Here is a 57671-nt window from a genome sequence, read left to right on the forward strand (position 1 = left end):
GTAACACCATCACCGTCACAGTCTGCATTCTTCCATTCCGTGGACGGGCTACAGTTTTGATGTGCCAAGACAAAATCGCAGGGATCCAAAGGATCAGTACCGTCTTCTTTCTCTTTTTCGTTGGTTACACCGTCACCGTCACAATCAGCATTTTTCCAATTAGATGAAGGCGCGCAGTTTTGATGGGCCAAAATAAAATCGCATGGATTATTTGGATCTGTACCGTCCTCATGTTCTTTATCATTGGTCACTCCGTCCCCATCACTATCCGTTGGAGGAACGGCCTTGGTGTATGTCTCAAAAATTTCGGTCTTTAAAACTGTTGTATTTTTTGCATAAAGGAAATTAACAGAAAAAGGGCTCCAATAAAACATTTGCAAATGGCCTTCCACCTTCGAAGATATGTCCACATTATAACCAACAGTGAATATTCCATCCAATTTAGAAGAAACATTTTTGGGTACATCCGCATAAGAAGACATATTTCCAAAAAAACAAAAGACAGCGATAAGCAAAATATTGGGAAACCATTTTTTCCTATATTTCACAAAAGTAATATTCTCCATAAATGATAGTTTTATATCAACTGATCACCATGGCACAATAGGTAAAAAATAAATGTAAGAAGTTGGGGCCAACTCCAATATTACATGCAAGATATATCTAAAAAATCAATACTCATAAGGTTTTTAAGCCATAAATTATATAAAATCTGCCAATAACCGTATTACTCGACAAAGTGTTAAAAAATCACAAAACCGACCTTGGACAAATTCAGTAAATCACGTAAAAATCGTTTGTCAATTAGTATTTTATTGTAGGTTTTTTCGTAGGAAAAAAGTAAGCAAAAGGTGTGTTTTATTGCAATATCAAACGAATATTTTATAATTAACGACTAAAATTATCCTGCCTTAAAACCGGAAAAAAAGTTTACTTAAATTTTGGATCCTCCCAAAAAATCTAAATAACAATTTACCAACCACAAAAAGTATAATACAACGAAGGCAAACCTAAACAAACCTCAAAAGAAAAATCCCAATAAGTCGACCAAAACCTAAGAAATAATATAATACCCCAATCAAATCTGAAATATCCATCAATTAATATTTCTTTACAGTATTTACCGGCATATGCTGGTTAAAAAAAATTAATTTGACTTATTTTTGCCGAAATCAAATAATCAATGAGTTTTAGGGAACAAATTGAAAGAAGAAGGACTTTCGGTATCATATCACATCCCGATGCGGGAAAAACAACACTAACAGAAAAACTACTGCTTTTCGGGGGTGCCATTCAGGAAGCGGGAGCCGTGAAAAACAATAAGATAAAGAAAACTGCTACCAGTGACTTTATGGAGATTGAAAAACAAAGGGGTATTTCTGTAGCTACCTCTGTTCTTGCCTTTATTTACAGAGACAAAAAAATAAATATCCTGGATACTCCTGGTCACAAGGATTTTGCGGAAGATACTTTTAGAACCTTGACCGCCGTTGACAGCGTTATAGTTGTTGTTGATGTTGCAAAAGGTGTGGAAGAGCAAACAGAAAAATTGGTAGAAGTTTGTAGAATGCGAAACATTCCAATGATTGTATTCATCAACAAATTGGACCGGGAAGGTAAGGACGCTTTCGATTTGTTGGATGAGGTAGAACAGAAATTAGGTCTTTCTGTAACCCCTTTAAGTTTCCCCATAGGCATGGGTTATGATTTCAAAGGAATCTATAATATTTACGAAAAAAACATCAACCTTTTTAGTGGGGACAGCAAAAAGAATATTGAGGACACTATTGCTTTTGATGATATAAACAACCCACAACTTGAAAAAATCATAGGCGCAAAAGCAGCTTCAGAACTTAGGGACAATTTAGAGTTGGTAAACGGAGTATACCCCCCATTTGACAAGGAAAGCTACCTAAAGGGAACACAACAACCAGTATTTTTTGGTTCTGCCCTCAATAATTTTGGGGTAAGGGAATTATTAGATTGTTTTATAGATATTGCTCCCTCACCACGGCCCAAAATGGCTGAAGAACGCTTGGTACAAGCCAATGAAAAAGAGTTAACGGGATTTGTATTTAAGATACACGCCAATATGGATCCAAAGCACAGGGATCGTCTCGCATTCATAAAAATTGTTTCCGGAACTTTTGAAAGAAACAAACCGTATTTACACGTTAGGCAAAACAAAAAATTAAAATTCTCCAGTCCCAATGCATTTTTCGCCGAGAAGAAAGAAATTGTGGATATTTCCTATCCTGGGGATATAGTTGGTTTACATGACACCGGAAATTTTAAAATTGGAGATACCTTGACGGAAGGCGAAATTTTGCACTACAAAGGAATTCCTAGTTTTTCTCCAGAGCATTTTAGGTATATCAATAATGCCGATCCCATGAAGGCCAAACAGCTGAACAAAGGTATTGATCAATTGATGGATGAAGGGGTTGCCCAGTTATTCACCCTTGAAATGAACAATAGAAAGATTATAGGGACGGTAGGCGCCCTACAGTTTGAAGTAATACAATACCGTTTGGAGCATGAATATGGTGCAAAATGTACTTATGAAAATTTCCCGGTTTACAAAGCCTGTTGGGTAGATCCAAAAGACAAGAACAGCGAGGAGTTCAAAGAATTTAAGCGCGTAAAGCAGAAGTTTTTGGCCATGGACAAGAGAAAACAACTGGTTTTTCTTGCGGATTCCCAATTTTCATTGCAAATGACACAGCAAAAATACCCCAATGTAAAACTTCATTTTACTTCCGAATTCGACTAAATGAAAACTCGATACCCATAAAACTAAAAAACCTTCTGTATTCACAGAAGGTTTTTTAATTATTAAGCCTCACCCGTTGGACCAAAATTCAATGGAATTGGGGGCTGCTCATAATCCTTTATGGTACCATGGGCTTTTTCAAAGCGACTAACATTATCGCCTAGCGCCTTTAAGAATTTCTTGGCATGCTGTGGGGTAAGTACAATTCTACTTTTAACCTTTGCCTTGGGAGCCCCGGGCATCATACTAATAAAATCTACTACAAACTCCGAAACAGAATGATTGATTATTGCTAGGTTGGAATATATACCCTCAGCCGTCTTTTCATCCAATTCTATATTGATCTGTTTTTGGTTTTGATCTTTATCACTCATTATAAAAAATGATTATCTATTACTATTTAACTAAACGGCAATGTACAAAGAACAATTTAATTGCCAATTGTCCAAAAAAAAACCTCGGTGAATAACACCGAGGTTTTGATTATTTAGAATTTCAATTCCTCTTTTCGGGCCATGATTTCATCGTATTCCTCTTTGGAACCTACAATGATATTTTCATAATCCCTCATTCCCGTTCCTGCTGGTATTTTATGTCCAACAATTACGTTTTCTTTCAATCCTTCCAGAGTATCTACCTTACCGCTTACCGCAGCCTCGTTAAGTACTTTGGTCGTCTCTTGGAACGATGCGGCCGAGATAAATGATTTCGTCTGTAAGGAAGCACGTGTAATTCCTTGTAGGATAGGTGTGGCAGTTGCAGCCACAGCATCCCTGGCAGTAACCAAATTCTTATCATTTCTTTTAAGAATCGAGTTTTCATCCCTTAATTCACGAGCACTTACAATCTGGCCTGGTTTTAAGTTTTCGGATTCCCCGGCATCCTCTACTACTTTCTGTCCAAAAATCTCATCGTTCTCTTGGATGAAATCATCCTTGTGAACCAACTGATTTTCTAAGAAGATAGTATCTCCCGGATCCTCAATACGCACTTTACGCATCATTTGGCGAACCACTACCTCAAAGTGCTTATCATTGATCTTCACCCCTTGTAAACGATATACTTCCTGAACTTCGTTCACCAAGTACTGTTGTACAGCTGAAGGTCCTTTGATGGCCAAAATATCCTCAGGAGTAATAGATCCATCGGATAATGGCATCCCGGCACGTACGTAATCATTTTCTTGAACAAGAATTTGATTAGACAATTTAACCAAGTATTTCTTAACCTCACCCAATTTGGATTCAATGATAATCTCGCGGTTACCTCTCTTTATCTTACCAAAGGAAACAACACCGTCAATCTCGGAAACAACAGCAGGGTTGGATGGGTTACGCGCTTCGAACAATTCGGTAACTCTTGGAAGACCACCCGTAATATCCCCAGCCTTAGCTGATTTACGTGGTATCTTGACCAAGATCTTACCTTCACTGATCTTGTCACCATTATCCACCATAATGTGCGAACCAACCGGAAGGTTATAAGAACGCAACACCTCATCCTTATTGTTCTTGATCAATAAAGTCGGTATTAATTTCTTGTTCCTAGATTCAGAAATTACTTTTTCTTGGAATCCGGTCTGTTCATCAATTTCAACCTGATAGGTAACACCTTGTTCTATGTTCTCGTATGCGATCTGTCCCGGGAATTCTGAAACAATAACCCCGTTATATGGATCCCAAGAACAAATAACCTTACCTTTTTCGACTTTTTCGCCATTCTTAATGAACAACTGTGAACCGTAAGGAATGTTATTGGTACTTAGGGTTATTCCCGTCTTAGCATCAACAATCTTAATTTCTGATGTCCTAGAGATTACTATATCTGATTTTTTACCTTCTCCATCTTGACTGGAAACTGTCCTTAAATCCTCAATTTCAGCAATTCCAGCAAATCTAGCCTCCAATTTGTTTTCTTCAGAGATGTTACCGGCAATACCTCCCACGTGGAAAGTACGCAATGTCAACTGTGTACCTGGCTCACCGATCGACTGTGCAGCTACTACACCAACAGCCTCACCACGCTGAACCATTTTATTGGTAGACAAGTTTCTTCCATAACATTTACCACAAATACCTTTCTGGGCTTCACATGTCAAGGCAGAACGTACCTCTACTTTTTCAACAGGGGATGCCTCTATCTTCTTGACATCGGATTCCATAATTTCTTGACCTGCCTTTAAAAGCAATTCTTCCGAAATAGGATCATAAACATCATGTAACGAAACCCTACCAAGAATACGCTCCCCTAAAGTCTCGACAATCTCTTCATTTTTCTTGAGTGCCTCTACCTGAACCCCTCTCAGCGTTTCACAATCCTCAATATTGATAATAACATCTTGGGAAACATCTACCAAACGACGCGTTAGATAACCCGCATCTGCAGTTTTCAAGGCCGTATCCGCAAGACCTTTACGTGCACCGTGAGTAGATATAAAGTATTCAAGAATGGATAGACCCTCTTTAAAGTTGGACAAAATAGGATTTTCAATAATTTCCCCACCACCAGCTGTAGATTTCTTAGGCTTCGCCATCAATCCACGCATACCGGTCAGCTGACGAATCTGCTCCTTGGAACCCCTTGCTCCAGAATCCAACATCATATACACAGAGTTAAATCCTTGCTGATCTTCACGAATACGCTTCATTGCCAATTCTGTCAACATGGCATTGGTAGAGGTCCAAACGTCAATAACCTGATTGTAACGTTCGTTATTGGTAATAAGCCCCATGTTATAGTTGGCCATAATACCATCTACCTGCGTATTGGCATCGGCAATCATTTCATGCTTCTCTGGCGGAATAATAATATCTCCCAAGCTAAAGGACAATCCACCTTTAAAAGCGAATTCATATCCCATAGTCTTAATCTTATCCAAGAACTCCGCTGTTGTTGGCACATCAGTAACACTTAAAATATTACCAATAATATCCCTTAGCGATTTCTTGTTCAAAACCTCATTGATGTAACCGGCCTGTTCTGGAACTACCATGTTAAACAATACCCTACCGACTGTTGTTGGTATGATCTGATTAACCAATTCACCAGCTTCATTAAAATCTTTTGCACGTACCTTAATACCCGCGTTAAGTTCCAGTTTACCTTCATTAAAGGCAATTACCACCTCTTCATAAGAATAGAAAGTAAGTCCTTCTCCTTTAACCACTAACTCTGGGGTAGACTTCTTTTCTTTGGTCATATAATATAGACCCAAGACCATATCCTGAGAAGGTACGGTAATAGGCGAACCATTTGCAGGGTTCAGGATATTATGTGATGCCAACATTAAAAGTTGTGCCTCCAAAATAGCCTCAGGTCCCAAAGGCAAATGAACTGCCATTTGATCCCCATCAAAATCCGCGTTAAATGCAGTACAAACCAGAGGGTGCAAACGTATAGCCTTACCTTCTATAAGTTTTGGCTGGAATGCTTGAATACCTAGTCTGTGCAATGTAGGAGCACGGTTCAACAATACTGGATGTCCTTTTAAAACATTTTCAAGAATATCCCAAACTACCGGCTCTTTCTTATCTATAATCTTCTTAGCAGATTTCACCGTTTTTACAATACCCCTTTCAATCAACTTACGGATTACAAATGGCTTGTAAAGTTCGGCTGCCATATCTTTTGGCAGACCGCATTCAAACAACTGCATTTCCGGCCCAACGACGATTACGGAACGAGCGGAATAATCCACACGTTTACCCAAAAGGTTCTGACGGAAACGACCTTGCTTTCCTTTCAATGAATCTGAAAGTGACTTAAGCGGCCTATTGGATTCAGTTTTAACTGCAGATGCCTTACGCGTGTTATCGAATAAAGAATCCACTGCCTCTTGAAGCATACGCTTCTCATTTCTAAGAATAACTTCTGGCGCCTTGATCTCTACCAATCTCTTAAGACGGTTGTTTCTAATGATAACCCTTCTGTAAAGATCGTTCAGATCCGAAGTTGCAAAACGACCACCATCCAATGGTACCAATGGACGTAATTCAGGTGGAATAACAGGGATTACCTTCATGATCATCCAATCCGGTCTGTTCTCCCTATTTTCCTGTGATTCCCTCAAAGCTTCAACTACTTGAAGTCTTTTTAAGGCCTCGGTCTTACGTTGTTTGGAAGTTTCGGTATTCGCCTTATGTCTTAATTCATAAGACAATTGGCTCAAGTCTATTCTAGCCAAAAGATCAATAAGACATTCCGCACCCATTTTAGCGATAAACTTATTTGGGTCGGAATCTTCCAAGTATTGATTCTCTTGTGGAATGGACTCCAATATATTTAAATACTCCTCTTCGCTCAAGAAATCCATTTTTTGGATTTCCTCACCGTCCGGTCCTTTGGCAATACCTGGCTGAATTACTACATAACGCTCGTAGTAAATTATCATATCCAATTTCTTGGAAGGTAAACCTAAAAGGTAACCAATTTTATTGGGCAGGGAGCGGAAATACCAGATATGGGCAACAGGAACTACCAAATTAATGTGTCCTACCCTATCTCTACGTACCTTTTTCTCCGTTACTTCTACCCCACAACGATCACAAACAATCCCACGGTAACGGATTCTTTTATACTTTCCACAGGCACACTCGTAATCCTTTACAGGACCAAAAATACGCTCACAAAATAGACCATCCCGCTCAGGTTTGTGCGTTCTATAGTTAATAGTTTCAGGTTTTAAAACCTCACCTCTTGACTCTGCCAAAATAGCTTCTGGAGATGCCAAACCGATTGAAATTTTATCGAACCTTTTAATGGTATTATTATCTTTTAGTCTAGCCATAACTATATTCTGATACTAATTTAATTCTTGTTATTAGGAATAGTGTTCAAAACCAATCCTTGTTATTCTTCCAATCTAATATCCAAACCTAATCCCTTAAGTTCGTGCATTAATACGTTGAAAGATTCTGGCAAACCAGGTTCTGGCATGGTCTCTCCTTTTACGATAGACTCATACGTTTTAGCCCTACCTATAACATCATCCGATTTAACGGTCAATATTTCACGTAGAGTAGCTGAGGCACCATATGCTTCCAGCGCCCAAACTTCCATCTCTCCAAAACGCTGTCCACCAAATTGTGCTTTACCGCCCAATGGCTGCTGCGTAATAAGTGAGTATGGTCCAATTGAACGAGCGTGCATCTTATCATCTACCATATGTCCTAATTTCAACATATAGATAACCCCAACTGTCGCCGGCTGATCAAAACGCTGACCCGTACCACCATCGTGAAGATAGGTATGTCCAAATCTTGGGATTCCAGCTTCATCGGTATAGGCATTGATTTCTTCCAAGGTAGCACCGTCAAAAATTGGGGTCGCATATTTCTTCCCTAATTTTAAACCAGCCCATCCTAAAACAGTTTCATATATCTGTCCAATGTTCATACGGGAAGGTACCCCCAACGGATTCAATACGATATCCACAGGCGTTCCGTCCTCTAGGAACGGCATGTCCTCATGACGTACAATTCTGGAAACGATACCTTTGTTTCCGTGACGACCTGCCATTTTATCACCAACCTTAAGTTTACGCTTTTTAGCAATATAAACTTTGGCCAATTTCATAATACCGGCAGGCAATTCATCTCCTACAGAAATAGTGAACTTATCTCTTCTTAGGTTACCTTGAAGATCGTTCAATTTTATCTTATAGTTGTGCAAAAGATCGGTTACCATGGTATTGCTTTCCTTATCCGTTGTCCAACTTCCTCCAACCAAATGGGCGAAATCGTCAACTGCGTTCAACATTTTCATGGTATACTTCTTTCCTTTTGGCAGCACTTCTTCGCCAAGGTCGTTCAATACCCCTTGTGAAGTTTTACCGTTGACCAATGTAAATAGCTTTTCGACCAATACATCTTTCAATTGTTGGAATTTTACTTCGTATTCCAATTCCAATTTGGAAAGCTCTTCCTTGTCCTCGGAACGTTTACGCTTATCTTTTACAGATCTTGAGAACAATTTCTTATCAATAACAACCCCTCTAAGTGATGGGGATGCCTTTAGTGATGCATCTTTTACGTCACCAGCTTTGTCACCAAAAATAGCTCGTAATAATTTTTCTTCCGGAGTAGGATCTGACTCACCTTTGGGAGTGATCTTACCTATCAAAATATCTCCAGGCTTAACTTCCGCTCCAATACGGATCATTCCGTATTCATCCAAATCCTTGGTTGCTTCTTCAGAAACGTTGGGGATATCATTGGTCAACTCTTCAGCTCCCAATTTGGTATCCCTTACCTCCAAGGCGTACTCATCAACGTGGATAGACGTAAAGATGTCCTCACGAACCACTTTTTCAGAAATTACGATCGCATCCTCAAAGTTATAACCTTTCCATGGCATAAAAGCCACAACCAAGTTTCTACCTAAGGCCAGTTCACCACTTTCCGTTGCATAACCTTCACAAAGCACCTGACCCTTTTTAACCTTGTAACCCTTTTTAACAATAGGCTTAAGGTTAATACTGGTCCCTTGGTTTGTTTTTCTAAATTTTACCAATTCATAAGTCTTGGAATCTTCTTCGAAGCTCACCAATCTTTGCTCTTCGGTACGGTCGTATTTAATAGTGATTTTTTGGGAATCAACATATTCTATAACCCCATCTCCTTCAGCATTGATCAATACCCTTGAATCTGACGCCACTTGACGCTCCAAACCTGTACCTACAATAGGTGATTCCGGCTTCAATAATGGAACTGCCTGACGCATCATGTTAGATCCCATCAAGGCCCTGTTGGCATCATCATGTTCCAAAAATGGAATCAAAGATGCCGAAATAGACGCTATCTGGTTTGGCGCAACATCGGTATAATGAATTTCCGCAGGATCTACTACAGGAAAATCACCTTCTTCCCTTGCAATTACCTTTTCAGCCGTAATTGATCCTTTTTCATCCATAGGAATGTTTGCCTGGGCAATTTTCATTCCTTCTTCCTCTTCTGCACTTAGATAGGTGAAATCTTCAATGTTCACCGCACCGTTCTCTACCTTGCGATATGGTGTTTCCAAGAAGCCCATTGGGTTTACCTTGGCAAATACCGAAAGTGAGGATATTAGTCCAATGTTCGGTCCTTCTGGAGTTTCAATAGGACAAAGTCTACCGTAGTGCGTATAGTGGACGTCACGTACCTCAAACCCTGCTCTTTCCCTTGAAAGACCACCTGGTCCCAATGCTGACAATCTTCTCTTGTGCGTAATCTCGGCCAATGGATTTGTTTGATCCATGAACTGCGATAACTGGTTAGTACCAAAGAAAGAGTTGATTACCGAAGACAAAGTCTTGGCATTGATCAAATCTATCGGGGTAAACACCTCGTTATCACGTACGTTCATACGCTCGCGAATTGTTCTGGCCATACGGGCCAGACCAACACCGAATTGCTGGGATAATTGCTCACCAACAGTCCTTACCCTACGGTTGGAAAGGTGGTCAATATCATCGATCTCAGCTTTTGAATTGATCAACTCGATCAAATATTTTATAATGGTAATGATATCTTCCTTGGTCAAGACCTGCTTGTCCATCCCAATATCCAATCCCAATTTTTTGTTCATTCTATAACGCCCAACCTCTCCAAGGTTATAACGCTGATCGGAGAAAAACAATTTGTCTATAATTCCACGTGCCGTTTCCTCATCTGGCGGTTCAGCATTACGCAATTGACGATAAATATGTTCAACAGCTTCCTTTTCAGAGTTGGTAGGATCCTTTTGAAGGGTATTATGGATAATGGCATAATCGCTTTGTGCATTATTCTCTTTATGCAATAGAATAGTTTTCACATCTGCTTCCAATATCTCATTTATATGATCCTTTTCCAAAATAGTGTCACGGTCCAGGATAATCTCATTTCTCTCAATAGATACCACTTCACCGGTATCCTCATCCACAAAATCCTCATGCCATGTATTCAATACTCTTGCTGCCAATTTACGGCCCAAGACTTTTTTCAATCCGGCATTGGAAACTTTAACCTCTTCCGAAAGGTCGAATATCTCCAAAATATCCTTGTCCCTTTCAAAACCAATGGCTCTGAACAAAGTAGTAACCGGTAATTTTTTCTTTCTATCAATATAGGCGTACATTACACCATTGATATCTGTTGCAAATTCTATCCAAGAACCTTTAAAAGGAATTACTCTGGCAGAATATAATTTAGTTCCGTTAGCATGGAAGGATTGACCAAAGAAAACCCCAGGTGAACGGTGCAATTGGGAAACAACAACACGTTCCGCGCCATTGATCACGAAGGTACCACTAGGAGTCATATAAGGAATAGTCCCTAAGTACACATCTTGTACAATAGTCTCAAAATCCTCATGCTCTGGATCCGTACAATATAATTTTAATCTTGCTTTTAATGGAACACTATATGTAAGTCCACGCTCAATACATTCTTGAATGGAATATCTAGGTGGATCAATGAAATAATCTAAAAATTCTAATACGAACTGGTTCCTTGTGTCTGTAATGGGAAAGTTTTCCATGAAGGTGTTGTACAAGCCTTCATTGCCCCTTTCGTCAGATTTAGTTTCAAGTTGAAAAAAATCTTGAAATGATTTAATCTGAATGTCCAAGAAATCCGGATAATTCGGCGTGTTCTTAGCGGATGCGAAACTTATTCTTTCAGTCTGATTTGTGAACATCTATGGACAAAATTTTGATCGTGAATACTATAATTGGGTTGTGTATGCCATTATACACGGTATGTATAAAAAGGCTTAGGTCTAGCCACAAAAAGCGGAAAGACCTAAACCAAAATAATAATGGTTGTCGTTGCTATTATTTAAGCTCAACTTCCGCTCCTGCTTCTTCCAAAGATTTTTTAATTCCTTCAGCTTCGTCTTTAGAAACACCTTCCTTAACGGCTTTTGGCGCGCTATCAACGATGTCCTTAGCATCTTTCAATCCTAAACCAGTTAATTCCTTAACCAATTTAACTACTGCCAATTTAGAAGCACCAGCTGCTTTCAATACAACATCGAACTCTGATTTTTCTTCAGCAGCCTCACCACCTTCAGCAGCACCGCCACCAGCAGCAACAGCAACTGCAGCAGCAGCAGGCTCTATACCATATTCTTCTTTTAATATATTAGCCAACTCATTTACTTCTTTTACTGTAAGGTTAACCAATTGTTCTGCGAAATCTTTTAAATCTGCCATTTTTCTATCGTTTAATAAAATTTTAAAATATAATTGTTTTTAGTGCGTACGTATTATCTTTCTGATAATGTCTTAAGGATTCCAGCAAGTTTACCACCACCAGATTTAAGTCCAGATATAACATTTTTGGCTGGGGATTGTAACAATCCAATAATTTCTCCAACCATTTCTTCTTTAGACTTAATGCTCTCTAAAGCATCCAATTGATCATCACCAACATAAATTGCTTCGGCAATATATGCTCCCTTCAACAAAGGCTTGTTAGACTTTTTTCTAAAAGTCTTGATCAGCTTTGCAGGTGCATTTCCGGTTTCCGAAAACATTAAAGAAGTATTTCCCTTTAATACTGTTGGAAGTTCACCGAAATCCTTATCCGAAGCCTCCATTGCTTTTGCAAGCAAGGTATTTTTAACTACAGCAAGTTTTATATCAGCCTTGTAACAAGCCCTTCTTAAAGCTGAAGTCGTCTCAGCATTTAATCCAGAAATATCGGCTAAATATATAGTGGAGCTATCCCCTAACTGCGCAGTTAAATCTTGTATAACATTTAATTTTTCTTCTCTTGTCATAATAAAAATTTTTAACTACCAGTTAAACTACTTTTGGATCCAATGCAACACTAGGACTCATGGTACTGGACATGTAAACAGTTTTCACATATACCCCTTTGGCCGCAGTTGGCTTCAATTTCATCAATGTATCCAACAGTTCGTTGGCGTTATCTGCAATCTTATCAGCCGAGAAAGAAACTTTCCCTATTGCAGCGTGCACAATTCCTGTTTTATCCACTTTAAAATCAATCTTACCAGCTTTTACTTCTGCAACCGCCTTGGCCACATCCATAGTAACAGTACCTGTCTTTGGATTTGGCATAAGACCTCTTGGCCCCAAGACCCTACCTAAAGGACCTAGCTTACCCATAACACTTGGCATTGTGATGATAACATCAACATCTGTCCAACCGCCTTTAATTTTTTCCAAATATTCGTCCAACCCTACGAAATCAGCTCCAGCCTCTTTAGCCTCCGCTTCTTTGTCCGGTGTTACCAAAGCCAAAACCTTAACATCTTTACCGGTACCGTGGGGAAGTGTAACAACACCACGCACCATTTGATTGGCCTTTCTTGGGTCAACGCCCAAACGTACGGCCAATTCAACCGATGAATCGAATTTTGTATTGGTTATTTCTTTTACTAAAGCAGATGCCTCTTCAACAGAATAGAGTTTGTTCTTATCTATTTTACCGTGGGCTTCTTTTTGCTTCTTTGTTAATTTTGCCATTCTAAATTGCTTTTAAGATTTTAAAAAGGTCTATTGCCTGCAACTTTTAAACCCATAGATCTAGCTGTACCAGCAACCATACTCATTGCGGATTCTACCGTGAAGGCATTTAGATCTACCATTTTGTCTTCAGCGATCAACTTGATCTGATCCCAAGATACACTTGCAACCTTGTTTCTGTTAGGCTCGCCAGATCCTTTTTTAATCTTAGCCGCTTCCATTAATTGAACTGCCGCCGGCGGTGTCTTTACGACGAAGTCGAACGACTTGTCTTTATAAACCGTGATCGCAACTGGCAATACTTTGCCTGGCTTGTCCTGTGTACGCGCATTGAATTGCTTACAGAACTCCATAATGTTGACCCCGGCAGCACCTAAAGCGGGTCCAACCGGTGGCGACGGATTCGCTGCACCTCCCCTAACTTGTAGTTTAACTACTTTACTTACTTCTTTTGCCATTGTTTAAAATTAAATTTAAAAAGTGTTAATTTGGAAGCAACACTTCTTTTATCTATGTAACAGTTCTTATTAAACTTTTTCTACTTGCATATAGCTGAGTTCCAATGGTGTTTTTCTTCCGAAAATTTTCACCATTACCTCCAGCTTGCGCTTTTCTTCATTAATCTTTTCAACGGTACCGTTAAAACCATTGAATGGCCCATCAATAACCTTCACGGTTTCACCAAACACAAATGGTATGGCCACACTATCAGTCTTAACAGCCAATTCATCCACTTTCCCAAGCATTCTATTTACTTCGGATTTTCTCAAAGGAACAGGATCCCCGCCTTTAGTCTCACCCAAAAATCCAATAACATTGGTAATAGAACGGATAATATGAATCATCTCACCTCCAAGGTTAGCTTTGATCATAATATATCCAGGAAAATAAACACGTTCTTTATTTATTTTTTTTCCGTTTCTTATTTGGACTACTTTTTCTGTAGGAACAAGTACTTCTTCCAAATAATCCTCAAAACCCAGCCTAGCGACTTCCGCCTCTATATAGCCTTTAATTTTGTTTTCCTGACCACTTACAGCTCTTACAACATACCACTTCTTATCCAATACTTCTGACATACAGTGCTTCTTAATTGATTATGTTATTGAAATACAGTTGTATCAACTTACCAAACAAACTATCAACACCCCAAGTCGCAAGCGCAAAAATTATGGAAAACACGGCTACGATTACCATCAAGTTGGAAGACTCCGCCCTCGTAGGTAAAGTAACGTTATTCCTAAGTTCGTCTATAGATTCTCTTATATATGTAATCATGCTGCGAAATATTTATTTTCTTAACTATACAACAAGCCCTTAAAAATATACTGACGACATCATCCCTATCAGAAAGTAACCCATTATATCTTGCACGGGCGGAGAGGCTCGAACTCCCGACACCTGGTTTTGGAGACCAGTGCTCTACCAACTGAGCTACACCCGTTTATATTTACATTGAAAGGTATCCCGCTTTAGCAAGACACCCTCAATATAAACAATACTATATTAAAATATTAATCTAATATCTTGGTAACCTGACCTGCACCAACTGTTCTACCACCTTCACGGATCGCAAAACGCAAACCTTCGCTAAGTGCAATTGGAGACAACAAGTCAACAATAATAGTAAGGTTATCACCAGGCATAACCATCTCAACTCCACTAGGAAGATTAATAGTTCCGGTAACATCTGTAGTTCTTACATAGAACTGAGGACGGTAGTTATTATGGAATGGAGTGTGACGTCCACCTTCTTCTTTTTTAAGGATATAAACCTCAGCTTCGAATTTAGCGTGTGGCTTAACAGAACCTGGCTTACAGATTACCATTCCTCTTTTTATTTGAGATTTTTCAATACCTCTCAAAAGGATACCAACGTTATCTCCAGCTTCACCTCTATCCAATATCTTACGGAACATCTCAACTCCAGTAATAGTAGAGTTCAATTTCTCAGCACCCATACCGATGATCTCAACAGGATCTCCTGTATTTGCAACTCCTGTTTCAATACGACCAGTAGCAACAGTACCACGACCTGTAATAGTGAAAACATCTTCAACAGGCATCAAGAAATCTTTATCAACATCTCTCTTAGGCAATTCGATCCAGTTATCAACAGCCTCCATTAATTCCATTACCGTATCAACCCATTTTTGCTCACCGTTAAGGGCTCCCAAAGCTGAACCAGAAATAACAGGACCATTGTCACCGTCATACTCGTAGAAAGAAAGTAATTCCCTTACTTCCATTTCAACCAATTCCAAAAGCTCCTCATCATCAACCATGTCCACTTTGTTCAAGAAAACAACGATTCTTGGAATACCCACCTGACGTCCCAAAAGGATATGCTCGCGAGTCTGTGGCATAGGACCATCAGTAGCAGCAACAACCAATATAGCACCGTCCATTTGAGCAGCACCAGTAACCATGTTCTTTACGTAATCCGCGTGACCTGGACAATCCACGTGAGCATAGTGACGGTTCGCGGTAGAATATTCTACGTGTGAAGTATTAATTGTAATACCTCTTTCCTTTTCTTCAGGAGCGTTATCGATAGAATCGAAACTTCTCATTTCAGAAAGTCCTGCGTTTGCCAATACTGTAGTAATCGCAGCAGTCAATGTAGTTTTACCGTGATCCACGTGTCCAATAGTACCTATATTTAAATGCGGTTTGGAACGATCAAATGTTGCCTTTGCCATGTTTGTTAATTTTAATTCTTAGTTTATATTAGTGTACAAATAATGCCTTAATTGAGCCAATGATGAGATTTGAACTCATGACCTCTTCCTTACCAAGGAAACGCTCTACCCCTGAGCTACACCGGCATCTTTAATTTTAACCATTGGGCCAGGCCCAATCTAAAACTATACCCTATACCCAAAGTCTAAGAGCGTCGACGAAGTTTACCCCCGGCCTCGCTCTGGACAGAATACCAAAATCATGTCCATTTAATTCTAATTGCGCAAAGCCCCATCAAAGGAGCTTTTGCTATTAAAATTTAGAGCGGGAGACCGGGTTCGAACCGGCGACATTCAGCTTGGAAGGCTGACGCTCTACCAACTGAGCTACTCCCGCTTTTATAATTTTTAGGCAAACCTAAAAATTAATTTCATCATTTCAAAAAAAACTTTTTGTATTTTCATACAAAGACCGTTTAAAGCCTTTTGTGGGGAGAGCAGGATTCGAACCTGCGAAGACGTAGTCAGCAGATTTACAGTCTGCCCTCGTTGGCCGCTTGAGTATCTCCCCAAACCATATTTTAAAGAACCTAAGAAAATATAAATTTTCTCGTTTTTTTGAGCTGATAGAGGGACTCCCCTCAACTACGCTCAGGATAAACTTCTCGTCCCGTACGCTTTTCAACCTCTTTCAAAATTTCAAACAAAAATAATACTATTTCTGTTTTTTTTGAGCCGATAGAGGGACTCGAACCCACGACCTGCTGATTACAAATCAGCTGCTCTAGCCAGCTGAGCTACATCGGCTTTTACTTCTTTTTTCCTCAAAAAAAAGTCCGCTATTTCTAACGGACTGCAAATGTAGATATTTATTTATTTAATCAAAACATTTTTTGATAATTTTTTTAAGCATTTAGCCTTATTTTTTCTTTTCGCTTAACCAACTTCCTTTCCAAGGAACTACAAGCCGTATCCACAGCCTCCTCAAAAGACTTACATTGCTTTTTTACCACAAACTTATCTTTAGGTACCAACACCTTGATTTCCACAATTTTATTCTCCTTGGCACTTGTGTTTTCAACCTTGAGATATACATCAGAACTAATTACTTTGTCATAAAACAGTTCCATTTTATTCAATCTTGCCTGAATAAAATCAATAAGCTTTCCGTCTGCAGTGAAATTCACCGATTGTGCATTTACTTTCATAGAATGAAGTTTTAATAGAGTTAAACAATAAAATAGATAACAGTGGTACTATTTCTTATTTCTAGGATGAGCCGAGAAATGTACCTTCTTTAGCTCCGCAATACTGTTATGGGTATAAACTTGCGTTGATGCCAAACTGGAATGACCCAATAATTCCTTTACAGAATTTAAATCCGCACCCTTAATTAGCAAATGTGTGGCAAAGGTATGTCGTAAAATATGCGGACTCTTTTTTACCTTGGCCGACACCAAACTAAAATACTTATTTATAATTCTATAAACAAGTGTTTCATACATTTTATTGCCTTTGGCCGATAGAAAAATATACGCTTCATTCTCTATTACTTTCAACGCATTGCGTTCAAGATTATATTGCAGAAACAATTCCTTGGTAACCTCCAAAAGCGGAATGATCCTTTCCTTGTTTCTCTTCCCCAAAACCTTAATGGTCATAGCTTGATAATCAACATCCTTAACCTTCAGACCTATCAACTCTGCACGTCTCATCCCGGTAGTATACAGTAACTCGATAATTAATTTGTCGCGCTTACCTTCAAAATTATCCTCGAACGGAATTTGGGAAAGCACATCCTCCATCTCTAGCTCTGAAAAAGGAATCTCAATTTTCTTCGACGTTTTAAGGGCTTTGTGTTTTGCCAAGGGATTAACATTAAGGATTCCAACTCCCATGAGAAACTTGTAATATGCCTTTAAGGATGCTATCTTGCGATTTACCGACCTGTTGGAGACCCCAGAATCCACTAGGGCAACGATCCAACTCCTAATCAAACTATAGGACACCTGAACAATATCATCAAGGGCAAACTGCTGTTTGCAAAAATTTTCAAATTCGATTATATCGTTCTGATATGCTTTCGTGGTATGCGGAGAATAGTTCTTCTCCAACGACAGATATGATATAAATGAGGCTATGGACATATTCCAAAGTTACAAAAGATAATACCCACTAAGAATAGGGCACAAAAAAAAGTCCCACAATAAGTGGAACTTTTTAAACTATTATGAATTCAAGTAGATCTAAATTTCTTCTTTATCTCTTAAACCTTGAATATACTGAGCTTTTTGAATCTTAGCTCTGTTCTCAACAGATGGCTTTGTAAACTGCTGACGTTTTCTCAACTGTCGCATTGTACCTGTCTTGTCGAACTTTCGCTTGAAACGCTTTAAAGCTCTATCGATGTTTTCTCCTTCTTTTATTGGTATTATTAACATGGGCAATAACCTCCTCTCTTTTGTGATTAAGGCTGCAAATATATACCTTAAAAACGAATTACAAATAATTATTTTAAAATTTTTCTTGCAATGACTACTTTCTGTATCTCGGTAGTACCTTCTCCAATGGTACACAACTTGGAATCCCTGTAGAATTTTTCAACGGGAAAATCCTTGGTAAACCCATACCCACCATGTATTTGCACTGCCTCATTGGCTGCCCTAACACATACTTCCGAAGCATACATTTTGGCCATAGCTCCCAATTTGGTAACGTTGCGACCTTCATTTTTTAGGAAAGCCGCTTTGTGCAAAAGCAACTCCGATGCTTCAATTTCGGTGGCCATATCAGCAAGTTTAAAGGAAATACCTTGAAACTGACTAATGGGCTTTCCAAACTGCACCCTTTCTTTGGAATATTTCAATGCCGCCTCGTAAGCTCCCTTGGCAAGTCCCAAGGATAGGGCACCTATAGATATCCTACCCCCGTCCAAGATTTTCATAGACTGTACAAATCCTTCCCCTACTCCTCCCAATCTGTTTAAATCCGGAATTTTACAGTTATCAAAGATTAACTCGGCCGTTTCACTGGCCCTCATACCCAGTTTGTTTTCCTTTTTTCCACTGCTAAATCCAGGTGTCCCCTTTTCGACCACAAAGGCAGTCATGCCGTGACTATCCCCTTTCTCACCAGTCCTAACCACGACCACCGCAATATCCCCACTTTTTCCGTGGGTAATGAAATTCTTAGCTCCGTTCAAAATCCAGGAATCACCTTCCTTGATCGCAGTAGTATTCATACCACCGGCATCGGAACCCGTGTTGTGCTCTGTAAGGCCCCAAGCACCGATCCATTCGGCAGTGGCTAATTTAGGAATCCATTTTTTCTTTTGCTCCTCATTCCCGAAACTTAATATATGATTGGTACACAGTGAATTATGTGCTGCAACCGACAGGCCTATAGAGGGGTCTACTTTGGAAATCTCCTCGATAATAGCCACATATTCATGATAACCCAAGCCGGAACCTCCAAGTTCCACAGGCACCAAAACCCCCATAAAACCCATTTCCCCAGCTCTCTTAAAAACCTCCAAAGGAAAGGTTTGGGCCTCATCCCATTCCATTACATAGGGCCTAATATATTGTTCAGCAAACTCCTTGGCAGAGGCAGCCACCATTTGTTGAGTTTCAGAGAAATCAAAACTCATAGTTGAAGGGGTATCAATAACCATTATTAGCAATTTTTTTATAATTGCAAATATAACTCAATTATATCTAATTTTTCGGAAGGGAAATCTTCGATTTCTAATAATTCGTCAAATGAAGATATTCCTCCGTTCGCTTCCCTCAAGGCAACTATTCGTGCTGCCACTTCATATTTTATGTAGACTAGCTTTGAGATACCCCTTGCAGACGCTTGGTTAATATTAATTTTAGACATAGCCGGACTTTCCAAAATTTTGAAGTCTTTCAGAACTCTCGCCACCACCTTAGGCTCCAGGCCATAAACGTGGCCCAATTGCTCTTCTACCAAAAAACCTCCCAATAGGTCCCTAAACTTTACTATGCGGTGGGACAACTTATCCCCTATTCCGTTAACAGCACGTAATTCTTCTGCCGTGGCAGTATTAAGGTCTTTTAACTTGCCCAAATTGAAGGTGTCTGTAGCAGGAATATACCTTACACTACCGGAAGAAGCCGGCTTGTCGCGAACCGCAGAATCCTCCCCTATTTTATGTGTCCACTCGGGAAACTTAAAATAAGGCTGCAGACTTTCCAACAGGGAATCCGATATCAATGTTACCTTTTGAAATTCCTTGGCGGAATTAACATACTGATTTTTAGCCCTAAAAAAATGCAAACGATCTATCTCCTCTGTGGACATTCCCAAAACGTAGCCTTTGTAATCCGATATAAAATTGGGATTAAATGGGTAGACCTGGATTGTATCCTTCTTCAGGGCAAGACTTCTCAGTTCATCAATTTTGGCTTGGTATTCCTCATCTACCCTTAGAGAGTTGACCCTTTCCATTACAGGATACGACTTGACAACAAAAAAAACTATTTGAAAAATAACTATTAGAAGCAGTAAAAAGAAAATCCCACTTCGCTCTTGTTTATTAAACTTAAAGTGGGATTTAAACGATTTTTTGTTCACAACTCAAACTTTTTGCCTTAATAACACCTATACCTTATTCTTATGATGCACCAAGATATGTTGCAATTCCCTACTTCACAAGCAACGCTATAAAAGTGGCCGAATTCAAAATATCACCCTTTCCCCAAGTCTGGGTAAGTTATAATCTAAATATACTAAAAATGTGGCAAACATAAATAGAAGCCCCATCATCTACAACCCAGCAACACCTAGGCTCCCCCTATTTAGTTTCTTTAAGTATTATAGAAAGCGAAATATTGTAAAATAAGGGAGTATTCCGTTATGGGAACAAACAAGAAAATCCCACCTCATTCCTGTTTATGGAATATAAGGTAGGATTTGTGTTTGTTGTCCTAATATTTATTTACGCCTTTCCCTGTTTTCTAAAAAGCGTATTTGCCTTGAGTTTTACCAGATAGTCATCAAGATCTCTTTTCACCTCACCAGACATAAGATAAAGCCCAATAATATTCGGGAAGGACATGGCCAAAATCATCATATCCGAAAAATCCAATACGGCCCCCAAACTCACAGATGCACCAACCACCACAAAAACAAGGAATAACATCTTATATACAAATTCTACTTTTTTACTTTTTCCAAAAAGATAGGTCCAAGCCCGCATCCCATAATAGGACCATGAAATCATAGTTGAAAATGCAAACAGGAACACTGCCAGGGCCAAAACATATGGGAACCAGGAAAGCACACTTCCAAATGCATCCGATGTTAATTGGGCACCGGCCATCCCCTCTACTTCATGCATTCCAGTGAATATTAAAACCAAGGCTGTCAGGGTACAAACCACTACCGTATCTATAAAGGGCTCCAAAAGCGCCACAAAACCTTCTGATGGCGGATGATTTGTCTTCGCCGTACTATGAGCAATTGCAGCGGAACCCACTCCCGCCTCATTGGAAAATGCGGCCCGTTGGAAACCAACGATCAAAACCCCAACAATGCCACCTTTGAGTGCACTGGGACTAAAAGCACCTTCCACTATGGCTGCAAATGCCGGTCCTATATTTTCTATATTGATTATGATTACCGTTAAGGCGGCAAGGATATAAATAGAAGCCATAATAGGAACTACCCTCCCGGTAACATTGGCAATACTGTTTATTCCACCGATAATTACCACACCAACGAGAATTGCCGTAATAATTCCAAACCAAAATCCATTACCCTGTAAGGCTGGGAACTGTCCGGAAAGCTGTTCAAAAGATTGATTGGCCTGAAACATATTTCCTCCTCCAAAAGAGGCCCCCACTGCCAATATGGCAAATAGACTGGCAAGCACTTTTCCAATGCCTTTATAGTTTCTTTTCTCCAGACCGTAGCGCAAATAATTCATTGGTCCTCCAAAAACCCGGCCATCAGGAAGTATATTTCGGTACTTAACCCCTAATGTACACTCCACAAATTTGGAAGACATTCCAAGCAAACCACAAACAATCATCCAAAATGTTGCACCGGCACCTCCCAAGGAAACAGCTACCCCAACACCTGCAATATTCCCAAGTCCGACCGTACCGGAAACGGCTGTAGCCAAGGCTTGAAAATGGGTTACTTGACCAGGAGCATCCGGATCATCATATTTTCCCTTGGCGAGATCAATGGAATGCCTAAAGCCCCTAATATTGATAAAGCCCATTCGCAACGTAAAGAAAACGGCACCCACCACTAACCAGATTACGATAAACGGGATTGCCTTTTGCTGTGGGTCCCCATTGGGATGGGTTATAACCACAGGTTCGTCATATTTCACCTCTGCCAAAATATGCGCTCCTTGTTCTATGACGTGCTCTGAGTTTTCCGAGTTATATATTACTCCACCTTCCTTCGCCAAATACCTTAATTCTCCGTTAACCGATGAAGTTATGGTTACGGTAGTTCCATCATTCTTGGAAATAATTGCAATCTCATCTCCTGCTTTTACTTTTTGCCCTTCAGGCTTCAACCATTCTTTTAAAATAAATTTATCCTGTACATCAGGAGACCATCCGGGAATAGCAATGCGTTTTACATCCGCGTACACCACAGGGTCATAAATCCCGATTGCAGCAAACGGATCCCAAAAAAGAACAGATCCCAAGGCGCTCACGGCAGGGGTCATAACTCCGTTAAAAAATTCGGTAATTGCCTCGGCAGGAACCTTGACTTCCTTGATAACCTGAAGTCCATTTGAATCGGTTATGGCAACCGTGTAAGGCAAACCTTCAACCAGATTAGTTGCTTGATTGGCCGTCAATGGAGTGTTTTGATTACTCCATTTATACCGGTAAGGCGGGGTACCACCGTCAACCTCCAACTTTACAACACCATCATTGATGTTCTTTGAAGGATTGTAAATAGACTCCTTAACAACGAGTTCTTGGGAAAATAAAGCAAACGAAAACAGTAAAAAAATGGAAGATATATATTTCTTCATATGCAGCTTGAAAAGTTTAATTTTTGTTGGTTTAGCTTAAAATATCCCGGCAATATCCTAAAAATAATTAACGGAATCAAATATAATTGTTATTATACTCAATCTATATGGAACATCTCATTTAATTTTTTTATCTGTTCAGGTCTACCCAAGACTATTACTTTCCCCTGTGGCTCCAACTTTAAATCGGCCTCGGGATTAATAATATAATTGCCATTTGGTTCAATGTAACCTATTATAGTACAACCTGTCTTCTTTCTTAAATCCAGATCTCGCAAGGAATGATTATCGATCTGTGCCATAAAATTCTCTATGGTCACCTCTTCCAAATTGGTAGTATGCTCACCCTCAGTTGATAGTTTGTCCATAAAGGTTATTAGGTCGGGTATAACCACTAAGGACGCCATATGGTCTCCTCCTATCTTATCCGGCATAATTACCTTGTCCGCGCCCGCAAGTCTTAATTTCTTTTGGGAAGTTACCTGGGAAGCCCTGCTAATTATAAAGAGATCTTTATTTAACTGTCTGGCCGAGAGGACCACAAATAAGTTTGCGGCATCATCCGGCATAGCGGTAATTAGGAATTGCGCCCTATCTATTCCAGCTTCTATCAAGGTTTCATCTTCATTAGCATCACCTTCAACAAACAGAATCTCCTCTTCAAACTTCTCAATGACTTCCTTATTTTTTTCAATGACTACAAAGGGCCGGTTATAAGCTTTTAATCTTTCCGCTGCCTGATTTCCATTTCGTCCAAAACCACAAATAATTACATGACTGCTTAAACTACTGATTTTGTTTTTCACCTTTTTTTTCTTTAGAATTTGAAGCGCATTACGACTTAAGATATATTCGGTTATTACCGAAATTGCGAATGCAAATATAAATACACTTGTAATAATTAATAGGACAGTAAATATTTTTGCCTCGGCATCCAACGGACGAACCTCTGAAAAACCAACGGTAGTTACCGTAATAATGGTCATATAAAAGGCATCTATCCAAGTATAGTCTGACAAGAACCTATATCCAAATACTCCGAACAACAGGACCATGACCAATAAAGCCAGTGCCAAATACATTCGGGAGCGAAAAAGTCTTATCATATTTAAAGATCAAAAACAGAGGTTCTTTTGGTGTACAACAAGTCTTTTATCCTTAACCAAAAGGCCATAAACAAATAAAGGGCAAATCCAAAGCCCAAGGTAACGAAAGTAAGATATATAAAAGACGTACGGACTACTCTGGTTCGTATGCCCAAACGCTCAGCTATTCGCCTACAAACCTCAAATCCTCTTTTCTGAAAATAATAAAGTACTTTGTAGAAAATGTTCATGCCTTAAAATTAAGGTTTTCTATTTAATAATTGATGGCCCACAGCACATTGTAAACATTTATTTTTTGTACAGTATTCATTGTACAACTGCAATGCGGCCTGACTTTCTTTGGCTGAGGGTAATTGTAATTTAAGCGTTCTAAATTTTGAAATAACCGTATTGCTTTCTGATGTTATCCCGGAAATGATATTAATTAATTCTTCATTTACATCCCTTCCCATATGTTTTGCATAGCTTGATTTTATTGGAAGAACGGTATTGATAATCAATAAATCTACAAACTTCCGAGTAAGCTTCTTGACATATTTTTTGGAGATTTTTCCAAAGGTATAGTGGTTGTCCCAGTATTCGCTTGCAGTAACGTTAAAAACCAAATAAATTTCCTCAACACTCTTGGCATTGATAACCTTGCTAAATAAACTTTGGTGTACTGTATACAAATTGGCCAATTGGGACAGCCTGATAGTAGGAAAATTAGAGGGACGCAATTTAAAAAACTCTGGTTTTTGAATTGGCACGTCCGAGAAATCGTACTTGGCCTTTAAAAAAGCATATTCTCTTTTTAAAGTATCATAATAATTACCCCCAATAGTATCGTCATCCAAAAATCCAGCAAAGCCGTATAGAAGACTTTCCATTTGAAGTGCATTGCCCTGAATTTTACGTACCACTGGGAAAGGCAGCCGATTGGCAATTTCATAAAAGGGCTCCCCATTTATTTTAAGTCCAAAATTTTTGGACAACAGTATAAAGAACACCCTTTCCCAATCATTATTGAATGTGGTTAAAAGTTGGGCCACCAAATCGGTTTTCCTCTCCAAACGCTCAAAATAGAGTACTTCCAACCAATTCTGCACAACAAAATCGCTTATGTTGCTTATCTCACTTCCGCAATTGATAAATGAGCGCTCCTTGTGATAAAACAATTTTTGATACTCCTTTAATATTGTGGATGAAATATAATCCTTCAGCACCAAGGTTGGAATAACAGTATTGTCGGCCCTGAACACCTCACAATCATCCTCCCAAACTACATGGAGTATTACATTTTGGTAATTGGGATCCAGTTCATGATTATGGGCATACCAATCGGAAGAATTAATATGCATTTCCACCGTACCGGCCCACAACTGTCCGTCTATTTGAATCTTAGCATTAAAAAAATCTGGCCCGGATAAAAGATTGTGCGATCCAATATCCAATATTTGAATGTCTTCATTTTTGGAGCCTGTAAGATTCCCCAATTGAAGTTTTTTATACTTCCAAATGAAATGCAAAAGATCTTCCCGCATAATCCAATGTAAAGAAAAAAAGAATACTCCACAAGGTTAACCACAAAGTAAGGAACTTTCTACCAAGAAGTCTTTTTAGCGACAAAGAATAGGTATGGGCCAGCAACTAGATTATTCCGCTACTTCACCCTCCCAGTTCATAAACCCCCCTACTAGGTTGTAGGCGTTTTCAAAGCCCAACTTGTTCATAATGGCGCAAGCTTGACCACTGCGTTGGCCAGACCTACAATAGACATAATAGTTTTTTGTTTTATCCAACTTTTCCAGTTCGTCAACAAATTCTTGCCCTAAGTAAATGTCGATATTGGTCGCGTTGGGGATATAACCTTCCGCAACCTCTTCCGGAGTCCTAACATCCAACAAGAATGCATTCTCGTCGCTTTCAAATTGTTCACTCCACTCCTCTTGTGATAAATCTGCCATTTGTTCAATTCTTTAAACCTCAAAAATAATGTTTTTAAAAAAATTCCTTCAACATTTAGTACAGAAATATAAGGAAGGTTATAACAGGAACATACCAAATCAATTTTCGCTATTGGTTTAGGCACAAGACTATTTAACAAATTTTTATCATCCACAATGTTGGAACAATGAATTAAATGCATACATTTGTATATACAATTGTTGTAACGACATGAATGTAGAGAAAATTATTAAAACCGATAAACAAATACCTATAACAAGTAGGACCATTATTCATATAAGCCTTGTTGAGACAAAGATTAATGAGATGATGACTGCAGCATTAAAACCACAGGGGGTATCACTACAGCAATTCAATGTGCTGAGAATTTTAAGGGGTCAAAAAGGAAAACCCGCGAATCTTTCTACATTGAATGAAAGAATGGTCACCAAGATGAGCAACACTACAAGGTTGGTAGACAAGTTGATCCTAAAGGGTTATGTAGATCGCATGGTATGCCCCAGTAACCGAAGGAAAGTAGAAATAAACATTACTCCTAATGGCGAAAGTGCATTGCAAAAAATGGATAAGGCCATAAAAATAGCCGAGGAAAAATTATTGGAAAATTTTACTGGAGATGATTTGGCAGCTTTGAATAACCTATTGGATAAATTTTAAACAAAAAAAACAACAATAAATAATTCTTAATTTCAAAACATGAATACTTATATAGAAAATTTAAATTGGCGTTACGCCACCAAAAAATTTGACACCACCAAAAAAGTGTCCGAAAAGGATTTGGAAAATTTATTGGAAGCCACTTCCTTAAGTGCATCCTCTTATGGCTTGCAGCCTTATGAAATATTGGTGGTAAAAGATTCCGAAGTGCGAGCTAAATTACAGCCAGCGGCTTGGGGTCAGTCTCAAATAACGGAAGCCTCCCACTTAATTGTATTGGCCAATCAATCTACATTTGGGGAAGAATTGGTAGATGATTACCTAAATAATGTAAGTGAAACCCGCGGAATCCCGGAAAATGACCTACAAGGGTATGCAGATTTCATGAAGTCCAAATTAATGCCGTTATCCGAATCGGCCAAAGCAACATGGACGGCCAGACAAACCTATATTGCCCTCGGCAATCTATTGTCCGCCGCTGCAGATCTAAAAATAGATACCTGCCCTATGGAAGGTTTTGACAGCGCTCAATTTAACGAAATACTTGGACTAACCGAAAAAGGGCTTAACGCAGCTGTTCTGGTTGCCGTAGGTTACCGGTCCAAAGAGGATAAAACACAACATTATAAAAAAGTGCGTAAAAACAAAGAGAATTTAATTACACATATATAAATAGGAACATTAACAAACATTATCTTAAAATTGAAATTATGAAAAAAAATGCATTAAGTTTAGTATTGGCAGTATTTACAGGTTTAACCGCAATGGCATCCACACCGGTGGACAACGAAATTAAACAGGTTAAAACCTCTGAAAGCACAGTAACCTGGAAGGGTTATAAAGTTACCGGTTCCCATCACGGAACCATAGCTATTGAATCAGGCTCCTTAATTTTTGACGGGGATAAATTAACCGGTGGAGAATTTGTAGTAGATATGCCTACCTTGGTTTCCAACGACTTGGAAGGTGAATACAAAGGCAAGTTGGAAGGCCATTTAAAATCCGATGATTTCTTTGGAGTTGAGGCACATCCCACTTCCAAATTGGTTTTTACCCAAGTAAAATCCACAGGGAAAAATTCATACGAAGTAACTGGAGATCTTACCGTTAAAGGAAAAACGAATCCGGTAACTTTTGACATCTCTATCTATGGAAACAAGGCTACTGCTACAATGAAGGTAGACCGTTCCTTATATGATGTTAGATATGGATCAGGTAGTTTTTTCGACAATTTAGGGGATAAAACCATTTATGACGAATTTGATTTAGTAGTGGATCTGGTATTCTAAACCATCACAAATATCGATGTTTAAAACCTCACAATTGTGGGGTTTTTTATTTTTTACGTAACACAGGTTTGTAAATTTGAAATTCCTTCTTATATTTGGCCTGCAATGAGAAACATGGTATCAAATACTTGGTGGTGGAGCAACTTACGAAAAACATCGTGAGCAAAGCATCATTGTAGTATAACTATATAAAAGGCTTGTCATCACGACAAGCCTTTTTTTCGTTTATCATACAAATCAAAAACCTATTGGCACAGAGTAGCAATTAAAAGAACAATCATGAAATACCAGTTAGTATCACATCATAAAAAAATACTTGCGGACACTATTACCCCTGTAAGTGTTTATTTAAAAATTAGAGATCGTTTTCCCAACAGTATATTGCTGGAAAGTAGTGACTACCATGCCAACGACAACAGTTTCTCCTATATATGCTGTAATCCCATAGCTTCCATAAAAGTAGAAAACGAGGTCGTTACAAAGCAATTCCCGGACGGTTCCATTGTGGAAATCAGCATTGATGAACAAACGGACATCCCCAATATTTTGCATGATTTTAGTCAAAAATTTGAATCCCAGAACAACAACTTTAAGTTTATAAACAATGGTTTGTTCGGGTATATGGCCTATGATGCAGTGCGGTATTTTGAAGACATAGACATCTCCAAAAAAAGCAATAGTATCTCCATTCCGGATATCTATTACGCCATTTATCAAAATATAGTGGCCATAAACCATTTCAAAAACGAAGCCTATATTTTTGCGCACTGTTATGAAACGGAAAATAACATTGGGGAAATAGAACAGATTCTCAACGCCAAAAACTTTGCCTCCTACAATTTTTCCAAAGAAGGAAATCCAGTCTCCAACTTAAAGGACGAGGAATATAAAGAGCAGGTAGAACTGGCCAAAAAACATTGTAACAGAGGCGATGTTTTTCAGTTGGTTTTGTCCAGAAGGTTCTCTCAAGAATTTAAGGGGGACGAATTCAACGTTTACAGGGCCCTAAGATCCATAAATCCTTCTCCCTATTTATTTTATTTTGATTATGGGGATTTCAAAATTTTTGGCAGTTCTCCTGAAGCTCAATTGATAGTAAAAGAGGGCAAGGCAGAAATTCATCCTATTGCAGGAACGTTTAAAAGAACGGGGAACGATGAACAGGATGCAGAATTGGCCAAGAAATTAAAAATAGACGACAAAGAGAATAGCGAGCATGTTATGTTGGTAGATCTTGCCAGAAACGATCTAAGCCGAAACGGCACTATGGTAAAAGTGGAGAACTATAGGGAAGTACAATTCTTTTCCCATGTAATCCATTTGGTTTCCAAGGTAACCGGACAAAAGAAAAAAGACATCCCTACCATGAAAGTGGTTGCGGATACCTTTCCTGCCGGTACCTTAAGCGGTGCCCCCAAACATATGGCCATGCAACTCATTGAAAGATATGAAAAAACCACTAGGGGCTATTACGGGGGAGCCATAGGCTTTATGGACTTCCACGGGAATTTTAACCATGCCATAATGATCCGGACCTTTTTAAGTAAGAACCATCAATTGCATTACCAGGCCGGTGCAGGTTTGGTAGCCGCTTCCAATCCTGAAAATGAACTTCAGGAAACTTACAACAAACTGGGGGCTTTGACCAAAGCACTTGAAATAGCGGAAACCATATAAAATTAACTCCAATCAATTTTGCCTTGAACTTAATTGGCAAGGGATACGGCAAGAACAATATAAGATGTTCCAAAGAGGACAACAACAGTATGAAAGAAAAGACAGATAATACAGCGAATACCATCCCCCAGGGAACCTCCGTATTGGTTATAGACAATTACGATAGTTTTACGTATAACCTGGTCCACTATCTGGAGGATCTGGATTGCACCGTAACCGTTAAGAGAAATGACCAAATACATCTCGAGGAAATCGAGGCCTTTGATAAGATCGTTCTTTCCCCTGGACCAGGTATACCCGATGAGGCAGGTTTGTTGAAAGAGATCATTGAGATGTACGCACCTTCAAAAAGTATATTTGGGGTATGTTTGGGACAGCAGGCCATAGCCGAAGTTTTTGGAGGTTCTTTGGTAAATATTGACCAGGTCTACCACGGTATAGCTACCAAAATTGATGTTGTGAAAGACGATATCCTTTTTGAAGGATTGCCAAAAGAAATTGAGGTGGGCCGATATCACTCTTGGGTAGTTGATCCAGTACTTCCAGAAATTTTGGAAGCCACCTCGTATGACGAAAATGGACAAGTAATGTCCTTGCGCCACAAAGTATATGATGTAAGTGCGGTACAGTTTCACCCAGAATCGGTGTTGACTCCACATGGCAAGAAAATATTGGAAAATTGGGTAACCACCCCTGCTCCTAGCAAAGGATAGAGCCTAATAAAACGAATTTGAGAATTTGTACAAAAATTAAATTTTAACCAAAACAAACCTTTTCCTAAAGAGAGGGATGGAGAGAGACTTATGAAAGATATTCTAAACAAACTGATCAATCACGATGTACTTCCAAAAGAGGATGCCAAACAGGTATTGGTCAATATTGCCAAAGGCGATTACAATACCAGTCAGATTGCCGCCTTTTTAACTGTTTATATGATGCGCAGTGTCACCATAGAGGAGTTGGAAGGTTTTAGAGATGCCTTGTTAGAGCTATGTTTGGCGGTGGATCTATCCCAGTACAACCCCATTGACCTGTGCGGCACTGGTGGTGACGGCAAGGACACCTTCAATATTTCTACATTGGCAAGCTTTGTAACGGCGGGGGCCGATGTTAAGGTAACCAAACATGGTAACTACGGAGTTTCGTCCAAATGTGGCAGCAGTAATGTCATGGAATTTTTGGGAATTAAATTTAGTAATGATGCCGAATTTCTTGAAAAATGTATCGACGAGGCAGGTATCTGTGTATTGCACGCCCCCTTATTTCACCCGGCTATGAAAAATGTGGCCCCTATACGTAGGGAATTGGGGGTAAAGACTTTCTTTAATATGTTGGGCCCAATGGTAAATCCGGCCTTCCCAAAGAACCAAATGGTTGGGGTATTTAATTTGGAATTGGCAAGAATGTATGGCTACCTATACCAAAAGACCGATAAGAATTTTACGGTATTGCACGCCCTGGACGGTTACGATGAAATATCGTTGACAGGAAATACAAAAACCATCACCAATCGTTCAGAGGGAATGTTAAAACCTTCAGATTTTGGAGTTGAAACAATCTCCGCATCGGACATCGTTGGTGGAGATAGTATTGAAGAATCTGCACAGGTTTTCCTTAATGTTTTACAGGGAAAGGGAAGCACACCCCAGAACAATGTGGTCTGTGCCAATGCAGGTATCGCAATAGCCACCGTAAAGGGACTTAGCCCCATGGAAGGTTTTGAAGAAGCCAAGGAATCGTTGCTAAGCGGGCGTGGATTGGCAGCACTTAAAAAATTACAGGCGTTAAGTAAATAAATTAATAATAAAATGGCTTGGAGTAAGCCAGCTTAATAGTTGCGATGAATATACTGGACAAAATAGTTTTGGATAAGAGAAAGGAAGTCGATTTAAAAAAATCGATTATCCCGGTTTCCCAGTTGGAAGCCTCCGTATTGTTTCACAGGCCCACGGTTTCCTTGGCAAATGCCTTAAAAAACAGTCAAAGTGGGATTATCGCAGAACACAAACGCAGGTCTCCGTCCAAATCTGTCATCAATCAAAACAACAGCGTTGCAGATGTAGCTGTGGGTTACGAAAAAGCAGGAGCCTGTGGCATGTCCGTTTTAACCGACGGAAAATATTTTGGAGGTTCCCTAGACGATCTATTGTTGGCCAGGGCATCGGTACAAATGCCCTTGCTCCGCAAGGAATTTATCATTGACGAGTATCAATTATTGGAGGCAAAGGCATTTGGTGCGGACGTTATATTATTGATTGCTGCCATTTTGACCCGAGATGAGATAAAAGCGTTTTCAGAATTTGCCAAAAAATTGCATTTGGATGTATTGTTGGAAGTCCATGACGAACGGGAATTACAGAAATCCATTATGCCCAGCTTGGATATGCTGGGCGTTAACAATCGCAATTTAAAGACTTTCGAAGTAAGTCTGGATACTAGCAAAACGCTATCGAAATTAATTCCTGACGATTTTGTGAAGGTTTCCGAAAGCGGAATAAGCTCCACCGCAGCCATTCAAGAATTAAGACCCTTTGGATATAAAGGATTTTTAATTGGTGAAAATTTTATGAAAACGGACAATCCTGGAGAGAGTGCCCTTCAGTTTATTAAATCGATTAACTAAAGAACAAAATAGCCATGAAACTGAAAGTGTGTGGAATGAAAATGAATACCTTGGAGGTGGCCACCCTTAATCCAGATTATCTTGGCTTTATATTTTGGGAACCCTCCAAAAGATTTTTTAAGGGAACTATGCCCGAATTACCAACTTCCATTAAAAAAGTAGGTGTCTTTGTAGATGCTTCCTTGGAAGAAATTATGGAACAGATCTTCACCCATGGTCTGAAGGCAGTGCAATTGCACGGCAATGAAAGCCCGGAATACTGTGGCACCCTGAAAAAATCAACAAACGACAGTTCTAAAGCTTTAGGGGTGACCAACTTAGAAATCATCAAAGTATTCTCTATAAAAGATGATTTTGATTTTAGTATTTTGACTCCCTATGAAGCTGTATGCGATTTTTATCTTTTTGATACCAAAGGAAAATTACCCGGAGGCAATGGATTCACCTTTTGTTGGGAAGTCCTAAAAAACTATCCATCCACCAAGCCTTATTTTTTAAGTGGGGGAATAGGTTTGGATGAAATCAAAAAAATAAAGGAATTTCAACAAAGACCGGAATCCAAATATTGTTACGCCATTGATGTCAATAGTAAATTTGAAACGGAACCGGGTTTAAAGGATGTTGAGCAATTGAAAAAGTTTAAAAAAGAAGTAGTGAAAAGTGAGTAGTGAATATTGGGGCGGTATGTTATAGTAGGCAGTGACAGTTGGCGGTAGACTATAAAACATTAATATCCCAACACTGATATCTAAATAAAGAACAATGAATTACAACGTAGACGAAAAAGGATATTATGGAGAATTCGGCGGAGCTTATATTCCCGAAATGCTCTACCCTAATGTTGAAAACCTTAGACAGCAGTATCTGGAAATAATGGCGGAACCTTCCTTTAAAAAGGAATTCGATCAATTATTGAAAGATTACGTAGGCAGGCCTTCTCCCCTGTATTTTGCCAAACGTTTATCCGAAAAGTATAACACCAAGGTATATTTGAAGCGGGAAGACCTTAATCATACCGGTGCACATAAGGTAAATAACACCATTGGTCAGATATTAATGGCCAAGCGCTTGGGCAAGACTAGGGTCATTGCCGAAACTGGTGCCGGTCAGCACGGCGTGGCCACTGCTACGGTATGTGCCCTTATGGGCATGGAGTGCATCGTTTATATGGGTGAAATAGATATTGCCAGGCAAGCACCCAATGTTGCCCGTATGAAAATGCTGGGAGCAGAGGTAAGACCTGCATTATCCGGTAGCAGGACCCTAAAGGATGCTACCAATGAGGCCATTAGGGACTGGATCAATAACCCCGTGGATACCCATTATATTATTGGATCTGCCATAGGGCCACATCCCTACCCGGATATGGTGACCAGATTTCAGTCCATTATTTCCGAAGAGATAAAATGGCAATTGAAGGAAAAAGAAGGCAGGGAAAATCCTGATTATGTAGTTGCTTGTATAGGTGGCGGTAGTAATGCTGCTGGCACCTTCTATCATTTTCTACACGAAAAGGAAGTGGGCATTATAGCTGTGGAAGCTGCCGGACATGGCGTGGACAGCGGTGAAAGTGCCGCAACCTCTGTTCTTGGAAAAATGGGGATTATACACGGCTGCAAAACCTTATTGATGCAAACTGCCGATGGACAGATTACAGAGCCCTATTCCATTTCTGCAGGACTGGATTATCCTGGGGTCGGTCCCATGCATGCGCATCTGTACAAAACGGGCAGGGCCGAGTTTATTGCCGTAACGGACGACGAAGCTATGCATGCCGGGATGGTATTGTCCAAATTGGAAGGGATTATTCCCGCCATTGAATCCTCACATGCGTTTGCCATTTTGGAAACCAGAAAATTCCGACCAGACGATGTAGTAGTCTTTAACCTATCGGGCCGTGGGGATAAGGATTTGGATACGTATATAAAATATTTTAAACTGTAAACTTCTTTGGCATTCCCGCAAAATGGGAATGAAAAAAATATAACTGGAATGAACAGAATTCATCAAAAATTACAAGAGGACCAAAAATTATTATCCATATATTTTACCGCTGGTTACCCTTCTTTAAACGATACGGCAAAAATTATCCAAGACCTCGAAAAAAACGGCGTGGATATGATCGAGATCGGATTGCCTTTTAGTGATCCGTTGGCAGATGGCCCCACCATACAGGCAAGCTCTACCCACGCCCTGAAGAATGGGATGACTACCGAAATATTATTTCAGCAGTTAAAGGATATTAGAAAAACTGTTTCCATGCCCTTGATCCTTATGGGTTATTTCAACCCCGTTCTGCAATATGGGGTAGCCGAATTTTGCAAAAAATGTCAGGAAACTGGAATAGACGGACTTATTTTACCCGATTTGCCATTAGACGTTTACCAGAAAGAGTATGAAGCTATTTTTAAGAAATATGGCCTTGTCAATATTTTCTTGATTACCCCACAAACAAGTGATGCCCGTATCCAACAAATCGATGCTGCTTCAGACGGATTTATTTATATGGTAAGTTCCGCAAGCGTAACGGGTTCCCAAGATGGTTTCGGCAATAGCCAGGAATCGTACTTTAAACGAATCGCCGGTATGAAATTAAAAAACCCACAGGTAGTAGGGTTTGGAATAAGCAATTCTGAAACCTTCCGGCAAGCTACCAAACAGGCAAAGGGAGCCATTATAGGCTCGGCCTTTATTAAATTTCTGACACAAAATGGTGTAGATAAAATTGGGGATTTTGTGAAGGGAATTCGAAAATAGAACAAGGCAATGGAGATAATCAATAATTGGAAAATAGTATTGCTTTTGTGCCTGACCCTAGGTCTAGCGCCTTATTTTCCGGAACCACATATTCTAGGGAAACTAAAATGGATAATGGGCGGTGCTAACGGAATGAAACCCATGGATTGGTTTGATGTAGTACTACATGGCTTTCCTTTTGTTTTGTTGATCAGGTTACTGGTCATCAAGGTAATTAAAAAATAAACACTAAACATTTATGGATTCCTGCCTGCGCAGGAATGACATACTATGTAAAAGGATGGCCGCCTTAACATTCCCTAACAAAGGTTTACAAGTCTCTTAACGGAAATTCCCGGAACATTTTATTAAGTTGGAAATGAACCTTAAAACTTAATAAGAATGGGAATTATGAATGATAAGAGAAAGTTTAAAAGAAAAGTGGAACAATCCAATCCCACCAATCCTACAGGGAATACCAAGGTGGATACAAACACCTTCGATATTGAAAAGGATACTATAAAAGAGCAACAGAATAAGCATTAAAAATAATAAGCCGTTCCACTAGATGAACATGGGTGGGATAATGCTAAAAGAATTCTTTATACTGCATAACCCTGAAATCGATCGTATTGATTTCAGGGTTTTTTCTTTTCATGTTTTTATAGGCCTCCAAACTCCCAACAGCCCTATTGGCTGCTCCGGATGGCGCGGTCAGGGATACAGTTTTTATGAACCTCCTGTTTCCTGGCAAAGGCAGCTCGTTGGAGAATAATTTATGCTCCTTTTCGGAACTTTGTAATTCGAATTGATGAACCCGTGGAACCTCATTGGAAACCAATTCCAGGGCAGCTCCATGTTCCTTAAGATATTTTCTAAAAAAATACTCTGGACCATTTTTACTATTGCCCCCTGTGAACAGCAAAGTGTCCACCTTGGAATAGGCTTTCAGATAACCGAACATATCCCTCAATACAATATTTTCCATCCCTAGGTCCGAAGCATCTATTTTGGAACGTTCTGCACTCTGCACTATATCACATATACCTATTTTTCGCTCCTTTAGAAAATCCATTCGCTGCTGTATGGCCTGTTCCGTAGTTTCAAAATCCAAATTCAATCCAAAAATTCGATCTAAAATTGGCCACAATTGGCCATCCCGGCTACCATAGCAAAAATTAACATCCCCTTCCTTTAAATCACCCATAGTAAATCTGGGAGGTGGCAGGGTTCCTACAATCAACTTTGTGGCGTCCTCGAATAAAAAGGGCTCGAACGGATGGGAATGAAGAAACATATTGGAAAATTGTATGAATAATGGACTTGGACTTACAAAGGTAAACGGACAAACTAAAAAAGTTGCAGGGAACTCCCAAAAATTGGGTTTATCCCTGCAACTGTAATGTTTAAAATGACCTGCTATTTATTTTAATACCAGCACCAAATCCTCGGAATTTACCAAGGAACCGCCATTTAATTGTACCCGATCAACAATACCCTCTTCCGTAGCAGTAACCGTTGTTTCCATTTTCATTGCTTCAATAACAAATAAGGGCTGGTTCTTTTTCACTTCTTGGTTCTTCTTCACCAAAACACTGGACAACAAGCCCTGCAAAGGAGCACCTATCTCATTGGGGTTGGAAGTATCGGCTTTAACATTTTCAACCTTATCTACCTTAACAGAATTGTCCTTAATGATTACATTTCGCAATTGTCCGTTTACCTTAAAGTATATGCTAACGTTACCAGCCTCATCCGGCTCCCCTTTTAGCATAAGGGAAACAAGTATATTTTTACCCCTGTCCAACTCTACAATAATCTCTTCCCCTATTTCCATTCCATAAAAGAAATTCTTGGTCGGTATATTCACTACATTGCCATACTTGACATGGTGGTTATAGGCATCCGTAAAAACCTTTGGATATAGTTTATAGGAAAGAAAATCGGTAATAAGTAGCTCGCGCCCCATTCCCGAACTAAATTTTCTTTTGAAGGCATTAAATTCCTTATCAAAATCTATAGGTTCCAAATGGGCATTGGGTCTATCCGTAAACGGTTTATCTCCCTTCAGAACAATTTGCTGTAGCTTAGCGGGGAAGCCACCAACAGGTTGTCCCAAATCCCCTTTAAAGAATCCTATTACCGATTGGGGAAATGAAATGCTGTCACCTCTTTCAAGAACATCCTCTGCCGTAAGTCCGTTACTGATCATATATTGCGCCATATCCCCTACTACTTTGGAACTAGGGGTTACTTTTACAATATCGCCGAACAGTTTATTTACTTCACCGTACATTTTGGTAACCTCGGGAAATTTATCCTCCAATCCAAGGGCTATGGCCTGCCCTTTTAAATTAGAATACTGCCCGCCCGGTATTTCATGTTTATACACCTCTCCCGTACCAGACTTTAATCCGGACTCAAAGGTATAATAGTAATTACGGACCGTTTCCCAATAATTGGAATACTCGGCCAATTTATCGGAATTCAAACTATTCTCCCGCTCATTAAAACGCAACATCTCCACCACCGAATTAAAATTAGGTTGGGAAGTAAGCCCTGACAATCCTCCCAAGGCAACATCCACGACGTCCACGCCGGCCTCAATAGCCTTTAGATACATAGCCGATTGCGTAGAAGATGTATCGTGGGTATGCAAATGAATTGGGATATTTATTTCCGATTTTAAAGCGGAAATCAATTCGTAGGCAGCATAGGGTTTTAACAAACCGGCCATATCCTTAACCCCTAAAATATGGGCGCCTGCATTTTCTATATCCTTGGCCAACTGCACATAATATTTTAGGTCGTACTTGGTTTTTGAGGGATCCAAAATATCCCCGGTATAACAAATGGAGCCTTCGGCCAGACCAGCTGTTTTGGTACGGACATATTCAATACAAGGAGCTAAGGATTTCATCCAGTTCAGGGAATCGAATATTCGAAAGACATCTACTCCGGACTTAAAGGACTCCTCTACAAACCGCTCAATCAAATTATCGGGATAAGCAGTATAACCAACACCGTTGGACCCCCTTAACAACATCTGCAATAGAACATTTGGCATCGCTTTGCGCAATAGTTCCAAACGCTCCCATGGATTTTCCTGTAAAAATCGAAGGCAGACATCAAAGGTGGCCCCTCCCCAAACTTCCATACTAAAAATTTCTGGATGGTTCTTGGCATAACCCTCGGCCACTTTCAACATATCCACTGTTCGCATACGTGTAGCCAACAAACTCTGATGGGCGTCGCGCATTGTGGTATCTGTAAAATGGACCTTTTTTTCATTCTTCAACCACTGAGCAAACTGATCCGGACCCAATTCTGTCAGCAGGTCCTTGGTGCCTTTGGGGTAGCCTTCAAACTTCGCAAATGAAGGGACTTTTGGTTTGGAAAAAATATGATCCTTATCCAACTTCTTTACATCGGGATTTCCGTTCACAATAGTTTCTCCCAAAAACTCGACCAATTTATTAGCACGGTTCCTTGGCTCCACAAACTTGAACAGTTCTGGTTCGTTCTTAATAAAATTAACGGTAACCTTGCCTTCCCTGAAAGTAGGATGCTTCAGGATGTTGTCCAAAAAGGCCATATTGGTCTTAACACCCCGGATACGGAACTCCGCCAAAGCCCTGCGCATTTTTCTGCAAGATCCGTCCAAAGTTCTACTGATAGCGGATACCTTGACCAACATAGAATCGAAAAATGGCGAAATGGCCACACCTTGATATATACTACCTGCATCCAGCCTAATCCCCAATCCAGAGGCACTCCTATAAGTGGTAACCACCCCATAATCAGGTTTGAAATCGTTGCCTGGATCCTCCGTGGTTATCCTACATTGCAATGCATAACCAGTAACTACTACAGAGGCCTGATCCTGAATTTTAATTTGTGTATCGGAAAGTTTATACCCTCCAGCTATAAATAGTTGGGCTTTGACCAGGTCTATATTGGTGATCATTTCGGTCACCGTGTGCTCTACCTGTATCCTTGGATTTACTTCTATGAAATAGATGCTACCATCATCATCTACCAAAAATTCGACCGTTCCAATATTGTTATAGTTAACGGCACGGCAAATGTCGATAGCGTACTTGTATAAGTTATCCTTAGTTTTCTGTGGCAGTCCAATGGATGGGGCAAACTCGATAACCTTCTGGTAGCGGCGTTGAACCGAACAATCGCGCTCAAATAAGTGCACAATATTTCCATGGGTATCCGCTACGATCTGAATTTCTATATGCTTGGGATTTTCTACAAATTTTTCCAGGAAAACCGTATCATCACCAAAGGCGTTGAGAGATTCCCTTCTTGCCTCTGGGAATCCTTTTTTAAGTTCATCCTCGGTACGGATCACCCTCATTCCACGTCCGCCACCACCTGAAGCAGCCTTTAACATTAAGGGATAACCTATCTCTTTAGCTTCGGTCAGGGCGATATCTATATCGGTCAAGTCCTTATCACTACTTCGTATGATCGGTATATTATTGGCTACAGCAACCTCCTTGGCAGTAATCTTATCCCCCAAAGCTTTGAGGACCGCTACCTTCGGGCCAACGAAAATAATTCCGTTATCCTCACATTTTTGGGCGAATTTGGCATTTTCGGACAAGAAGCCATATCCTGGATGGATGGCATCCACATTATTGTCCTTGGCAACCTTGATTAGGGCATCCATGTCCAAATAGGGTTTTAAGGGCTCATTGTCCTCCCCTATCTGATAACTTTCATCGGCCTTGTAACGGTGCAGTGAATAGCGGTCTTCATAAGTATACACCCCCACTGTTTTAATTCCTATCTCTACACATGCCCTAAAGATACGTATGGCTATTTCTCCCCTATTTGCTACTAATACCTTCTTTATTTTCACCTTTTTAGTGTTTTAGATTTGCTTGGTTCACCCTTATACTACATTTCTACAAACATAGTATTTTAGGGCTAGGTCGCCAATATGTTAAAAGTATATCTTTTGGAAAATTTGTTACAAATTGGAACTATAGGAAAAAAAGTAGTTCCACAGGAAACTTGACAATATTGTTTTTATAGTTTAACTTTAAGCAAGCTTAAAATTAGAAACATATGGGAAAAGGAGACAAAAAATCGAAAAGGGGAAAAATTATTAACGGTACTTACGGCACAAGGCGTAAACGAAAAATTAAGAAAAGACCCAATATAGAAGAGAAGATCAGTCCCAGCAAGAAAAAATAAAGGACAATTTTTTTGATTAAAGTTTAATCCACAACAAAATTCAATATAACATCACCTTCCTCGGAGATACTTAGCCCATAGGTGTAAAATCCATTTTCCAATGGTGTTTCACCAACAAAATCTATAGGCTGAAAAACGTAATTCTCCCCACCTACCTCTATGTTTATGTAAGCATAGGAATAGGCAGTTTCGTATTCCAGATACCCCGAATATCCATCGGGTCCTATATTCTCATGAACGGTTTCTTCACTACCCACCTGCACGGTATCAAAAGTAAGACTGCTTTCGTTTTTAATCCTGATGTTTGCTCCTTCCAGGTCGTCATCCCTATCGGAACAACCAATAAATAAAGTAACAATCAAAAACAAAAAAGCGAATCGTTTCATATTAATCTCAATTAAGTAGTAGGACTTATTTGAAAATAACGCTTTTTTTTTGGAATTATTCTATCGGATAAACACTGGCTGATTTTCCTTTAAGGTGTGCTCCTTACTAAACAGATAACCATCCCTATCAAACCCCTTGACGTCCTCAATAGTTTTGGCGTCCGTATCCAGAATATAGCGCACCATGTTCCCCCTAGCTTTTTTGGCGAAAAAACTTATTATTTTTAAATTGTCATTCTTCCAATCCTTAAAAATTGGGGTAATTACCGGCACTTTAAGATCTTTTTCGTCTACCGCGCTAAAATATTCATTACTGGCTAGGTTAATGAAAAGCTCCTTGTCCTGCAATTCCGAATTTAGATGATCTGTAATCCGTTTTTTCCAAAACTCGTATAGATTCTTTTTGCGTCCTATCTTTAATTGTGTTCCCATTTCCAAGCGATAGGGCTGCATTAGATCCAAAGGTTTTAAAACACCGTATAAACCGGACAATATTCTAAGCTTCTGTTGAAGACTTTCCAATTTATCCTTTTCTAGGGTATAGGCGTCAAGACCTTGGTAAACATCTCCACTAAAAGCATAAATTGCCGGTCTTGCATTGTCTTTGGTAAAGGGGACCGAAAATTCCTGGTTCCTTTCCCAATTCAGTTCTGCAAGATTGGCCGAAATACCCATTAATTCGGATAAGGCCTTCGGTTTTTTCTTGGCCAAAACCTTGTTCAACTGTTCCGCCTCCTTTAAAAAATAGGGTTGGGAAAATTCCTTGGTAGGCAACTTACTTTCAAAATCCAAAGATTTTGCAGGTGATATTACTATTTTCATACTAGGGTATTATTAAGAATTAGGTCAAAAATAATGGCTGAACATTAAATTACCTAAGCCTTTAAAATCTTGTTATCAATATCGGTATAAACGAAACCTATTCCGCTTGACTGTGCTTGGCGTATTGTTTCCATTTTTCAATGCAATTGGCCATATCCTCTGGAATTTCAGAGTCGAACCTCATAAATTTGCCGGAAACAGGGTGCACAAACCCCAAGGTCTTTGCATGTAGTGCTTGTCTAGGTAGAATTTTAAAGGCATTATCCACAAATTGCTTGTATTTTGTAAAAGTGGTCCCCTTTAGCACCTTTTCACCCCCATACCGCTCATCGTTGAACAGGGTATGGCCTATATGTTTTAAATGTACCCTTATCTGATGTGTTCTTCCTGTTTCCAAAGTACAGGAAAGCAAAGTTACATATCCATAGCGCTCCAGAACCTTGAAGTGGGTAACAGCCTCCTTACCGTGGTCTCCCTCAGGAAAAACGTGCATCTGCAATCTATTTTTAGGATTGCGACCAATATGCCCCTCTATAGTTCCCGAATCCTCTTCCACATTTCCCCAGACCAATGCTATATACTCCCGCTCACTAGTTTTTTCAAAAAACTGCTTGGCCAGATGCGTCATTGCAGCTTCCGTTTTTGCCACAACCAAGAGGCCCGAGGTATCCTTATCAATTCTATGTACAAGTCCCGGACGTTCATCACTGTTCTTTGGCAAATTGTCAAAATGATAGATCAGGGCATTGATCAAGGTACCTGAATAATTTCCATGCCCGGGATGGACCACCATCCCAGCCGGTTTGTTCACGACCAAAAGAACATCATCCTCATAGACAATATCCAAAGGTATATTCTCTGGTGTCAGTAAATTTTCATGGGGTGGATGCGCAAACATGACACGTATATGGTCACCTGCCTTTACCTTGTAATTTTGTTTTACAGCAGCACCGTTGACCCAGACATTTCCATCCTTTGCAGCCTGCTGAATTTTGTTTCGAGTTGCGTTTTCAATGAAATTCATTAAAAACTTATCGATCCTTAACGGATCTTGACCCTTGGAAGCCTTAAAACTATGATGCTCAAAAAGTTCCTCCTCATTTAATTCAAACTCATCCTGTGCTTCCATAATTATTCGGACTCTGCCTTAACTTCTGCTCTTGGGGTAATATTACCGTTGCCACATATCAACTCTATCTTGGAGGTTTTTGGCAGCTTGTCTCCTGGGACAATATATTTTCCCTTATACTTAATATTGTAGACCATGTCCTTTCCCAATTCATCCACATAGGTAACCCTTTCCACTTCCAAACCCACTGCCTTCAGCATAGAGCTTGCATTTCGCTGGGTAACCTGAATAATATTTGGAATAGTAACCTTTTTATATCCGGATGGATTAACGGTAATGTATATTTTCCTGTTCTCCTTAACCTTGCTGCCGGCACGGGGAGTTTGATCTATGATGGAGAACCTTGGGTATGTTGGATTATAGTTGGCCGAATCCAACACCTCATATCTCAATTTGGATTCATCGATTATCGATCTCATATCGGTCACTGATAATTTGGATAAATCGGGAACCTCAACAAACTTACCGTGATTGGTAGTGGTCTTCAGATACTGCATTGCCCCAACTACCAACAAAACAGAAACCACCAATGCCAATACCAACTGAATCAAAAAAGATTTACTCGTTAAAAAATTAAAAAAATTTCGCATAGTATATTTTCTTGTGTCGCAAAGATAGAAAACCGGACGCTTTTTCTTTACTTTGAATGCATGATATTTGATTATTGATTTTAGCAAGCAAATTGCTTTAAAACAAGCCTAGAGAATTAGGGCGGTTCAGGAGCATATCCGCATGCATTGACTCTCTTTGATAATCTGTATCACCAATTTTAAAAATTAGTTTTATCAAATGAAAAAAAATATTGCAATTATAATGGGCGGCTACTCTAGCGAGTACAAGATTTCCTTAATAAGTGGAGGAGTAGTTTACGATTATTTGGACAAGGAAAAATTTAATGCCTACAGAATCCATATATTTAAAGACAAATGGGTCTATGTAGACAAGGATCAGAAGGAATACAATATCAATAGGCACGACTTCACAATTAGCTTAGCCAACGAAATTATAAAATTCGATTGCGTATTTAATGCAATACACGGTTCACCTGGGGAGGATGGACTTATGCAGGCGTATTTTGAACTTATTGGAATACCGCAAACTGCCTGCGATTACTACCAAGCCTCTTTAACCTTCAACAAACGCGATTTATTAAGTGTTTTAAAGCCATATGGAATAAAATCGGCACCTTCCTATTATATTAATTTGGGAGACCCTATTGATGAAGATGGGATAATTGCAAAAGTAGGATTGCCCTGTTTTGTAAAGGCCAATAGGGCGGGAAGTAGTTTTGGCATTTCCAAGGTCTACAAAAAGGAAGAATTACTCAAGGCTATTGACAATGCTTTTCAGGAGGACAATGAAATACTTATAGAATCTTTTTTAAACGGAACGGAGGTTTCGGTCGGAGTTATCAAATACAAAGGGGAGACCAAAGTATTGCCCATCACTGAAATTGTAACGGAGAACGACTTTTTTGATTACGAAGCCAAATACGAAGGTAAATCTCAAGAAATAACACCAGCAAGAATAACGAAGGAACAAGAGGAGAAGGTAAGCCATATTGCACGAAAAGCATATGAAGTACTGAAAATGAAGGGTTTTTCAAGAAGTGAATTCATTTTTGTAAACGATGAGCCGTTTATGCTGGAAATGAATACCACCCCCGGACTTACTACAGAAAGTATTCTGCCCCAACAGGCAAAAATAGCCGGTATTTCCCTTTCTGAACTCTTTGAAAGTGCCATCTGGGAAGCTTTGGGAGAAATTAAGTAAATTTAAACCTATACCTAAGAACTAGAGCAGGGGTATTATTATTTAACGACGTATTTTAGGCCCGATATAAAGCCATAAAAGATTGACAACTATAATTTTGCAATAATGAAAAAAAGACGTGCCATCTTTCCGGGTTCATTTGATCCATTGACCTTAGGACATTATGACATTATAAAAAGAGGAATAACCCTTTTTGATGAACTTATCATTGCCATAGGGGTGAATACCGACAAAAATTACATGTTCAGTCTTGAGGAGCGCAAAAGGTTTATTTCCGAGGCATTTAAAGACGAGCCTCAAATAACCGTTCTGACCTACCAGGGACTAACGGTGGACTTTTGTAAAAAGGTTAATGCAGGCTTTATTTTAAGAGGGCTTAGGAATCCAGGGGATTTCGAATTTGAAAAGGCAATTGCACATACCAATCGTAAGCTTTCCGAAATAGAAACGGTATTCTTGCTTACCTCATCCGGTAAATCCTACATTAGTTCCTCCATTGTAAGGGATGTCATTAGAAATGGTGGCGATTACTCCGGTTTGGTACCTGATTCGGTCAGGACAAAATAACATTAAAACGACTACATAAATCTCCCTAGGAATTATCTTCTTATATGGCATTCCCAGATAATTCCTTGGGTAAAACGATTACATTTTTCGAGCTTACCACAGCACCAAATACAAAGAAAAATGGTCAAAAATTCCTTCATATTACCGTTACACAACTAATTTGGTCAGATTCACAACAATCTATTCGCTGTATTAAATAATCGGACTACTATTGTAGGAAAATGCGACAGATGATTATGAATACCCCCATCGTATCAAACCAATTCCTGATAAAGCAGTTGCCCAAACCCACTGCATTTATCAATAAGGAATTTAAGGTTGTTCTGGCGTCGGATAAATGGGCCGAAGATTTTAATTTCAAGGGTAAGGACTATATCGGAAAATCCATTTATGAATTGTTCGACGAAGTGAGCACTAAATGCACCAACACTTTGTTGGCATGCTTCGATGGGAAATTCCCCGAATCAAAAATTGATGTTTACCGCGACAACAGCTCAAAAGAGAAATGGTTAGAGTGGACAAACACCCCTTGGTACGATGAGCAGGAAAACATTATTGGTGCCATTATTCAAACAGCGGACGTTACAGAAAGGATAAAAAATGAGTTAAAAACCGAAAAACTCGAATTTCAACTAAATGAAACTGGGGAACACGGTAAAATTGGTCATTGGGAATATCAAAAACTTAACGAAAAGTTTAGCTGCTGTCATATGATCCGCCGTATTCTTGAAGTGGACGATGACTTTGAAATCAATATAGACAATTCCGTAGATTTCTATAAGGCCGGCTATAGTAGGAATACCATCTCCATGGCAATTTATGCCGCTATGGAGAAAAAAACTACTTGGAACGAAAAACTACAGATCGTTACGGCAAAAGGAAATGAAAAATGGGTAAATGTTTCCGGCAAGCCCTTATATACAAATGGCGAATATGTAGGACTCATTGGAATTGTTCAGGATATAACAGATTATGTACAAAAAGAACAAAAGACCAAAGACAACGAACACCTTTTAAAAACTTTGATCAACAACCTGCCTTTGCAGATTTATATCAAGGATACCCAATCCAAAAAATTATTGGCCAACAAATCTGAACTGCAATTTTTAGGGATAGAAAATGAGAACGATATAATTGGCAAGGATGATTTTGACGTATACGACAAGGCCACTGCGCAAAAATTCAGGGATGAGGATGTTGAAGTTATGATTTCCCAAAATCCAATGTTGAACAAGGAGTTAACACGCAACAACGCAGATGGCTCCGTTATTACATTTCTAACCTCAAAAATCCCTTTGATAGGGGACAATGGCGAAGTTACCGGACTTGTAGGAATTAGCATGGATATTTCAGAACAAAAACAAAAGGAAAAAGAACTTAAAAACCTTATTTCCGTAACCTCCTCCCAAAATAAAAAGCTTATTAATTTTGCCCATATTGTTTCACATAATTTGAGGTCACATTCTGCCAATTTTGCCATGTTATTGGATTTCTTGGGCAACGAGGAAGACGAAAAGGAAAAGTTAAGAATTATGGATATGCTTACGGACTCTTCCAAAAACTTAATGGAAACACTTCATAATCTAAATGACATTGTTGCCATTAATACAGAGTCCAACATAATCAAGAAAGAGGTCAATTTCAATAAAAAACTGAATACTGTTCTCAAACAACTTAAAACACCGCTAAACAAGGCCAAAGCCACTGTAATATGCGAAATATCAGACGACGTTAACATAAGCGTAGTTCCTGATTACCTAAAGAACATTTTAACAAACATAATTACCAACGCCCTTAAATATAAAAAACCCAATGTTGACCCAATAATTAAGCTAAGTGTTAATTATGTTCAAAATTATACGGTCATAAGTATTGTGGATAACGGACTTGGGCTGGATATAAAAAAATACGGAGCCAAGTTATTTGGAATGTACAAAACCTTCCATGGCAATTCGGACGCCAAGGGTCTAGGACTATATATTACAAAGAATCAAATAGAAGCCATGAACGGTAAAATTGATGCTAATAGCCAAGTTGGTATTGGAAGCACTTTTAACTTATACTTTAATGAAAAAAATTAATTCAATATTCATTGTCGATGATGACCCGATAACCGTTTACGGAATTAAAAAAATATTGACTTCCGTTGCCAGTTGCGATGCCATTTTCGAATTCAAAAATGGTCAAATGGCAATTGATCGAATTAAGAAAATGATTATCGAAAAAGCGGAACTTCCCTCATTAATATTTTTGGACATCAACATGCCCATTATGGATGGATGGGAATTTTTGGAAGAGTTTATTAAATTACCTCTAAAAAATAGCGTCAACATAAATATTGTCACCTCCTCTATAGACCAATACGACAAGGATAAAGCGGAGAATTTCAAATCCTTGACACACCACAGCATTCTTTTTAACAGTAAACCTATCCGAAGGACTGAAATAGAAGAAATTACCGCTGCCATTTCTGTTTAATACCCAAGTTTTAGCTAACTTTGAATTCTTGAAGATTATTTTTGGCCCCCTTTAGTTAAAGAATAAAATCCATATACAACCTAATCTTCCGACTGAACATCAAAGTCCGTTTTTTTTGAGTTTTAAACAATCTATAACGTAGCATGAAACTTCTGGTAAGACTTTTTTTACTGCTTTGTCTTATTTCTTGCGAGACCAAAAAAGAAAGAAAAATTGAAAACATTAGAACTGTTTTTGAGCGCAGCAATGGAGAAGAAACTGCAACATACCTTCAAATAATAGACTTCTACATTCAACTTGCCAAGGAATTTCCCGAAATAAACATACAGATCATAGGCAATACCGATAGTGGCAATCCCCTCCATGTGGTGACTTACAATCCGGATGCCGATTTTAATTTTCAAAAAATTGGAAGGGACAAGAGCATCCTATTCATAAATAACGGCATACATCCCGGGGAAAGCGATGGCATAGATGCAACCATGCTTTTATTCAGGGATTTAGTATTAAAAAATATAGATGCTCCCATGAATACAGTTGTAGTCACCATCCCAATTTACAATGTTGGCGGAGCATTAAATAGAAATTCTACATCCAGGGTAAATCAAAATGGCCCTAAATCATATGGTTTTAGAGGCAACGCAAAAAATTATGACCTTAATCGCGATTTTATAAAAGTAGATACCAAAAACGCCCATACTTTTGCCAAAATTTTTCATTTAATAAAACCGGATATATTTATAGACAACCATGTAAGCAATGGGGCGGACTATCAATACACACTTACCCACCTATTTACCCAGCATAATAAACTAGGAGGTGAATTAGGCGATTACCTTCACAATGAGATGATGCCCACGCTTGAGAATTCGTTGAAAGAGGCGAATTGGGACATTACCCCCTATGTAAATGTTTTTAATCAAGTACCCGAAAAAGGTTTTTCCCAATTTATGGACTATCCAAGATATTCTACAGGATATACCACCCTTTGGAACACCTTGGGACTTATGATCGAAACCCATATGCTTAAACCCTACAAACAAAGGGTAGAAGGGGTCTACGCCCTCATGACAAAAATCCTGGAAATATCGGAGAGGGACTACGAAAAAATTAAAGATCTAAGGGAAGATACTTTTGAAGTATATCTAGAAAGACAAAACTACCCATTACAATGGGCCATTGACACCACCAAAAGAACCATCTTGGAATTCAAGGGTTATGAAGCTGATGAATTTAATAGCGAAATAACAGGCTTCCCAAGGCTAAAATACAATAGAAACAGACCCTTTGTAAAAGAAGTTGAATATCAAAACTTTTACAAACCCGTACATGAGGTAGAAATTCCCAAGGCATATGTTATAAAGAAAGGATGGGACAAAATAATAGATTTACTAACAGTGAACCAGATAAGCTTTAAGACCTTAAAGCAAGATACTTCCTTGGCCGTAGAATCTTATAAAATTGATAGTTTTAGTACCGCTGAGAATGCATACGAAGGGCATTACCCACATTACAATACCAAGGTACAGCGCACAAACGAAAAAGTTAATTTTACGGCTGGGGACATCTGGGTCCCTACCAACCAAAAAGGCCTGCGCTATTTGTTGGAGACCTTGGAGCCCGAGGCTACGGACTCTTTCTTTAATTGGAATTTCTTTGATGCTATTTTACAACAAAAAGAAGGTTTCTCCCCATATGTTTTCGAAGATGTTGCATTAGAGATCCTTCAGGAGAACGAAGAAATGAAAAGTCAGTTTGTTCTAAAAAAAGAAATCGACAGTACTTTTGCCAGAGATTGGTACGCTCAACTGGATTGGATATACAAACGGTCCAAATACTATGAACCGGAACATATGCAATATCCTGTGTATCGAATCCTAAAGGAATAATCCTTTAATCCTCAAATAGAATTTTAATATTGGCATAAGAATTTTCCAACGCCTTTTTAATTTTTTCAGGGCCTTTCCATTTTACTTTTTCTATTCCCTCCGAGCTCTCGCCTACCAAAACCCCTTTATAATTGGTTTTCATAGCAAACCAATGCACTTCCTTTAATTTATAACCTCCATTCCTCTTAAAAAGGTGATAGGTGGTCCTTAGAAAATTTTCTATAACCAAACCCTTTACCCCTGTTTCCTCTTCAACCTCGCGCAAGGCACATTCCTCAATAGTTTCACCCTTGTCCAGCTTCCCTTTCGGCAGATCCCATTTATCGTTACGATAAATGAAGAGCACTTTCCCCTCCTTGTTGGTCACCACTCCTCCAGCGGCGACCACCAAAGGTATTCTTTTGGAAAATTTCTTTAAAATCTCCTCATTATTTGGATGATAAATAAAAGCTTGACTAAGCTTTTTGCTGGCCAAGGAGTCGATTGCTTCATTAATAGCAGACCCGTTCAACAAAAAATATTTATTATTTGCCGTATCCGATAATTTATTTGTTAAAATCAGAGGTGACTCATTAACAAAAACTTTATACATTTGCGTCATGGTTTTAGATAAAGACACTGCCAAAAAAACAGCAGAGCTTCTGCTACAAATTAATGCAATAAAGTTGAAACCTGAAAATCCATTTACATGGGCATCAGGATGGAAATCTCCAATTTATTGTGATAATAGGATAATTCTCTCATACCCAAGCATTAGAAATTATGTCAGGGAAGAAATGGCAAAGCAAGTAGAAAGCCTGTACGGCAAGCCAGATGTGATTGCCGGAGTGGCCACAGGAGCCATAGGTATCGGGATGCTGGTTGCCGAATATTTAGGGCTACCTTTTATATATGTTAGGCCTGAAGCCAAGTCCCACGGACGTCAAAACCAAATAGAAGGTCGTTTGGAGGCCAATCAGAGTGTTGTGGTCATTGAAGACTTGATCAGTACAGGAAAAAGCAGTCTAAATGCCGTAGAAGCCCTTAAAACAAGTGGGGCAAATGTAAAAGGAATGCTCGCCATTTTTACTTATGGATTTGATCTGGCCAATGACAACTTTAAGAAATACGGCTTGGACCTACATACTTTGAGCAATTACGACTATTTAATTCAACAAGCTTCGGATACAAACTATATTCAAGAAAATCAATTAAAAACATTATTAGAGTGGAAAAGTAGCCCCTCTACCTGGCAATCTTAAAATATGTATTTAGAAACACCCAAGAAAAAAGTTAATAAAAGCGGTAAGGAAGTTTTTGAATTTCTAAACGATGTAAAGAATTTTGAGACCTTAATGCCCGAAAACATTGATAAGTTTCAAGTTATCAATGAAAATAGATTTTTGTTTGCACTAAAGGGAATGCCCGAAATTGTACTTCAAAAGAAACAGCAAACACCTCATACGCAACTGATATTGGGAGCTGCCAGTGAAAAATTACCCTTTACCCTAACCGCCGATATTACAGCAATAAATGAGCATGAAAGTGAGGTGACCCTAAGTTTTGAAGGGGAATTCAATGCTATGATGGCCATGATGATAAAATCGCCAATCAACAATTTTATAGGGACACTGTCCGAGAATCTCGCCAAAATATAAGCTTGGTTTTCTTTTGGACACAACGATCAATAAAGAAGTTTTACTTCCTTGAGATTAAATTCCTCTAGTACGTTGTCTTCCAGTAAAATCTTTAATTTCCCTGTACTGGAAACGCCTTTTATAAAGCCCATAAAAATTTGATCATCCTGATTTTTAAAGGTGGACGGCTTATCCTTTCTAAAAAGTCTACTCTCATAACGTTCAACAAGATCTTTCCTATCCCCTGCCCCGCTGTTCCCGAGCAAGTCTTTTAAATTTTCCACAATTTTGGAGAGTAGTTCATCCAGATCCAACGATCTTCCCAATAACAATTTTAAGGATGACACATTGGGGAGATTATTGAAGGTCAATTGATTTACATTTAAACCTATTCCAACAATAGACGCCTGAATATGCTGTCCAGATAAAATATTTTCAATTAGAATTCCACAAATTTTGCAATGTCCTGACATAATGTCGTTAGGCCATTTAATCTTTAAATCAGGTACTTGCAGTAGGCTTAATGCTTCATAAATTGCCAGTGAAACATAAATGTTCAATAGAAATTGCTCTGAGACCAATCTGTCAATTGACTTTACTAAAACACTAAAAGTCAGGTTCTTACCGGGTTCTGAAAGCCAATTTGTCCCCATTTGCCCACGCCCCTTTAATTGGGTATGTGCCATAACCACCGTGAAATCCCCAATTTTATTATTGAACATCAAATCCTTTAAATAGGCATTTGTGGAGTCCGTGGCACTAAGTTTGATTAATTGCATTTACAATCTTATGATTATTATATAATGTATTGTTAAAAACAATAGTTAAAAAAACAAAAAAATAATAACTTTGTAAAAATTTAAAATTTTTGAATGCAAAAAAGGAAAAGTAGCGCAGATGAGTTAATTGCCTTAATTTTAAGTGGAATAGAAGAGGTTAAAGGAAATGACATTAATTTACTTGATCTTAGAGATATTGAGAATACCGTTTGTGACTACTTTATTATTTGTAATGGTACTTCCAACACACATGTAAACGCCATTGTAGGCTCCATCCAAAAAACCGTAAGTAAAGCAATTCAAGACAAACCTTGGCATGTAGAAGGTTCGGATAATGCTGAATGGATTTTGATGGACTACGTAAACGTAGTAGTACATGTATTTCAAAAACAAGTTAGAGAATATTATGATATCGAAGGACTTTGGGGAGATGCCAAAGTAACCTCAGTTGAAAGTAGCTTCAATAAGTAAAAAAAAATAATGGCAAAAGAAAATAATACAGGTCCCAAAAAACCCAAATTCAATACTTGGTGGATATATGGCGTAATAGCGATATTATTAATTGGTTTTCAATTCTTTGGTAGCGGAAACTTCGCGAATACCAAAAAAGCTAGTACCTCCGAGCTTCAAGAGTACCTAAGAAATGGGGATATTAGAAAAATATTGGTAATCACCAATACTAGACAAGCCAAAATCTTCCTTACCGAAGAGGCTTTAAATAAGGAGGTTCACAAGGATGTCTCCGATCAGCCCTTTTCATTGACGGCCACCGCCACACCACAGTATGTTGTAAACTACGGTGACCAACAGAACTTTGAAAATGAGATCAATGACATTAAAAAAGAAAACAATTTAGACACGGAGCTTACGTACGACCAAGAATCGAATGTACTGACAGAACTCCTTTTAACCTTGTTGCCATTTGTACTGATCATAGGTATATGGATCTATTTAATGCGCCGTATGTCCGGTGGAGCCGGTGGTGGTGCTGGTGGTCAGATTTTCAATATCGGAAAGTCCAAAGCCAAATTATTTGACGAAAAAACAGATACAAGAACTTCATTCAAGGACGTTGCCGGGTTGGAAGGTGCCAAGGAAGAAGTAGAGGAAATTGTCGAATTCCTAAGAAATCCGGATAAATATACCTCCTTAGGGGGGAAAATTCCCAAAGGCGCCTTATTGGTAGGACCTCCAGGAACTGGTAAAACCTTATTGGCAAAAGCCGTTGCAGGGGAAGCAAAAGTTCCTTTCTTTTCGCTTTCAGGTTCAGATTTCGTGGAAATGTTCGTGGGAGTAGGAGCCTCTAGGGTAAGGGACCTATTTAAACAAGCCAAAGATAAATCACCCGCCATTATTTTTATCGATGAGATCGACGCCATTGGTAGAGCCAGAGGCAAGAACAATTTCACCGGTTCCAATGACGAAAGGGAAAACACCTTGAACCAATTACTAACGGAAATGGATGGTTTTGGTACCAATACCAACGTTATCGTTTTGGCTGCAACCAACCGTGCAGATGTTTTGGACAAAGCATTAATGAGAGCAGGCCGATTTGATAGACAGATATACGTTGATCTACCGGACATCAGGGAGAGGAAAGAAATTTTCGAAGTTCACCTTAGACCTATAAAAACAGCAGAAACTTTGGATTTGGATTTTCTGGCCAAACAAACTCCAGGTTTTTCTGGTGCGGATATTGCCAATGTTTGTAATGAGGCGGCATTGATCGCAGCACGTAAAGAGAAAAAGGCTGTTACCAAACAAGATTTCTTGGATGCCGTGGACAGAATTGTTGGCGGTCTTGAAAAAAAGAACAAAATAATTACTCCCGGAGAAAAGGAAACAATTGCGTATCATGAAGCCGGACATGCCACGGTAAGCTGGATGTTGGAACATGCAGCACCACTGGTAAAAGTAACAATAGTACCTAGAGGGCAATCTTTAGGGGCCGCTTGGTATTTGCCTGAAGAACGCCTAATTGTTCGCCCGGAACAAATGAAAGATGAAATGTGCGCTACCTTGGGCGGAAGGGCTGCCGAAAAAGTAATCTTCAACAAAATATCAACGGGCGCTCTCAGCGATTTGGAGAAGGTAACCAAACAGGCCAGGGCCATGGTAACTATCTATGGTTTAAATGATGAAATCGGCAATCTCACCTATTACGACTCATCAGGTCAAAATGAATATGGTTTCTCCAAACCGTATAGCGAACAAACAGCATTGACCATTGACAAGGAGATTTCAAAGCTTATTGAGGAGCAGTACAAAAGGGCGGTTGAATTATTGTCGAAAAACAAAGATAAACTTACGGAATTAGCGCAACGTTTATTGGAAAAAGAAGTTATATTTAAAGACGATTTGGAAAAGATATTTGGTAAGCGTCCTTTTGAAAAAGACAAAAGAATGGAAGCTGAGGAAGCAGCCGAAAAAGAGGAAAAAGCCAATAAGGATCTTCCTAAATCGGAAACAGAAAAATAAAACAATAAATAATTCGTTGTTTCTAAATATCTAGGAACTTAAGGAACCATTTAAATATTAATGGGATTATTTGATAAACTTTTCGGGGGAGGAAAAAAAAGGGTTTCCAAAGAAACCGTGGAAACGAGAGGGCAGCATATGCCCGACTTAAACATTCCTGTTGACGAAAAGTTTACCATTAATTTTAAACACAACGGGGGAAAGTTCTTGTATTGCGATTCCATCAATGAAGTGTTCAGTAATTTGGACAATATTATCATTGAAAATAAATGGCAGGACCAAACTTTTTTTTCAATGGATAAAAGATTGGAAGAAAAGTTTTCCAAACAGGAAATAAATTTCACCAACCTGCCTAATAAAAGTGAAATATTTTTCACCACCTGCGAGCATCTGATTGCCCAAAATGGCTCCATTTTAGTTTGTTCCAATCAATTGAAAGAAAGAAAACTTCACGAATTACCTTCAAATGTTATTGTTTTTGCCACTACCAGCCAAATGGTCGAATCTATTGGAGAGGGACTAAAAACGATAAAGAAAAAGTATCAAAATGTAATTCCCGCCAACATTACCACCATTAAACATTTTCAACCTACGGCTGAAAATTCGCACGATTTCTTAACTTACGGAAGTAGTTCTAAAAATCTTTATCTTTTACTTCTGGAAGACTTATAACATGAGAGAAATTTTAAGGCGCTTACTTACAGGTGCGGTCTATGTAATTTTACTACTTTCCGCCGTATTCCTCAGTTCTGATGCGTTCGATTTTTTATTTATGACCTTTGGACTCGCTTGTCTCTACGAGTACAAACGCATGATAAAGCTTCCAGGTTATCATATTTTTATAGCTTATTTGGCTCTTTGGTGGGCATTTATTTACCTGATTGATGATAAGAATCTCATTAATATTTTGATGTTCATCACAATATCCATTAATTTTATATTGTTGTACTACCTCTTTTCAGGAAAGGAAAAACTGTTCAACAATTTGCAAAAATTTATTATCGGGCTATTTTATATAGGGGGAGGCTGTATTTTTCTTACTATGATACCTTATAAAGACAATGAGTTCGCACAGTTTCTGATCATGGGTGTATTTATACTTATTTGGGTAAACGATACTTTTGCCTATTTGGTAGGGAAAAGTATAGGCCGCAATAAATTGTTCCCATCTATTTCCCCTAAAAAAACCATTGAGGGAGCACTGGGAGGCTTTATTTTTGCCTTGGCCGCCTCGTATTTTTTATCGAAATATGAGACCAATATTTCATTGGTCCAATGGTTGATACTAGCCTCTGTAATTGTACTGACCGGAAGTTTGGGCGATCTTATAGAATCTAAATTCAAAAGGGCTGCTGGCGTTAAGGATAGTGGCGCTATTTTACCGGGACATGGTGGCATGCTGGACCGATTGGACAGTCTGGTTTTTGCCGCACCTTTCGCATATTTAACTTTAATTATTTTTTCACATGTTTCATAAAGAAGGACAAAAGATCATTATAACGACCTTTATTATAGTTGTTTCCATTATAGTGTTGGCCAACTATTTTATAGGAATAACTTGGCTAAAATTTGGACTTCAAATAATTTCCTTGGTTCTCCTCGTTTTAGTGCTACAGTTTTTTAGAAATCCCAAAAGGAACGTTTCCAAGAATTTTGATGAAATATTGGCGCCTGCAGATGGTAAGGTAGTTGCCATAGAAGAAGTGGAAGAAACGGAATATTTTAAGGCAAAGCGCATCCAAGTTTCTATTTTTATGTCTCCTGTAAATGTGCACGTAACAAGATATCCTTCAAGTGGACTCATTAAATTGTCAAAATACCATCCCGGTAAATTTCTGGTTGCCTGGCATCCCAAATCCAGCGAAGAAAATGAAAGAACTACTGTTGTTATAAATACGCCCAAGTTCGGGGACATCCTTTACCGCCAAATTGCTGGTGCCGTGGCACGTCGTATCGTTAACTATGCAGAAGTGGGCGAAAGCGTTCAACAGGGAGATGATGCAGGATTTATTAAATTTGGCTCTAGAGTAGATTTGTTCTTACCTTTGGATAGTGCGATTACCGTAAAATTGCACCAAAAAGTAACCGGGGCAAAAACATGTATTGCAACTACTAGGGTTAAAAAAGAAAATGAAGACTGATAAACTAAATAAAGATTTTATAGCGGCGGTCGATTTCGTTAATGACTACACAGACCCCTTGCCTGCCGATCTTTTATTAAAACTTTATGCCTATTTTAAAATTGCCAACCGCAATTTTAGCCATCCGGGAAGCAGAACGCCCTTAATAAACGCCTTTAAGGCCAACGCCCTGATCCAAGCAAAAAACGTAAGCATTCAAGAAGCTATGGAGCGTTATATAGAATTGGTGGACAAAGAAGTAAGGAATACCAAAAAATAAAACAAAAGTCTTTATTAGATTACTTTTTGAAGTCTATCTCCTCCTGAATAAAATGAATTGCGTAACCAACGAATTATCTGGTCAAATCTGGATTTTCGTTTTTCCAAAGATACAAATTCACCAAATTACGGTTTTAATAGTGTCCTTAAGAAGCTATTTTCAATTCGGTTTCCTTATTCTCAAAATAGCTGAAATAAATACCTGCAAAAATCGTGATTAAAAAATAGGTCCCAACCCACATATTGGCCATGGGAAGATAAGCGTTTAGGCCAAACCAATCGCCAAAATATACTACCCATAAAATTCCTGCCACCCCTCTAAAAACTTCAATCCCAACAGCATATTTTTTTCTATCCATCAGCGTAGTATACCCATAGATTCCGACAAATATAAAACCGCTAAACGTAAGTAGTCCCTCAAAACCAATATCTGTGTAGTTATAGAACATGAACATCATTAGCCCCAAACTGACCAGCATCTGAAAAATGGCATATAGCTTAAGCCCATTGCTGGCGTTTGATCCATATCTTCTAAAATTATATACATCGCCTATAATAGCAATGGGATACTTTTCCTTGACATCATCCGGCCTCCAGCCCGTAGGCATAAACCATATACGCAATTTGTCCCGTAAGCTCTTGGTTCGCCATGCATCCTTTAATATCCTCCACAAATGTTGAAAATTGATAATTATAGGATTCCAAGTCCCCGCGGGTTTCAATACACCAAATTGGGGCGGAACCTCATCCATCTCCTCCTGAAAAGTACCGAACATACGATCCCAAACGCATAAAATCTGCCCTAAGTTCTTATCTATGTATTCCGGATTAATGGCATGGTGCACCCTGTGTTGGGAAGGGGTAACCAAAATATACTCCAACCAACCCATCTTTCCAATATGCCTGGTATGGTACCAGAACTGGGCAAACAAATGTATGGGAGCCAAAATAGCTATCACCATTTGCGGCACGCCCAAAACCGCCGCTGGAATAAGGAACAACGAAAAATAACCCACCAGGTTGCTTATCGGTTGTCTCAGGGCACAAGCTAAATTAAACTCTTCACTACTGTGGTGAATTACATGTTGATTCCAAAAAATATTTATTTTATGGCTTAACCTATGGTTCCAGTAACCGGCGAAATCAAGAACAACAAAGGCAATCGT

General features: G+C 39.0%; 57 protein-coding genes and 5 tRNA genes (1 of these 62 running past the window's edge). 27 read left to right on the forward strand and 35 right to left on the reverse strand.

The window, feature by feature from the left end:
• A partial coding sequence (locus MWU84_RS14975; protein WP_246902828.1) for a thrombospondin type 3 repeat-containing protein occupies positions 1 to 566 on the reverse strand: 566 nt, incomplete at its 3' end.
• A 617-nt stretch (positions 567 to 1183) separates the two neighbouring features.
• On the opposite strand from MWU84_RS14975, the gene MWU84_RS14980 reads away from it, so the two are divergent.
• Positions 1184 to 2773 carry a peptide chain release factor 3 gene (locus MWU84_RS14980; RefSeq protein ID WP_246902829.1) on the forward strand — a complete coding sequence of 530 codons (1590 nt, stop codon included), beginning with the start codon at positions 1184 to 1186 and terminating at the stop codon, positions 2771 to 2773.
• Between the two features lie 62 nt (positions 2774 to 2835).
• Here the strand turns inward: MWU84_RS14980 and MWU84_RS14985 are convergent, their stop codons facing one another.
• The 25 genes from MWU84_RS14985 to MWU84_RS15105 all read right to left on the reverse strand — a co-directional run bounded on the left by MWU84_RS14985 (position 2836) and on the right by MWU84_RS15105 (position 25992).
• Positions 2836 to 3147: a DUF3467 domain-containing protein gene (locus tag MWU84_RS14985; protein ID WP_072863284.1), complete on the reverse strand. Its 312-nt coding sequence runs from the start codon at positions 3145 to 3147 to the stop codon at positions 2836 to 2838.
• Between the two features lie 113 nt (positions 3148 to 3260).
• Entirely contained in the window at positions 3261 to 7559 is a 4299-nt protein-coding gene (rpoC, locus tag MWU84_RS14990) for a DNA-directed RNA polymerase subunit beta' (RefSeq protein ID WP_246902831.1), read from the reverse strand.
• 62 nt (positions 7560 to 7621) lie between these two features.
• The gene (gene rpoB, locus MWU84_RS14995; protein ID WP_246902833.1) at positions 7622 to 11431 is read right to left on the reverse strand and encodes a DNA-directed RNA polymerase subunit beta; all 3810 of its coding nucleotides are present in this window, start codon (positions 11429 to 11431) and stop codon (positions 7622 to 7624) included.
• A gap of 136 nt (positions 11432 to 11567) precedes the next feature.
• Positions 11568 to 11948 carry a 50S ribosomal protein L7/L12 gene (gene rplL, locus MWU84_RS15000; RefSeq protein WP_246902835.1) on the reverse strand — a complete coding sequence of 127 codons (381 nt, stop codon included), beginning with the start codon at positions 11946 to 11948 and terminating at the stop codon, positions 11568 to 11570.
• A 53-nt stretch (positions 11949 to 12001) separates the two neighbouring features.
• Positions 12002 to 12517 (reverse strand): 50S ribosomal protein L10, encoded by a 516-nt coding sequence (gene rplJ, locus MWU84_RS15005; RefSeq protein WP_103477258.1) that lies wholly within the window; start codon positions 12515 to 12517, stop codon positions 12002 to 12004.
• A gap of 22 nt (positions 12518 to 12539) precedes the next feature.
• On the reverse strand, positions 12540 to 13229 hold the full coding sequence (rplA, locus tag MWU84_RS15010; protein ID WP_246902850.1) for a 50S ribosomal protein L1: 690 nt from the start codon (positions 13227 to 13229) through the stop codon (positions 12540 to 12542).
• Positions 13230 to 13249: 20 nt separating this feature from the next.
• Entirely contained in the window at positions 13250 to 13687 is a 438-nt protein-coding gene (rplK, locus tag MWU84_RS15015; protein WP_031444830.1) for a 50S ribosomal protein L11, read from the reverse strand.
• 69 nt (positions 13688 to 13756) lie between these two features.
• A complete protein-coding gene (nusG, locus tag MWU84_RS15020; RefSeq protein WP_072863294.1) occupies positions 13757 to 14308 on the reverse strand; it encodes a transcription termination/antitermination protein NusG in 552 nt (183 codons plus the stop codon).
• 10 nt (positions 14309 to 14318) lie between these two features.
• Positions 14319 to 14507 carry a preprotein translocase subunit SecE gene (secE, locus tag MWU84_RS15025; RefSeq protein WP_215948750.1) on the reverse strand — a complete coding sequence of 63 codons (189 nt, stop codon included), beginning with the start codon at positions 14505 to 14507 and terminating at the stop codon, positions 14319 to 14321.
• A 93-nt stretch (positions 14508 to 14600) separates the two neighbouring features.
• Positions 14601 to 14673, reverse strand: a tRNA-Trp gene (locus MWU84_RS15030).
• A 70-nt stretch (positions 14674 to 14743) separates the two neighbouring features.
• Positions 14744 to 15931: an elongation factor Tu gene (tuf, locus tag MWU84_RS15035; protein ID WP_246902853.1), complete on the reverse strand. Its 1188-nt coding sequence runs from the start codon at positions 15929 to 15931 to the stop codon at positions 14744 to 14746.
• Positions 15932 to 15985: 54 nt separating this feature from the next.
• A tRNA-Thr gene (locus MWU84_RS15040) sits at positions 15986 to 16057 on the reverse strand.
• Between the two features lie 177 nt (positions 16058 to 16234).
• Positions 16235 to 16307: transfer RNA gene (locus tag MWU84_RS15045), tRNA-Gly, on the reverse strand.
• 92 nt (positions 16308 to 16399) lie between these two features.
• Positions 16400 to 16481: transfer RNA gene (locus tag MWU84_RS15050), tRNA-Tyr, on the reverse strand.
• A 162-nt stretch (positions 16482 to 16643) separates the two neighbouring features.
• Positions 16644 to 16717: transfer RNA gene (locus tag MWU84_RS15055), tRNA-Thr, on the reverse strand.
• 98 nt (positions 16718 to 16815) lie between these two features.
• On the reverse strand, positions 16816 to 17118 hold the full coding sequence (gene raiA / locus MWU84_RS15060) for a ribosome-associated translation inhibitor RaiA (protein WP_031444834.1): 303 nt from the start codon (positions 17116 to 17118) through the stop codon (positions 16816 to 16818).
• A 48-nt stretch (positions 17119 to 17166) separates the two neighbouring features.
• Positions 17167 to 18057: a tyrosine-type recombinase/integrase gene (locus MWU84_RS15065; protein WP_246902855.1), complete on the reverse strand. Its 891-nt coding sequence runs from the start codon at positions 18055 to 18057 to the stop codon at positions 17167 to 17169.
• Between the two features lie 99 nt (positions 18058 to 18156).
• Positions 18157 to 18351 carry a 30S ribosomal protein S21 gene (gene rpsU / locus MWU84_RS15070; protein ID WP_031444836.1) on the reverse strand — a complete coding sequence of 65 codons (195 nt, stop codon included), beginning with the start codon at positions 18349 to 18351 and terminating at the stop codon, positions 18157 to 18159.
• A 68-nt stretch (positions 18352 to 18419) separates the two neighbouring features.
• Positions 18420 to 19559 carry an acyl-CoA dehydrogenase family protein gene (locus tag MWU84_RS15075; RefSeq protein WP_246903123.1) on the reverse strand — a complete coding sequence of 380 codons (1140 nt, stop codon included), beginning with the start codon at positions 19557 to 19559 and terminating at the stop codon, positions 18420 to 18422.
• Positions 19560 to 19597: 38 nt separating this feature from the next.
• A complete protein-coding gene (locus tag MWU84_RS15080; protein ID WP_246902858.1) occupies positions 19598 to 20509 on the reverse strand; it encodes a helix-hairpin-helix domain-containing protein in 912 nt (303 codons plus the stop codon).
• Positions 20510 to 20873: 364 nt separating this feature from the next.
• Positions 20874 to 22940 (reverse strand): amino acid carrier protein, encoded by a 2067-nt coding sequence (locus tag MWU84_RS15085; protein WP_246902860.1) that lies wholly within the window; start codon positions 22938 to 22940, stop codon positions 20874 to 20876.
• Between the two features lie 98 nt (positions 22941 to 23038).
• On the reverse strand, positions 23039 to 24046 hold the full coding sequence (locus MWU84_RS15090; RefSeq protein ID WP_246902862.1) for a potassium channel protein: 1008 nt from the start codon (positions 24044 to 24046) through the stop codon (positions 23039 to 23041).
• Between the two features lie 2 nt (positions 24047 to 24048).
• Positions 24049 to 24276 carry a PspC domain-containing protein gene (locus tag MWU84_RS15095; RefSeq protein ID WP_110356670.1) on the reverse strand — a complete coding sequence of 76 codons (228 nt, stop codon included), beginning with the start codon at positions 24274 to 24276 and terminating at the stop codon, positions 24049 to 24051.
• A gap of 9 nt (positions 24277 to 24285) precedes the next feature.
• Positions 24286 to 25569, reverse strand: coding sequence for a DUF2851 family protein (locus MWU84_RS15100; protein ID WP_246902863.1), 1284 nt, complete (start codon positions 25567 to 25569; stop codon positions 24286 to 24288).
• Positions 25570 to 25680: 111 nt separating this feature from the next.
• A complete protein-coding gene (locus MWU84_RS15105; RefSeq protein ID WP_246902866.1) occupies positions 25681 to 25992 on the reverse strand; it encodes a rhodanese-like domain-containing protein in 312 nt (103 codons plus the stop codon).
• Positions 25993 to 26203: 211 nt separating this feature from the next.
• On the opposite strand from MWU84_RS15105, the gene MWU84_RS15110 reads away from it, so the two are divergent.
• The 12 genes from MWU84_RS15110 to MWU84_RS15165 all read left to right on the forward strand — a co-directional run bounded on the left by MWU84_RS15110 (position 26204) and on the right by MWU84_RS15165 (position 35521).
• Entirely contained in the window at positions 26204 to 26650 is a 447-nt protein-coding gene (locus tag MWU84_RS15110) for a MarR family transcriptional regulator (RefSeq protein ID WP_246902868.1), read from the forward strand.
• 39 nt (positions 26651 to 26689) lie between these two features.
• On the forward strand, positions 26690 to 27322 hold the full coding sequence (locus MWU84_RS15115; protein WP_246902874.1) for an NAD(P)H-dependent oxidoreductase: 633 nt from the start codon (positions 26690 to 26692) through the stop codon (positions 27320 to 27322).
• Between the two features lie 38 nt (positions 27323 to 27360).
• Positions 27361 to 27939: a YceI family protein gene (locus MWU84_RS15120; protein WP_246902877.1), complete on the forward strand. Its 579-nt coding sequence runs from the start codon at positions 27361 to 27363 to the stop codon at positions 27937 to 27939.
• Between the two features lie 279 nt (positions 27940 to 28218).
• Entirely contained in the window at positions 28219 to 29616 is a 1398-nt protein-coding gene (locus MWU84_RS15125) for an anthranilate synthase component I family protein (protein ID WP_246902879.1), read from the forward strand.
• A gap of 89 nt (positions 29617 to 29705) precedes the next feature.
• The gene (locus MWU84_RS15130; RefSeq protein ID WP_246903125.1) at positions 29706 to 30329 is read left to right on the forward strand and encodes an aminodeoxychorismate/anthranilate synthase component II; all 624 of its coding nucleotides are present in this window, start codon (positions 29706 to 29708) and stop codon (positions 30327 to 30329) included.
• Between the two features lie 90 nt (positions 30330 to 30419).
• Entirely contained in the window at positions 30420 to 31412 is a 993-nt protein-coding gene (trpD, locus tag MWU84_RS15135) for an anthranilate phosphoribosyltransferase (RefSeq protein WP_246902881.1), read from the forward strand.
• 44 nt (positions 31413 to 31456) lie between these two features.
• Positions 31457 to 32239 (forward strand): indole-3-glycerol phosphate synthase TrpC, encoded by a 783-nt coding sequence (gene trpC, locus MWU84_RS15140; protein ID WP_246902883.1) that lies wholly within the window; start codon positions 31457 to 31459, stop codon positions 32237 to 32239.
• A 14-nt stretch (positions 32240 to 32253) separates the two neighbouring features.
• Positions 32254 to 32907 (forward strand): phosphoribosylanthranilate isomerase, encoded by a 654-nt coding sequence (locus MWU84_RS15145; RefSeq protein WP_246902885.1) that lies wholly within the window; start codon positions 32254 to 32256, stop codon positions 32905 to 32907.
• Between the two features lie 94 nt (positions 32908 to 33001).
• Positions 33002 to 34183 (forward strand): tryptophan synthase subunit beta, encoded by a 1182-nt coding sequence (gene trpB / locus MWU84_RS15150; protein ID WP_246902888.1) that lies wholly within the window; start codon positions 33002 to 33004, stop codon positions 34181 to 34183.
• A 48-nt stretch (positions 34184 to 34231) separates the two neighbouring features.
• Positions 34232 to 34996 (forward strand): tryptophan synthase subunit alpha, encoded by a 765-nt coding sequence (trpA, locus tag MWU84_RS15155; RefSeq protein ID WP_246902898.1) that lies wholly within the window; start codon positions 34232 to 34234, stop codon positions 34994 to 34996.
• A gap of 9 nt (positions 34997 to 35005) precedes the next feature.
• Complete coding sequence (locus MWU84_RS15160; RefSeq protein ID WP_246902901.1) at positions 35006 to 35221, forward strand: hypothetical protein; 216 nt, start codon at positions 35006 to 35008, stop codon at positions 35219 to 35221.
• Between the two features lie 156 nt (positions 35222 to 35377).
• Entirely contained in the window at positions 35378 to 35521 is a 144-nt protein-coding gene (locus tag MWU84_RS15165) for a hypothetical protein (RefSeq protein WP_246902904.1), read from the forward strand.
• 43 nt (positions 35522 to 35564) lie between these two features.
• Here the strand turns inward: MWU84_RS15165 and MWU84_RS15170 are convergent, their stop codons facing one another.
• Both MWU84_RS15170 and MWU84_RS15175 read right to left on the reverse strand, forming a co-directional pair.
• Positions 35565 to 36272: a uracil-DNA glycosylase family protein gene (locus MWU84_RS15170; RefSeq protein ID WP_246902906.1), complete on the reverse strand. Its 708-nt coding sequence runs from the start codon at positions 36270 to 36272 to the stop codon at positions 35565 to 35567.
• A gap of 126 nt (positions 36273 to 36398) precedes the next feature.
• The gene (locus MWU84_RS15175) at positions 36399 to 39851 is read right to left on the reverse strand and encodes a pyruvate carboxylase (RefSeq protein WP_246902915.1); all 3453 of its coding nucleotides are present in this window, start codon (positions 39849 to 39851) and stop codon (positions 36399 to 36401) included.
• Between the two features lie 209 nt (positions 39852 to 40060).
• Here MWU84_RS15175 and MWU84_RS15180 point away from each other — a divergent pair, with 209 nt between their 5' ends.
• Positions 40061 to 40189, forward strand: a complete 129-nt coding sequence (locus MWU84_RS15180) for a 30S ribosomal protein THX (protein ID WP_246902919.1) — start codon at positions 40061 to 40063, stop codon at positions 40187 to 40189.
• A 23-nt stretch (positions 40190 to 40212) separates the two neighbouring features.
• Here the strand turns inward: MWU84_RS15180 and MWU84_RS15185 are convergent, their stop codons facing one another.
• The 4 genes from MWU84_RS15185 to MWU84_RS15200 all read right to left on the reverse strand — a co-directional run bounded on the left by MWU84_RS15185 (position 40213) and on the right by MWU84_RS15200 (position 43116).
• Entirely contained in the window at positions 40213 to 40575 is a 363-nt protein-coding gene (locus tag MWU84_RS15185) for a hypothetical protein (protein ID WP_246902928.1), read from the reverse strand.
• A gap of 60 nt (positions 40576 to 40635) precedes the next feature.
• Entirely contained in the window at positions 40636 to 41397 is a 762-nt protein-coding gene (gene yaaA, locus MWU84_RS15190) for a peroxide stress protein YaaA (protein ID WP_246902930.1), read from the reverse strand.
• A gap of 97 nt (positions 41398 to 41494) precedes the next feature.
• Entirely contained in the window at positions 41495 to 42526 is a 1032-nt protein-coding gene (locus MWU84_RS15195) for an RluA family pseudouridine synthase (RefSeq protein ID WP_246902932.1), read from the reverse strand.
• 2 nt (positions 42527 to 42528) lie between these two features.
• A complete protein-coding gene (locus MWU84_RS15200; protein ID WP_246902940.1) occupies positions 42529 to 43116 on the reverse strand; it encodes a PASTA domain-containing protein in 588 nt (195 codons plus the stop codon).
• Positions 43117 to 43315: 199 nt separating this feature from the next.
• Here MWU84_RS15200 and MWU84_RS15205 point away from each other — a divergent pair, with 199 nt between their 5' ends.
• The 5 genes from MWU84_RS15205 to MWU84_RS15225 all read left to right on the forward strand — a co-directional run bounded on the left by MWU84_RS15205 (position 43316) and on the right by MWU84_RS15225 (position 49233).
• Positions 43316 to 44299, forward strand: coding sequence for a D-alanine--D-alanine ligase (locus MWU84_RS15205; protein ID WP_246902942.1), 984 nt, complete (start codon positions 43316 to 43318; stop codon positions 44297 to 44299).
• A 105-nt stretch (positions 44300 to 44404) separates the two neighbouring features.
• A complete protein-coding gene (gene coaD, locus MWU84_RS15210; protein WP_246902948.1) occupies positions 44405 to 44866 on the forward strand; it encodes a pantetheine-phosphate adenylyltransferase in 462 nt (153 codons plus the stop codon).
• A 230-nt stretch (positions 44867 to 45096) separates the two neighbouring features.
• Positions 45097 to 46947 carry a PAS domain-containing protein gene (locus MWU84_RS15215; protein WP_246902956.1) on the forward strand — a complete coding sequence of 617 codons (1851 nt, stop codon included), beginning with the start codon at positions 45097 to 45099 and terminating at the stop codon, positions 46945 to 46947.
• The gene (locus MWU84_RS15220) at positions 46934 to 47344 is read left to right on the forward strand and encodes a response regulator (RefSeq protein WP_246902958.1); all 411 of its coding nucleotides are present in this window, start codon (positions 46934 to 46936) and stop codon (positions 47342 to 47344) included. Before MWU84_RS15215 ends, MWU84_RS15220 begins: the two co-directional genes overlap by 14 nt.
• 143 nt (positions 47345 to 47487) lie before the next feature.
• Entirely contained in the window at positions 47488 to 49233 is a 1746-nt protein-coding gene (locus MWU84_RS15225; RefSeq protein WP_246902960.1) for a M14 family metallopeptidase, read from the forward strand.
• 4 nt (positions 49234 to 49237) lie between these two features.
• On the opposite strand, the gene MWU84_RS15230 is transcribed toward MWU84_RS15225, so the two are convergent.
• Positions 49238 to 49825 (reverse strand): NUDIX hydrolase, encoded by a 588-nt coding sequence (locus MWU84_RS15230; protein WP_246902962.1) that lies wholly within the window; start codon positions 49823 to 49825, stop codon positions 49238 to 49240.
• Positions 49826 to 49832: 7 nt separating this feature from the next.
• Here MWU84_RS15230 and pyrE point away from each other — a divergent pair, with 7 nt between their 5' ends.
• Both pyrE and MWU84_RS15240 read left to right on the forward strand, forming a co-directional pair.
• The gene (gene pyrE, locus MWU84_RS15235) at positions 49833 to 50474 is read left to right on the forward strand and encodes an orotate phosphoribosyltransferase (protein ID WP_246902964.1); all 642 of its coding nucleotides are present in this window, start codon (positions 49833 to 49835) and stop codon (positions 50472 to 50474) included.
• A gap of 3 nt (positions 50475 to 50477) precedes the next feature.
• Complete coding sequence (locus MWU84_RS15240; RefSeq protein WP_246902967.1) at positions 50478 to 50870, forward strand: SRPBCC family protein; 393 nt, start codon at positions 50478 to 50480, stop codon at positions 50868 to 50870.
• 26 nt (positions 50871 to 50896) lie between these two features.
• Here MWU84_RS15240 and MWU84_RS15245 read toward each other — a convergent pair whose 3' ends face one another.
• Positions 50897 to 51628, reverse strand: coding sequence for a biotin--[acetyl-CoA-carboxylase] ligase (locus tag MWU84_RS15245; RefSeq protein WP_246902969.1), 732 nt, complete (start codon positions 51626 to 51628; stop codon positions 50897 to 50899).
• 93 nt (positions 51629 to 51721) lie between these two features.
• On the opposite strand from MWU84_RS15245, the gene rsfS reads away from it, so the two are divergent.
• From rsfS to MWU84_RS15275, 6 genes are read left to right on the forward strand one after another with little or no spacing between them, the layout of a single operon-like run.
• Positions 51722 to 52099 carry a ribosome silencing factor gene (gene rsfS, locus MWU84_RS15250; RefSeq protein ID WP_246902971.1) on the forward strand — a complete coding sequence of 126 codons (378 nt, stop codon included), beginning with the start codon at positions 51722 to 51724 and terminating at the stop codon, positions 52097 to 52099.
• Between the two features lie 9 nt (positions 52100 to 52108).
• Complete coding sequence (gene ftsH / locus MWU84_RS15255; RefSeq protein ID WP_246902973.1) at positions 52109 to 54106, forward strand: ATP-dependent zinc metalloprotease FtsH; 1998 nt, start codon at positions 52109 to 52111, stop codon at positions 54104 to 54106.
• Between the two features lie 60 nt (positions 54107 to 54166).
• Complete coding sequence (locus MWU84_RS15260; RefSeq protein WP_246902975.1) at positions 54167 to 54778, forward strand: LUD domain-containing protein; 612 nt, start codon at positions 54167 to 54169, stop codon at positions 54776 to 54778.
• A gap of 1 nt (position 54779) precedes the next feature.
• On the forward strand, positions 54780 to 55583 hold the full coding sequence (locus tag MWU84_RS15265; protein WP_246902977.1) for a phosphatidate cytidylyltransferase: 804 nt from the start codon (positions 54780 to 54782) through the stop codon (positions 55581 to 55583).
• Entirely contained in the window at positions 55573 to 56247 is a 675-nt protein-coding gene (locus MWU84_RS15270) for a phosphatidylserine decarboxylase family protein (protein ID WP_246902979.1), read from the forward strand. Before MWU84_RS15265 ends, MWU84_RS15270 begins: the two co-directional genes overlap by 11 nt.
• The gene (locus MWU84_RS15275) at positions 56237 to 56506 is read left to right on the forward strand and encodes an acyl-CoA-binding protein (RefSeq protein WP_246902981.1); all 270 of its coding nucleotides are present in this window, start codon (positions 56237 to 56239) and stop codon (positions 56504 to 56506) included. Before MWU84_RS15270 ends, MWU84_RS15275 begins: the two co-directional genes overlap by 11 nt.
• A gap of 145 nt (positions 56507 to 56651) precedes the next feature.
• Here the strand turns inward: MWU84_RS15275 and MWU84_RS15280 are convergent, their stop codons facing one another.
• Positions 56652 to 57671, reverse strand: partial view of a sterol desaturase family protein gene (locus tag MWU84_RS15280; RefSeq protein WP_246902983.1) — the 3' portion only. Its footprint extends 249 nt past the window's final position; 1020 of the gene's 1269 nt are visible here — the last part of the coding sequence; its start codon lies beyond the right edge, outside the window; the stop codon is at positions 56652 to 56654.

It is taken from the genome of Arenibacter sp. F20364 (assembly GCF_023015905.1).
Classification (GTDB): Bacteria; Bacteroidota; Bacteroidia; order Flavobacteriales; family Flavobacteriaceae; genus Arenibacter.

What these genes read in the sequence shown, in the direction of transcription:
- MWU84_RS14980 (WP_246902829.1), top strand. Translation starts at nt 1,184, where the DNA reads ATGAGTTTTAGGGAACAAATTGAAAGAAGAAGGACTTTCGGTATCATA.
- MWU84_RS14985 (WP_072863284.1), bottom strand. Translation starts at nt 3,147, where the DNA reads ATGAGTGATAAAGATCAAAACCAAAAACAGATCAATATAGAATTGGAT.
- rpoC (WP_246902831.1), bottom strand. Translation starts at nt 7,559, where the DNA reads ATGGCTAGACTAAAAGATAATAATACCATTAAAAGGTTCGATAAAATT.
- rpoB (WP_246902833.1), bottom strand. Translation starts at nt 11,431, where the DNA reads ATGTTCACAAATCAGACTGAAAGAATAAGTTTCGCATCCGCTAAGAAC.
- rplL (WP_246902835.1), bottom strand. Translation starts at nt 11,948, where the DNA reads ATGGCAGATTTAAAAGATTTCGCAGAACAATTGGTTAACCTTACAGTA.
- rplJ (WP_103477258.1), bottom strand. Translation starts at nt 12,517, where the DNA reads ATGACAAGAGAAGAAAAATTAAATGTTATACAAGATTTAACTGCGCAG.
- rplA (WP_246902850.1), bottom strand. Translation starts at nt 13,229, where the DNA reads ATGGCAAAATTAACAAAGAAGCAAAAAGAAGCCCACGGTAAAATAGAT.
- rplK (WP_031444830.1), bottom strand. Translation starts at nt 13,687, where the DNA reads ATGGCAAAAGAAGTAAGTAAAGTAGTTAAACTACAAGTTAGGGGAGGT.
- nusG (WP_072863294.1), bottom strand. Translation starts at nt 14,308, where the DNA reads ATGTCAGAAGTATTGGATAAGAAGTGGTATGTTGTAAGAGCTGTAAGT.
- secE (WP_215948750.1), bottom strand. Translation starts at nt 14,507, where the DNA reads ATGATTACATATATAAGAGAATCTATAGACGAACTTAGGAATAACGTT.
- tuf (WP_246902853.1), bottom strand. Translation starts at nt 15,931, where the DNA reads ATGGCAAAGGCAACATTTGATCGTTCCAAACCGCATTTAAATATAGGT.
- raiA (WP_031444834.1), bottom strand. Translation starts at nt 17,118, where the DNA reads ATGAAAGTAAATGCACAATCGGTGAATTTCACTGCAGACGGAAAGCTT.
- MWU84_RS15065 (WP_246902855.1), bottom strand. Translation starts at nt 18,057, where the DNA reads ATGTCCATAGCCTCATTTATATCATATCTGTCGTTGGAGAAGAACTAT.
- rpsU (WP_031444836.1), bottom strand. Translation starts at nt 18,351, where the DNA reads ATGTTAATAATACCAATAAAAGAAGGAGAAAACATCGATAGAGCTTTA.
- MWU84_RS15075 (WP_246903123.1), bottom strand. Translation starts at nt 19,559, where the DNA reads ATGAGTTTTGATTTCTCTGAAACTCAACAAATGGTGGCTGCCTCTGCC.
- MWU84_RS15085 (WP_246902860.1), bottom strand. Translation starts at nt 22,940, where the DNA reads ATGAAGAAATATATATCTTCCATTTTTTTACTGTTTTCGTTTGCTTTA.
- MWU84_RS15090 (WP_246902862.1), bottom strand. Translation starts at nt 24,046, where the DNA reads ATGATAAGACTTTTTCGCTCCCGAATGTATTTGGCACTGGCTTTATTG.
- MWU84_RS15095 (WP_110356670.1), bottom strand. Translation starts at nt 24,276, where the DNA reads ATGAACATTTTCTACAAAGTACTTTATTATTTTCAGAAAAGAGGATTT.
- MWU84_RS15100 (WP_246902863.1), bottom strand. Translation starts at nt 25,569, where the DNA reads ATGCGGGAAGATCTTTTGCATTTCATTTGGAAGTATAAAAAACTTCAA.
- MWU84_RS15105 (WP_246902866.1), bottom strand. Translation starts at nt 25,992, where the DNA reads ATGGCAGATTTATCACAAGAGGAGTGGAGTGAACAATTTGAAAGCGAC.
- MWU84_RS15110 (WP_246902868.1), top strand. Translation starts at nt 26,204, where the DNA reads ATGAATGTAGAGAAAATTATTAAAACCGATAAACAAATACCTATAACA.
- MWU84_RS15115 (WP_246902874.1), top strand. Translation starts at nt 26,690, where the DNA reads ATGAATACTTATATAGAAAATTTAAATTGGCGTTACGCCACCAAAAAA.
- MWU84_RS15120 (WP_246902877.1), top strand. Translation starts at nt 27,361, where the DNA reads ATGAAAAAAAATGCATTAAGTTTAGTATTGGCAGTATTTACAGGTTTA.
- MWU84_RS15125 (WP_246902879.1), top strand. Translation starts at nt 28,219, where the DNA reads ATGAAATACCAGTTAGTATCACATCATAAAAAAATACTTGCGGACACT.
- MWU84_RS15130 (WP_246903125.1), top strand. Translation starts at nt 29,706, where the DNA reads ATGAAAGAAAAGACAGATAATACAGCGAATACCATCCCCCAGGGAACC.
- trpD (WP_246902881.1), top strand. Translation starts at nt 30,420, where the DNA reads ATGAAAGATATTCTAAACAAACTGATCAATCACGATGTACTTCCAAAA.
- trpC (WP_246902883.1), top strand. Translation starts at nt 31,457, where the DNA reads ATGAATATACTGGACAAAATAGTTTTGGATAAGAGAAAGGAAGTCGAT.
- MWU84_RS15145 (WP_246902885.1), top strand. Translation starts at nt 32,254, where the DNA reads ATGAAACTGAAAGTGTGTGGAATGAAAATGAATACCTTGGAGGTGGCC.
- trpB (WP_246902888.1), top strand. Translation starts at nt 33,002, where the DNA reads ATGAATTACAACGTAGACGAAAAAGGATATTATGGAGAATTCGGCGGA.
- trpA (WP_246902898.1), top strand. Translation starts at nt 34,232, where the DNA reads ATGAACAGAATTCATCAAAAATTACAAGAGGACCAAAAATTATTATCC.
- MWU84_RS15160 (WP_246902901.1), top strand. Translation starts at nt 35,006, where the DNA reads ATGGAGATAATCAATAATTGGAAAATAGTATTGCTTTTGTGCCTGACC.
- MWU84_RS15165 (WP_246902904.1), top strand. Translation starts at nt 35,378, where the DNA reads ATGGGAATTATGAATGATAAGAGAAAGTTTAAAAGAAAAGTGGAACAA.
- MWU84_RS15170 (WP_246902906.1), bottom strand. Translation starts at nt 36,272, where the DNA reads ATGTTTCTTCATTCCCATCCGTTCGAGCCCTTTTTATTCGAGGACGCC.
- MWU84_RS15180 (WP_246902919.1), top strand. Translation starts at nt 40,061, where the DNA reads ATGGGAAAAGGAGACAAAAAATCGAAAAGGGGAAAAATTATTAACGGT.
- MWU84_RS15185 (WP_246902928.1), bottom strand. Translation starts at nt 40,575, where the DNA reads ATGAAACGATTCGCTTTTTTGTTTTTGATTGTTACTTTATTTATTGGT.
- yaaA (WP_246902930.1), bottom strand. Translation starts at nt 41,397, where the DNA reads ATGAAAATAGTAATATCACCTGCAAAATCTTTGGATTTTGAAAGTAAG.
- MWU84_RS15195 (WP_246902932.1), bottom strand. Translation starts at nt 42,526, where the DNA reads ATGGAAGCACAGGATGAGTTTGAATTAAATGAGGAGGAACTTTTTGAG.
- MWU84_RS15200 (WP_246902940.1), bottom strand. Translation starts at nt 43,116, where the DNA reads ATGCGAAATTTTTTTAATTTTTTAACGAGTAAATCTTTTTTGATTCAG.
- MWU84_RS15205 (WP_246902942.1), top strand. Translation starts at nt 43,316, where the DNA reads ATGAAAAAAAATATTGCAATTATAATGGGCGGCTACTCTAGCGAGTAC.
- coaD (WP_246902948.1), top strand. Translation starts at nt 44,405, where the DNA reads ATGAAAAAAAGACGTGCCATCTTTCCGGGTTCATTTGATCCATTGACC.
- MWU84_RS15215 (WP_246902956.1), top strand. Translation starts at nt 45,097, where the DNA reads ATGATTATGAATACCCCCATCGTATCAAACCAATTCCTGATAAAGCAG.
- MWU84_RS15220 (WP_246902958.1), top strand. Translation starts at nt 46,934, where the DNA reads ATGAAAAAAATTAATTCAATATTCATTGTCGATGATGACCCGATAACC.
- MWU84_RS15225 (WP_246902960.1), top strand. Translation starts at nt 47,488, where the DNA reads ATGAAACTTCTGGTAAGACTTTTTTTACTGCTTTGTCTTATTTCTTGC.
- MWU84_RS15230 (WP_246902962.1), bottom strand. Translation starts at nt 49,825, where the DNA reads ATGTATAAAGTTTTTGTTAATGAGTCACCTCTGATTTTAACAAATAAA.
- pyrE (WP_246902964.1), top strand. Translation starts at nt 49,833, where the DNA reads ATGGTTTTAGATAAAGACACTGCCAAAAAAACAGCAGAGCTTCTGCTA.
- MWU84_RS15240 (WP_246902967.1), top strand. Translation starts at nt 50,478, where the DNA reads ATGTATTTAGAAACACCCAAGAAAAAAGTTAATAAAAGCGGTAAGGAA.
- MWU84_RS15245 (WP_246902969.1), bottom strand. Translation starts at nt 51,628, where the DNA reads ATGCAATTAATCAAACTTAGTGCCACGGACTCCACAAATGCCTATTTA.
- rsfS (WP_246902971.1), top strand. Translation starts at nt 51,722, where the DNA reads ATGCAAAAAAGGAAAAGTAGCGCAGATGAGTTAATTGCCTTAATTTTA.
- ftsH (WP_246902973.1), top strand. Translation starts at nt 52,109, where the DNA reads ATGGCAAAAGAAAATAATACAGGTCCCAAAAAACCCAAATTCAATACT.
- MWU84_RS15260 (WP_246902975.1), top strand. Translation starts at nt 54,167, where the DNA reads ATGGGATTATTTGATAAACTTTTCGGGGGAGGAAAAAAAAGGGTTTCC.
- MWU84_RS15265 (WP_246902977.1), top strand. Translation starts at nt 54,780, where the DNA reads ATGAGAGAAATTTTAAGGCGCTTACTTACAGGTGCGGTCTATGTAATT.
- MWU84_RS15270 (WP_246902979.1), top strand. Translation starts at nt 55,573, where the DNA reads ATGTTTCATAAAGAAGGACAAAAGATCATTATAACGACCTTTATTATA.
- MWU84_RS15275 (WP_246902981.1), top strand. Translation starts at nt 56,237, where the DNA reads ATGAAGACTGATAAACTAAATAAAGATTTTATAGCGGCGGTCGATTTC.